Source organism: Mycolicibacterium wolinskyi str. Jessa 2025 (assembly GCF_049241375.1).
GTDB lineage: Bacteria > Actinomycetota > Actinomycetes > Mycobacteriales > Mycobacteriaceae > Mycobacterium > Mycobacterium wolinskyi.
The window spans coordinates 4,368,221-4,422,933 of the sequence record NZ_CP185960.1 but is presented as its reverse complement, the minus strand read 5'-3'; the positions used below and the strand labels follow the sequence as shown (position 1 = coordinate 4,422,933).

The window sequence follows — 54,713 nt, the reverse complement described above, 5'->3', positions numbered from 1 at the left end:
TGGCAACCTCTCCGTTGGCCACGGAGGCTTGACGGAGTGGCCCATCGGTATCGCGACAGAAGCGTGACAACGACCAGGTAATCTTGGTGCCCGTGAGCACCAGCGCAATTGACGTAACCGCCCGGTTGGGCACCGTGCTGACCGCGATGGTTACGCCTTTCAAGCCCGACGGCTCACTCGATCTCGACGCTGCGGCCCGGCTCGCGGCACATCTCGTGGATTCCGGATGCGACGGGCTCGTGCTGTCCGGCACGACCGGTGAATCCCCGACCACCACCGACGACGAGAAGATCGCGCTGCTGCGCGCGGTGCTCGAAGCCGTCGGCGACCGGGCACGCATCATCGCCGGTGCGGGAAGCTACGACACCGCACACAGCGTGCACCTGGCCAAGGCCTGTGCCGCGGAGGGCGCGCACGGACTGCTCGTCGTGACGCCGTATTACTCGCGGCCGCCGCAGGCAGGCCTGATCGCGCACTTCACGACGGTGGCCGATGCCACCGAGCTGCCGGTTCTGCTGTACGACATTCCGCCGCGCTCATCGATCCCGATCACCTGGGACACCATGCGCACGTTGGCCGAGCACCCGAACATCGTGGGCGTCAAGGACGCCAAGGGCGATCTGCCCGGCGGTGGGCAGATCATCGCCGAGACCGGTCTGGCGTACTACTCCGGCGACGACGCGCTCAACCTGCCGTGGCTGGCCATGGGAGCGGTCGGCGTCGTCAGCGTCTGGGGTCATCTGGCCGCCGGTCAGCTGCGAGACATGTTGTCGGCGTTCAACTCCGGTGACATCGCCACCGCCCGCAAGATCAACGTCGCGCTTGCACCGCTGGCGGCCGCGCAGGCGCGGCTCGGTGGCGTGACGATGTCGAAGGCGGGGTTGCGGTTGCAGGGCTTCGAGGCCGGTGAGCCGCGGTTGCCGCAGATCCCCGCGACCGCCGACGAGATCGAGGCCTTGGCTGCCGACATGCGAGCCGCGGCGGTGCTCAGGTAGTGACGGTAGTGAGCGCCGAATTCGCGCCGCCCGCGCCTCTGGCTCCAGGAGGTCTGCGGGTCACCGCACTGGGCGGAATCAGCGAGATCGGCCGCAACATGACCGTTTTCGAGCATCTTGGCCGATTGCTCATCGTCGACTGCGGAGTCTTGTTCCCCGGGCACGACGAACCCGGCGTCGACCTGATCCTGCCGGACCTGCGCCACATCGAGCATCGCCTCGAGGATGTCGAGGCACTGGTGGTCACGCACGGCCACGAGGACCACATCGGCGCGATCCCTTTTCTGCTCAAGCTGCGGCCCGACATCCCGGTGGTGGGCTCGAAGTTCACCATCGCCCTGATCCGGGAGAAGTGCCGCGAACACCGCATCAAACCGATGTTCGTCGAGGTGGCCGAGCGGCAGAGCAGCACCCACGGGGTATTCGAATGTGAGTACTTCGCGGTCAACCACTCGATTCCGGGATGTCTTGCCGTCGCCATCCACACCGGTGCGGGCACGGTGCTGCACACCGGCGACATCAAGCTCGACCAGCTGCCACTCGACGGTCGTCCGACCGACCTGCCGGGGATGTCGCGGCTCGGTGATTCGGGCGTGGACCTGTTTCTCTGCGACTCCACCAATTCCGAGCATCCCGGGGTCAGCCCTTCGGAGAGTGAAGTCGGCCCCACGTTGCACCGCCTGATCCGCGGGGCCGAGGGCCGGGTGATCGTGGCCTGCTTCGCGTCGAATGTCGATCGCGTGCAACAGATCATCGACGCCGCCGTGGCGCTCGGCCGTCGCGTGTCGTTCGTGGGCCGGTCCATGGTGCGCAACATGGGCATCGCCCGCGAGCTGGGATATCTGCGGGTCGACGACGCCGACATCTTGGACATCGCCGCGGCCGAGATGATGCCGCCGGACCGGGTTGTGTTGATCACCACCGGAACTCAGGGCGAGCCGATGGCCGCGTTGTCCCGGATGTCGCGCGGTGAGCATCGCAGCATCACGTTGACGGCGGGCGATCTGATCATCCTGTCGTCCTCACTGATTCCCGGCAATGAGGAAGCCGTCTACGGCGTGATCGACTCGCTGGCCAAGATCGGTGCCCGCGTGGTCACCAATGCTCAAGCGCGCGTGCATGTTTCCGGCCACGCCTATGCCGGCGAACTGCTGTTCCTGTACAACGGCGTGCGGCCGCGCAACGTCATGCCGGTGCACGGAACGTGGCGACATCTGCGGGCCAACGCCGCGCTGGCCGCCCGCGCCGGGGTGCCGCCGGAGAACATCGTGCTGGCCGAGAACGGGGTCAGTGTGGACCTCGTCGCGGGCAGGGCATCCATCTCCGGAGCGGTCACGGTGGGCAAGATGTTCGTCGACGGCCTGATCACGGGTGATGTCGGCGATGCCACGCTCGGCGAACGGCTCATCCTGTCGTCGGGTTTCGTGGCCGTGACGGTCGTCGTGCATCGCGGTACCGGACGTCCCGCCGGCCCGGCGCATCTGTACTCGCGTGGGTTCTCGGAGGACCCGAAGGCGCTCGAGCCCGCGGCCCGCAATGTGGAACGCGAGCTGGAAACCCTGGCCGCCGACAACGTCACCGATCCGACGCGGATCGCCCAGGCGGTGCGCCGCACCGTCGGTAAATGGGTGGGGGAGACATACCGCAGGCAGCCGATGATCGTGCCGACGGTCATCGAGATCTAGGCCGACAACAACAGGATTCCGCCGGTCAACAGGGCGATGACCTTGACGGCCTCCAACGCGACGTACGCGTAGTGCGCGTGCGAACGCGGCGCGTCGCTGCCGGATAGCACGGCGTCCGATCGACGTGTGAGACGGGGCCGCACCGCGAGCAGTTGCACGGCAAGCGCAACCACGGCGACCGCGATCGCGACGTTGACCGAGGTTGCCGGCGGGTCGGCGGCGAGCGCGATCAAAATCGCCACGGCGAAAAGGATTTCGACGCTGTTGAGGGCGCGGAACACCAGCCTTCCGATACCGAGCCCGATCTGCAGCGTCACCCCCGGCGCCCGGAACTTCAGCGGGGCCTCCAGAAATGAGATCGCCAGCACCATACCGAGCCACACGAACGACACGGCCACGATGACGGCTGCGGCCGGGCTCATCGCTTGTTCACGATGCCGGCGTCAACTGGAAGCGTCACCCCGGTGACATAACGCGCCTGATCGGACACCAGCCAGGCGACCGCGTTGGCGATGTCCTCGACCTGAACCACCTGCACGGGCAGCGCATTTCCGAAATCCGTCGGGGCGTTCAATTCCTCGGCCACGTGCTTGAGCCACTGCCTGGTGAACTCGTTGTTGATCATCGGCGTGTCGACACCGGTGGGATGGATCGAGTTCACCCGGATGCTGTGCGGGGCAAGGAAATTGGCGTAGGCGCGCATCAGGCCGACCACGCCGTGCTTTGCGGCTGTGTATCCCAGCGATCCGCGGTCACCGCCGCCGACGCCGATCAGGCCGGCCGCCGAGCTGATCAGCACGATGGACCCGCCGTCGCCCTGCTCGACCATCGTCGGGATCGCGACCTCGACGGTGTGGTGCACGCCGGTGAGGTTCACGTCGACGACATCACGCCAGCCGTCGGCACCCGACTGCATCGGGGCGATGCCGGCATTGGCGACCACGATGTCGAGGCGGCCGAGCTCGTCCACCCCGGCCTGAAGCGCGGTGGCGAGCGCCGCCTCGTCACGCACGTCGGCCTGGCCCGCGACGATCCGCGCACCGGTGTCCTCGACGAGTTTGACCGTCTCGGCCAGATCGTCCGGCGTCGCCATGGGGTAGGGGACCGAGGCGATCTGGTCGCACAGGTCGACCGCGATGATGTCGGCCCCGTCGGCGGCCAGCCGGATCGCCTCGGCGCGGCCCTGACCGCGCGCGGCACCGGTGATGAACGCGACCTTGCCCGTGAGGGGACCGTCGGTGGGCATCCCGACCGTCACTTCTTCGCGCAAGCGCTCATTAGGGCCGCAGCTGGCCCTTGGCCGGGTCTCCGGCGACCACCGGCTGCAGGACCTTGATGTCCGGCGCGCCGTCGAGCAGTTCGCCGACCGTGCCGAACAGTGTGCCCACCGCGGGTGCCGAGCTGTGGGTCTTGAGTGCGTCGGCGTCGGCCCACTGCTCGACGAACACGAACGTTCCGTCGGCTTCGTGCAGCGAATAGAGGTCGCATCCGGGCTCGTCGTGCACCGCCTCGATGGCTTTGGTGCAGGCCGCACGGACCGCGTCGACGGACTCGGGCTTGGCCTTCATGGTGGCGACGACGACAACAGGCATATGCGCAGAACTCCTCGATGAGTGCCAAAGCTGGACGAGTGTCCACCCTACCCACAAACGGGCCCGATTCGGTTCGCATAACTAAGTTGTTATCGATACCAGTCTGTGACCCGTGTGGCAGATGGTGAATATGGGGCCTATGCGACTAGGCTTGCGGTCATGGCTAACAAGACAGCCGCCCGATCCGGAGCGCGTTCGAGCAGGTCAAAGGCCGGCTCGCAGGGCGGGTCCCGGCGTCAGTCGCCGGCCCGGCCAGCCCCGCCACGGCGCAAGCCTGCCCGTCGGCCGCACGCTTCGCCGGTGGCCGTCGCGGGTCAAAAGCTCGGCCGTGGCGCCCGCGCCGGCTGGCTCATGCTGGCCAAGGGGGCAGGGTCGACGGCCCGCTCGGTCGGACGCGCGCGCGAGATCGAGCCCGGCCATCGCCGTGACGGCATCGCCCTGGCCCTCCTCGGCATCGCGGTCGTGGTCGCTGCGAGTTCCTGGTTCGATGCCGCGCGGCCAGTCGGAGCCTGGATCGACACGTCGCTGCGCACGCTCGTCGGCGGCCCCGTGGTGCTCGTCCCGATCGTGCTCGGCGTCATCGCCGTAACCCTCATGCGCACCGAACCCGATCCGGAATCGCGCCCGCGCCTCATCCTCGGCTCGGCGATGATCGCGCTCCCGGCGCTGGGCCTGTGGCATCTGTGGTCGGGTTCGCCTGCCGACCCCATCGCCCGCCAGCACGCCGCGGGGTTCATCGGCTTCGCGATCGGCGGGCCGCTGTCCGACGGGCTCACGCCCTGGATCGCCGCGCCGCTGCTGTTCATCGGCGTCCTGTTCGGCCTCCTGCTGATCACCGGCACGACGATCCGCGAGGTGCCGTCGACCCTGCGCGCGATGTTCAGCACCCGCGCATTCCGTGACGACGACGAGTACTACGACGAATACGACGACGAGTACGCCGACGGCGAGCCCGACGATTTCTCCGACGGCTACTACGACGCACCAGCCGAGGACGAGGCCAAGACCTGGCCGACCGCGGCCATCGAGGCGCCCAAGCCGGCAGGCACGCCGATGGACAACTATCCCCTCGAGGACGCCCCGACCGTTCCCGAGCCGGCCGTCAAGCCCCGCCGCAAGAAACCGGAAGCCGCCAAGCCCGCGAAGAAGCCCGACGAGACGTTGGTGCTCGACCGCGTCGTCGAGGGGCCGTACGTCCTGCCGTCGCTCGACCTCTTGGTGGCCGGTGACCCGCCGAAGCTGCGGACCGCCGCGAACGACCAGATGACCGACGCGATCACGTCGGTGCTCGAGCAGTTCAAGGTCGACGCCGCGGTCACCGGTTGCACCCGCGGCCCGACCGTCACGCGTTACGAGGTCGAACTCGGGCCCGGCGTCAAGGTCGAGAAGATCACCGCGCTGCACCGCAACATCGCCTACGCGGTGGCCACCGAGAGCGTCCGCATGCTCGCCCCGATCCCGGGCAAGTCGGCCGTCGGCATCGAGGTGCCCAACACCGACCGCGAGATGGTCCGGCTGTCGGACGTGCTCACCGCGCCGTCGACGCGCCGGGATCACCACCCGCTCGTGATCGGCCTCGGCAAGGACATCGAGGGCGACTTCGTCTCGGCCAACCTGGCCAAGATGCCGCACCTTCTGGTGGCCGGTTCGACCGGCTCGGGTAAGTCGAGCTTCGTCAACTCGATGCTGGTGTCGCTTCTGGCCCGGGCCACCCCGGAAGAGGTCAGGATGATCCTGATCGACCCCAAGATGGTGGAACTCACGCCCTACGAAGGCATTCCACACCTGATCACGCCCATCATCACGCAGCCGAAGAAGGCGGCCGCCGCGCTCGCCTGGCTGGTCGAGGAGATGGAGCAGCGCTACCAGGACATGCAGGCATCGCGCGTGCGCCACATCGACGTGTTCAACGAGAAGGTGCGGTCGGGCGAGATCACCACCCCGCTGGGCAGCGAGCGGGTCTACAAGCCCTATCCCTACATCATCGCGATCGTCGACGAGCTCGCCGACCTCATGATGACCGCACCCCGCGACGTCGAAGACGCCATCGTCCGGATCACGCAAAAGGCGCGTGCCGCCGGCATTCACCTGGTGCTCGCCACGCAGCGGCCGTCGGTCGACGTCGTCACCGGCCTCATCAAGACGAACGTGCCGTCACGGCTGGCGTTCGCCACGTCCTCGTTGACCGACAGCCGCGTCATCCTCGACCAGGCCGGTGCCGAGAAGCTCATCGGTATGGGTGACGGACTGTTCCTGCCCATGGGCGCCAACAAACCCATCCGTATGCAGGGCGCGTTCATCACCGACGAAGAGATCCACGCCGTCGTCGCGGCCACCAAGGAACAGGCCGAGCCCGAATTCGTCGAAGGCGTCACCAAGGCCAAGCCGAGCGGCGAGCGCACCGACGTCGACCCCGACATCGGCGACGACATGGACGTGTTCCTGCAGGCCGTCGAGCTCGTGGTGTCGTCGCAGTTCGGCTCAACCTCGATGCTGCAGCGCAAGCTGCGCGTCGGCTTCGCCAAGGCGGGCCGGCTCATGGACCTCATGGAGACCCGCAACATCGTCGGCCCGTCCGAGGGATCCAAGGCCCGCGAGGTGCTCGTCAAGCCCGACGAGTTGGCCGGCACGCTCGCGCTCATCCGCGGTGGCGCCGATGCCAACGGAGCCGACGCCGACGACGACGAGGAGTTCTGAGGCGGGCTCGAACTGGCCTCAGCGCTCGGCTCAGCGCTCGAATGTCACGCTGGAGTGGCTGCCGCACCCGGCAGCCACTCCAGCTTGACAAACGCGGCCAGAGCGGCAGAACGCTAGAGCGTCAACAGCATTCGGGTGTTGCCCAGGGTGTTGGGCTTGACGTAGGAAAGGTCGAGGAACTCGGCCACGCCGGTGTCGTAGGAACGGCACATCTCCTCGAACACCTCGGCGGTCACCGGCGTCCCGTCGATCTCCTCGAAGCCGTGCCTGCTGAAGAACTCGACCTCGAACGTCAGCACGAAGATCCGTTGCAGATGCAGGTCGCGCGCGACGTCCAGCAATCGCTCCACGAGTAGATGGCCGACGCCGGCACCGCGGACCTTCGGATGCACCGCGACTGTGCGCACCTCGCCGAGATCGGACCACAACACGTGCAGTGCACCGCAGCCGACGAGTTCGCCGTCGAGTTCGGCGACCCAGAATTCCTGGACCGCCTCGTAGAGCGTGACGAGGTTCTTCTCGAGCAGGATTTTGCCTGCATAGATGTCCACGAGGCCCTTGATCGCGGGAACGTCAGAGGTGCGGGCGCGGCGCACCAGGGGGCGATTGGCCGCTTTTGCACTGCCTCCGTTCACAGGTGGAAGAGTATCCGTTCCGGCAACCGATATTCTGTTGCGGTGCCGGGGCAACCTTCTACCGATCCGGTGGTCCCGCGTGCGCGCGTGGCCAACCTCGCCAACGTGCTCACCGGCGTGCGACTGGTGCTCGTTCCGATCTTCCTCGTGCTGTTGTTCGTCGACGGCGGTCATGAAACCGGTTGGCGCTTGGCTGCTTTCGCGGTGTTCGCGGTCGCGGTGATCACCGACCGGTTCGACGGGGCGCTCGCGCGTAGCTACGGGATGGTGACCGAGTTCGGCACCCTGGCCGACCCGATCGCCGACAAGCTGCTGATCGGCTCGGCGCTGATCGGGTTGTCGATGCTCGGCGATCTGCCGTGGTGGGTGACCGTGGTGATCCTCGCTCGTGAGATCGGAATCACGGTGCTGCGTTTCGCGGTGCTGCGTCACGGGGTGATCCCGGCCAGCCGCGGCGGCAAGCTCAAGACCCTCGTGCAGGCGGTTGCCATCGGGTTGTTCATCCTGCCGTTGCAGGCATGGCCCGACATCTGGCTGACCGTGGCCTGGGTGATCATGTGGGCCGCGGTGGTGCTGACCGTGCTCACCGGAGCCGACTATGTGATTTCGGCGATCAGGGATTCACGTGGACGACCCGCTCGTAACTGACGACGCACGTGCGCTCGTCGCCGATCTGACCGTGCGCGGCCAGAGTGTGGCGACGGCCGAATCCCTCACGGCCGGGCTGTTGGCGGCGACCTTGGCGGGTGTGCCCGGCTCCAGCGCCGTGCTGCACGGCGGGCTGATCACCTACACCGAGGACACCAAGATCTGGCTGGCCGGTGTCGCGCCGCAGGTGCTCGACGCCGTCGGCCCGGTCGCGGGTCCCACGGCCCGCGCGTTGGCGGTCGGCGCCCGTCAGCGGTGTGCGGCCACCTGGGGCGTCAGCCTGACGGGCGTGGCCGGCCCCGAGGCGCACGGCGGGCATCCGCCCGGCACGGTGTTTCTCGGCCTGGCCGGGCCGGTCGACACCGAGGTGGTCGAGCTCGCGCTGACGGGTTCCCGCTGGGAGATCCGTCGGGCCGCGGTCGATGAGGCCGTCGCACGGTTGCGTGTCCTCGTCGAGCGTCAGTGAGTTCGAGCCGTCGGGAACCTTCGCGGTGGGTGCCAGCGTTCTGCAGATAGCGAATCCGCGCAAAGCCACCGAAGGAGGGCACCATGACGGCATTGCTGCGCGAGGTGATTGGCGACGTGCTGCGCAACGCCCGCACCGACCAGGGGCGCACCCTGCGGGAGGTGTCCGACGCCGCCCGGGTCAGCCTGGGCTACCTGTCGGAGGTGGAACGCGGCCGCAAGGAGGCGTCGAGTGAACTCCTCAGCGCCATCTGCGACGCCCTCGACGTTCCGTTGTCGCGAGTGCTGACCGACGCCGGGGAGGGCATGGCCCGCCGCGAGCGCGACGCGGCACAACTCGCCCAGACCAACGTCGCGCACATCGACGTCTCGACCAAGGTCGTCATCCCGCAGGCAGTGTCGATGGCGGTCGCTTGATCGCTGCTCGCGGCGATTTTGCGAAACACACGTCCGAACATGCCGCGGGACTGTGGAGCCATGCCCGAAACCGATAAGTTGGCATCAGAGAAGTTGCGGCAACCCGGAAACTCAAGGCCCGATCTCAAGGCCCGATACGACAAGGCGGAATGAACCCATGGCCAATCCGTTCGTCAAGGCGTGGAAGTACCTGATGGCGCTTTTCAGCTCCAAGGTCGACGAGTACGCCGACCCGAAGGTGCAGATCCAGCAGGCCATCGAGGACGCCCAGCGTCAGCACCAGGCGCTCACGCAGCAGGCCGCCCAGGTGATCGGCAACCAGCGCCAGTTGGAGATGCGCCTCAACCGCCAGCTCGCCGATATCGAGAAGCTGCAGGTCAACGTCCGTCAGGCGCTCACCCTGGCCGACCAGGCCACCGCCGCCGGTGACGCCGCGAAGGCCACCGAATACAACAACGCCGCCGAGGCGTTCGCCGCGCAACTCGTGACCGCCGAACAGAGCGTCGAGGACCTCAAGGGTCTGCACGATCAGGCGCTGCAGGCCGCGAGCCAGGCCAAGAAGGCCGTCGAGCAGAACGCGATGATGCTGCAGCAGAAGATCGCCGAACGCACCAAGCTGTTGTCGCAACTCGAGCAGGCCAAGATGCAGGAGCAGGTCAGTTCGTCGCTGCGGTCGATGAGCGAGCTGGCCGCACCGGGCAACACGCCGAGCCTCGACGAGGTCAGGGACAAGATCGAACGCCGCTACGCCAACGCGATCGGCCAGGCCGAGCTCGCGCAGAACTCGGTGCAGGGCCGCATGATGGAGGTGCAGCAGGCCAGCGTCCAGATGGCCGGCCATTCGCGCCTGGAGCAGATCCGCGCGTCGATGCGCGGTGAGGCATTGCCGAGCGGCGGTGCCACGCCCGCCACACCGGCCACGCCCGCGACCAACCAGACCCCGGCTGCACCCGAAAACCCGCTCAGCCAATAGTGATTCGAGTGTTTTAGATCATGGCTACGAAGACCGGCCGACCAGAAGCCTGGCGGTCGCTGCTGCAGCGAGGTGTCGATACCGCCGCCGAGTTGTCCGGGGCACTTGCCGAGAAGCTGAGTGCCGCCGCCGACCCGCGCGCCAAGCTGCTGCGCAAACGGCGGTGGGCGCTGCGGCTCGGAGTGTTCTTCACCCTGGCGTGCGCGTTCTGGGTGTTCGTCACCGCGGTGCTCGCGTCGTGGAGCACCCCGGTCTGGGTCCTGATCATCACGGGCGCCATCGCCGCGGGCGCAGCGTTCCCGGCGACGTTGCTGTGGCTACGGTATCGCTGGCTGCGCGCCACGCCGCTGCCCGCCGAACGCCCCACCGTCGGGCGTCGGCTGCCGCCGTGGGGTTCGGCGGCCCGCCAGCCCATGGCGGCGCTGCTGGCCTCCGAGCGTGGGATGTTCTCGCTGCTCGGGGTGATGGAGCGGGGACGGATGCTGCCCGCCGAGGAGCTGCGGGAGCTGACCGTGGTGGCCAACCAGACCGCGCGCACGATGGCCGGGACCGCGAACGAGGTGGTGTCCATGGAGCGCGCCATCAGCAACGCGCCCCAGTCGCGGGCGCATCTGGTGCCCACGATCAACGCGTTCACCGCACAGTTGAATCAGGGTGTCCGGCAGTACAACGAAATGGTCACGGCCGCAGCCCAATTGGTGTCGGCGGCGAACAACGGTCCGGCATCGGCCGCGCCGCTGTCACAGCACCGCTACCGCACCGAGCTGACCGGCGCAACCGATCGGCTGATCGGCTGGGCGCAGGCCTTCGACGAGCTCGGGCAGCTGCGGCGGGCCTGACCCTCAGACGTCGTGGCTGCTTGGCGGCCCCGACCGCGGTCCGTACCTCTCGATGTAGGCCTCATGGATGTGCGCGTTCTTCTTGCGGGACAGCGCGTCGACGAGGTTGGGGTCCAGCCCGTGTTTGGCCAGCATGTGGCGGCGCCACACCTTGTTGAGGGCGTGCGAGAAGAACACGAACGGGATGAAGATCGGCAGCGTCATGCTGATGTGGACGTACAGCGTCGTCGGGATCAGCCAGAACGGTGCCAGGATGATCAGGGCGGGCACCGCCATCCGCACCATCATCCGGACGGTGGCGCCCTCGCCGGCCAGATCGTCACGTACCCAGCCGCGCATGGAATCGGGCAGTCGCCGCCCGTAACAGTAGGTGACGTACTCCCAGATGTTCGGTTCGGAGCGGGCGGACGGCTCGCTCACAGGGTCGTGCGCAGCGACGGGACCACCACGCCGGCGACGCCCCGCACGGTTGCCTTCAACATGTCGAAGAAGTCGAAGTAGTCGCGCCACAGCGTGATTCGGCCGTCGTGCACCTCGAATACGCCGCAGACCCAGAACTGCAGCCGCAGCGGGCCGAAGGTCAGGGCATCGGTGCGTTCGGTGAGCACGGACGCACCGTCGGCCGCGCTGCGGTGAATCTTCACCTCGAAACCGGCGCGGCCCTGCATCGACCGGAACAGCTTCATCGCGCGGGTGCGCCCGTAGATCGTCGGCAGCCCGACGTTCTGGTAGACGAGATTCTGGGCCAGGGCGTTCTCGGCCGTATCGAAGTCCTCGTCCTGCAGTGCGTTCAGGAACACCTCGACCGTGGTGGTCGGGTCCTGCACTGTCGTGGATGATTGGTCAGCCATGCCCGAAGCCTAGATGCCGGGGGCTGTGGCAGGGTAGGCCGGTGCGCGTAGCCGTGGTTGCCGGGCCCGATCCCGGGCATGCCTTCCCAGCCCTCGCGCTGTGCCGAGAATTCCTGGCCGCGGGGGACACCCCGACCCTGTTGACGGGCGTGGAATGGCTGGACACCGCGCGTGCCGCCGGCATCGTCGCGATCGAACTCGACGGCCTGGATCCCACCGAACTCGACGACGACGCCGACGCCGGAGCCAAGATCCACCAGCGGGCAGCCCGCATGGCGGTGCTCAACGTGCCGCGGCTACGGGACCTCGCGCCCGATCTGGTGGTCTCCGACGTCATCACCGCATGCGGAGGTCTGGCCGCCGAACTGCTCGGACTGCCGTGGATCGAGCTCAATCCCCATCCGCTTTACCGGCCGTCGAAGGGGCTTCCGCCGCTCGGCAGCGGCCTGGCGCCCGGCGTCGGTGTCCGGGGCCGGTTGCGTGACGCCGTGATGCGGGCGCTGACCGCGCGGTCGTGGCGCGCCGGGCTCGCGCAGCGTTCGGCGGCGCGGGTGCAGATCGGTCTGCCCGCGGCCGACCCGGGACCGCTGCGCCGGTTGATCGCGACCCTGCCCGCCCTTGAGGTGCCGCGCCCGGACTGGCCGGACGAGGCGGTTGTCGTGGGCCCGCTGCACTTCGAGCCCACCTCCGCGGTGCTGGACGTGCCACCGGGATCCGGCCCGGTGATCGTGGTGGCGCCGTCCACCGCGGTGACCGGGGCGCAGGGGATGGCCGAGCTCGCACTGGAGTCGCTGCGGCCGGGGGAGACGGTGCCCGCGGGCGCGCGCGTGGTGGTCTCGCGCCTGGCCGGAGCCGACACCCACGTGCCGCCGTGGGCCGTCGTCGGGCTGGGCCGCCAGGACGAACTGCTCTCGCACGCCGATCTGGTGATCTGCGGCGGCGGGCACGGCATGGTGTCCAAGACGCTGCTGGCGGGTGTGCCGATGGTGGTCGTCCCGGGCGGTGGCGATCAATGGGAGATCGCCAATCGTGTTGCGCGCCAGGGCAGTGCGCAACTCGTGCGGCCGTTGACGGCCGACGCTCTCACCGCTGCGGTCGGCGCGGTGCTCGGCTCGCCGGCCTACCGGGAGGCCGCGGCGCGTGCCGGGGCATCGGCGGCCGAGGTGGCAGATCCGGTACGGGTGTGCCATGACGCCCTGTCCCGGGCTGGGTAGGTTGGGGTCCGTGCGGTTGACGGAATTCCATGACCTTGTGGATGGCCAGTTCGGCTCGATGAGAGGGCGCTCCCTGCTCGTCGACCATGTGCTGAGCGGCCTCGGCGGACGCACCGCCGCGCAGGCCATCGAAGACGGTGTCGAGCCCCGCGAGGTGTGGCGGGCGCTGTGCGCAGACTTCGACGTGCCGCGCGATCAATGGTGAGGTTTTTCCGCTTTTCCTGATCGCGAATCCGGCGTATACCGGAGCTATGGGTCTCGGTGACCATCCGATGCGGACGCCGTTCTACGGCGTGCTGCTGGTGATCGTCGCAGTTCTGTTGGCGTGGCTGGTCGCGTCGACACTGACCGGATGGCAGGCGGCGGTCGGATACTTCCTGGCGATCGCCGTCGGCGCGGTCGGATTCGTCATGACGCTGCGGGATCTCGACAACTTTCCGAACTGGCGGCACTGACCGCCGCGCCGTGCACGGCGTGTCCACTTGAATCGAACAGATGTTCGTCTACTGTGGTCGGCATGCGATGGCTAGATGCTGGTCAGGCCGACTTGTCGGTGGCTACCTCTAGCGTCACGGACAACTGATCGAAAACCGATCAACCACCCACAAGGACGGAGATCACCATGGCGCAGCAGGCACCTGACCGCGAAAAAGCGCTCGAATTGGCGATGGCGCAGATCGACAAGAACTTCGGCAAGGGGTCGGTGATGCGCCTCGGTGACGAGGTGCGCCAGCCGATCTCGGTCATCCCGACCGGTTCGATCGCGTTGGATGTGGCACTCGGTATCGGCGGTCTGCCGAGGGGCCGTGTCGTCGAGATCTACGGCCCGGAGTCCTCGGGTAAGACGACGGTCGCGCTGCATGCGGTGGCCAACGCGCAAGCCGCAGGCGGCATCGCGGCGTTCATCGACGCCGAGCACGCGCTCGATCCCGAGTACGCCAAGAAGCTCGGCGTGGACACCGACTCGCTGTTGGTCTCTCAGCCCGACACCGGTGAGCAGGCGCTGGAGATCGCCGACATGCTGGTGCGTTCGGGTGCGCTGGACATCCTGGTGATCGACTCGGTGGCCGCCCTGGTGCCCCGCGCCGAGATCGAAGGCGAGATGGGCGACAGCCACGTCGGCCTGCAGGCCCGCCTGATGAGCCAGGCGCTGCGGAAGATGACCGGCGCGCTCAACAACTCCGGCACCACCGCGATTTTCATCAACCAGCTCCGCGAGAAGATCGGCGTGATGTTCGGCTCGCCCGAGACCACAACGGGCGGTAAGGCGCTGAAGTTCTACGCCTCGGTCCGGATGGACGTCCGCCGCATCGAGACACTCAAGGACGGCACCGATGCCGTGGGTAACCGCACCCGCGTCAAGATCGTCAAGAACAAGGTGTCGCCGCCGTTCAAGCAGGCCGAGTTCGACATCCTCTACGGCCAGGGCATCAGCCGCGAAGGCTCGCTCATCGACATGGGTGTCGAGCACGGCTTCATCCGCAAGTCGGGCTCGTGGTTCACCTATGAGGGTGAGCAGCTGGGCCAGGGCAAGGAGAACGCCCGCAAGTTCCTGCTGGAGAACGTTGACGTCGCCAACGAGATCGAGAAGAAGATCAAAGAGAAGCTCGGTATCGGTGCCGTCGTGACCGCCGAGGCAACTGATGACGTCCTGCCCGCCCCGGTTGACTTCTGAGTCGCCCGGCAAGCCCGAGGGGGAGCAGGCGCAGGATCCCCGCGCCCGCGAGGAGCAGGCCAAGAATGTCTGCCTGCGCCTGCTCACCGTGCGGGCACGTACCCGCTCCGAACTCGAGGCGCAGCTGACCAAACGCGGCTACCCCGATGACGTCAGTGCCAGGGTGCTCGACCGGCTCGCCGAGGTCGGACTGATCGACGATGAGGATTTCGCCGAGCAGTGGGTGCGTTCTCGGCACGCCAATGCCGGAAAAGGCAAGCGGGCGTTGGCCGTTGAACTGCGCAAGAAGGGCGTGGACGACGAGGTGATCAGCTCGGCACTGGCCGATCTCGATCCGGCTGCCGAGCGGCAGCGGGCCGAGCAGCTGGTCCGGGACAAGTTGCGCCGTGAACGCCTCGCCGACGATGACGATGTGAAGGTGACGCGCCGGTTGGTGGGCATGCTCGCCCGCCGCGGCTACAGTCAGTCGATGGCGTTCGACGTGGTCAGTGTCGAGCTCGCCAGTGAGCGGGAGCGGCGCCGGGTGTAGTTCAGTCTTTTCTGCCGGTGGCGGCGACGGTCACGCCCAGGCCGATCATGGCGAGCCCGCCGACGCCGCCCACCATGGCGAGCCTTCGCGGTGAATGCGCGAACCAGCTTCTGGCAGTTGCCGCGACGAGGCCCCACACGGAGTCGGACGCGATCGCGATCAGGTTGAAGACCAATCCGAGGATCAGGATCTGGACGATGACGCCGTGACCGTTGCCGCGGTCGACGAACTGCGGCAGGACAGCCGCGAAAAACACAATGGTCTTCGGATTGGCGACACCGACGGCGAACCCGTCCCACAGCGTGCGGGACACGCCGTGTCGTGGATCGCCGCCATCGAGGTTGGCTTGCAGCTCGCCGCGATGGCGGATCGCGGTGACGCCGAGATAGATCAGGTACGCCGCGCCGGCGAGTTTGAGTGCGGTGAACGCGACGACGGAGTGTTCGACGACGGTGCCGACACCGAATGCCACGGCGACGACGAGCACGTACGCGCCCAGCGCGTTGCCGGCTACGGTGGTGAGCGCCGTCTGGCGGCCGTGCGCCAACGCTCGGCCGATGACGAACAGGACGCTCGGCCCCGGCACGACGATCAGGACGAACGACATCGCCGCGAACGCCAGTAGCCGGTCGGCAGACACCACGGGGGCAGCTTATCGGCTGACCACCTGCACGGTAGCTTGACCAACGTGAACGGCGAAGTGGTGATTCTGACCGGTCCGCCCGGAAGCGGCAAGACCACAGCGGCGGACATCGTCGCGGGCGCAGCCGACCGGCCGACCGTGCATCTGACCACCGATCAGTTCTATCGGGCGATCCGCGCCGGGTACATCCCGCCGTTTCTGCCGGAGGCGCAAGCGCAGAACGAAGTGGTCATCGACGCGATCGTGGCGGCGGTCGCGGCGTACGCCGGTGGCGGATTCGACGTGGTGGTCGACGGCATCGTCGGACCGTGGTTTCTCGGACCCTTCCGCGATCTCGCGGCGCGGGCGGGAATCACCTTGTCCTACATCGTGTTACGGCCGACGCTGCAGACCGCGCTGGCGCGTGCCCAGGCCCGCAGCGGCGACGACCTCAAGGACCCCGACGCCATCACCGGTTTGCATTCCGCGTTCGCCGAACTCGACGGCCTGGAAAGCCATGTCATCGACAACAGCGCACTCGACGCATCCGGCACGGCCGAGCGGGTTCGCCAGGCGATCGCCTCGGGCCGTTACCGCCTGTGATCCAGCAGATCTAGGTACCGCGGGACTGCTCGCCGGTGGCCGCCAACTCCACGTGCGCACCCGGGGCGCCTTCCTGTTCGATGGCTTCGGCCGCCAGGGGAGTCGGTGCCCGCCGGGAGCTCCGCAGCCGGCGTTCGATATTCGTGGCCAGCGCCGACAATGCGAAGTTCACGGTGATCATCAAGATGGCGATGACGATCAAGGCCGGTAGGTAGTTGCCGTAGGACGAACCGATGTTGGTGCCCTGCCGCACCATCTCCACGAACGTGATCTGGTAGCCGATCGCGGTGTCCTTGAGCACGACCACCAGTTGCGAGATCAAGACCGGCAGCATGGCCGTGATCGCCTGCGGCAGCAGGATCATGCGCATGGTCTGGGTCCACGACAAGCCGAGTGACCATGCCGCCTCACTCTGCCCGCGGGGCAGGGAACTGACCCCGGCGCGGACGATCTCGGCGATCACCGCGCCGTTGTAGAGCGTCAGACCCGTGATGACCCCGGCCAGCGCAAGGTGTTTCGACGGGAAGACGTCGTATGTGGCGTACAGGAAGTACGCGAAGATCATCATGATCAGGACCGGGACCGCGCGGAAGAACTCCACGATCACGGCGCTGACCCAGCGGATCGGGCCGATCGGCGCGAGCCGGCCCACCCCGAGGATCAGGCCGAGCGCCAGTGCCAGCACGATCGACACGGCCGCCGCCGTCAGCGTGCCCTGCACCCCGGGCAACACGTACGTCATCCACAGGTCGGACGTGAGAAACGGCTTCCACTTGGCCGCTTCGAGTTGATCGCGGTTCCACAGCTGGTAGACCACGAACGCGATGACTGCTCCGGTGATCAACACGGTGAGCGCCGTCAGCAGATGGTTGCGTGCCCGGGCCCGCGGACCGGGCGCGTCGAAGAGAACCGATCCGCTCACCTTGGCCATCCGTTCGTCGCGCAAGCGCTCATCACCTGGCCACCGCCAATCGCTTACCGAGCCACCCGAAGAACAATCCGAGCGGCAACGTCAGCAGGATGAACCCGACCGCGAAGATCGTGCCGACGGCGATCAGCGCGGCGGTGTTCTCGATCATCTCCTTCATCAGCAACGCGGCCTCGGCGACACCGATCGCCGAGGCGATCGTCGTGTTCTTCGTCAACGCGATCAGAACCGAGCCGAGGGGGATGATCACCGCGCGAAAAGCCTGCGGCAGCAGGACCAATCGCAGGTTCTGGCCGAACGTCAAACCCAGCGACCGGGCGGCCTCGGCCTGCCCCAGGGGCACGGTGTTCACCCCCGACCGCACGGTCTCGCATACGAATGAAGCGGTGTAGACCGTCAACCCGAGCACCGCGAGCCGAAAGTTGCTGTCGGTGATGGAGGTTGGCGAATTCGGGTCGACGAGGGTGATCCGCAACGTCTGCCCCACCCCGAACGAACAGAACAGGATGATCAGCGTCAGGGGAGTGTTGCGGACGATGTTGACATACGTCGTGCCGATCCAGTTCATCACCGGTGTCGGCGCCAGCCGCATCGCGGCCAGCACGGTGCCCAGAATCAGCGCTCCGACCGCGGAGTACACGGTCAGCTGGATGGTCGTCCAGAACGCCGCGAATATCTCATCGCGGTACTCGGTGAAGATCTCCACGGTCGGAGCTGTGCCTCCGGCGGATCAGTAGCGGTCGACGGGCGGCGGCGTGGGGGCCTGGATACCGGCCGGGCCGAGGTTCTTGTCGAACGCTTCCTTCCAGGTGCCGCTTGACTCCATCTTCTCGATGGCGTCGTTGATCTTGTTGCGCAGTTCGGAATCGCCCTTCTTCAGGCCGATGCCGTAGCGCTCCTCGGAGAAGGTGTCGCCGACGATCTTGAACGTGCCCGGCGTCTGCGCGGCGTAGCCGGCCAGGATGACCTCGTCGGTCGTCACGGCGTCGATGACACCGTTCTTGAGCGCGTCGATGCAGGCCGAGTAGGTGTCGAACTGCTGCAGCTGCACCTTCGGATACTCGTCCTTGATCCGCTGCGCGGGAGTCGACCCGGACACCGAGCACAGCTTCTTGTTGTTCTCCAGCGACGCCGCCCCGGTGATGTCGGTGTTGTCGGCGCGCACCAGCAGGCTCTGCCCGGTCAACAGGTAGGGCCCGGCGAAGTCGACCTTCTCCTTGCGCGCGTCGGTGATCGAGTAGGTGGCGGCGATGAAGTCGACCTGGTCGTTCTGGATCAGCGTCTCGCGCTGGGCCGACGGCGCTTCCTTCCATTCGATCTGGTCCTCGTTGTAGCCGAGTTCCTTCGCGACGTACTTGGCGACGTCGACGTCGAAGCCGGACACCGAGCCGTCCGGATTCTTCTGGCCGAGGCCGGGCTGGTCGTACTTGGTTCCGATGACGATGGTGTTGCCCTCGTCGCCGCCACCGCCGCCCCCGCATGCGGTCGCGGCGAGCGGCAGTGCGACGGCCAGTGCGATCGCACCGACGACACGCATCCGTCGTGTGGGTATGGACGCCATATTCCTGGTTCCTTTCACCGGAGCATTAGTGATGGAGAATCTTGCCGAGAAAATCCTTGGCGCGATCGGTTTTCGGATTGTCGAAGAACTCGGCAGGCGCGGAATCCTCGAGGATGGCGCCGTCGGACATGAACACCACGCGATCCGACGCCCGGCGAGCGAAGCCCATCTCGTGGGTGACCACGACCATCGTCATGCCCTCGCCGGCCAGCGAGGTCATCACCGCGAGAACTTCGTTGATCATCTCGGGATCCAGGGCGCTGGTCGGCTCGTCGAACAGCATGACCTTGGGATTCATCGCCAGTGAGCGCGCGATGGCCACGCGCTGCTGCTGGCCGCCCGACAACTGCGCGGGGTACTTGTCGGCCTGGTTGGCCACGCCGACGCGCTCCAGCAGCGCCATGGCGTTGTCACGCGCCTTCTCCTTGGCGGCCTTGCGCACCTTCATCGGCGCGAGCGTGACGTTCTCCAGGATCGTCTTGTGCGCGAACAGGTTGAAGGACTGGAAGACCATCCCGACATCCGAACGCAGCTGCGCGAGCTTGCGTCCCTCGGCCGGTAGCTGTTCGCCGTCAACCGAAATCGTGCCCGAGTCGATGGTTTCCAGCCGATTGATGGTGCGGCACAACGTCGACTTACCCGAACCGGACGGGCCGAGCACGACGACCACCTGGCCGCGGCCGACATCCAGGTTGATGTCCTTGAGGACATGCAGGGAGCCGAAGTGTTTGTTGACTCCCTGGAGTGAAATCATCGGCACCTCTGGTGGCGCCGGATCGTCGACCTGCGGCTGCGCGCCGGGGCTTCCCATGGGTGCAGACCTTACCCAGGGAACGCCCAGCGTGCTCGCATTCGTGAATCCGCGCCGGAGTCGCCCGGGCGGCGACCTCCTGCCCGGTTGACGTCTGTCGCGCGTCCGTACCATTAGGGCCGTGACTTCGATGGTGACCCGACAGGCGGCGCACGACGCCGTCGATGCGGTGCCGGTCGACTCCTCGCGCGAGCGCTCGTCGGCCGTGCGCACCTATCAGGTCCGCACGTACGGGTGCCAGATGAACGTCCACGATTCCGAGCGGCTCTCGGGGCTGTTGGAGGCGGCCGGATATCGGCGGGCCGACGACGGTGCCGACGCCGACATCGTGGTGTTCAACACCTGCGCGGTGCGGGAGAACGCGGACAACAAGCTCTACGGCAACCTCAGCCACCTGGCGCCCCGTAAGCAGTCCGATCCGAACATGCAGATCGCGGTCGGCGGCTGCCTGGCGCAGAAGGACCGTGACGCGGTGCTGCGCCGTGCGCCGTGGGTGGACGTGGTGTTCGGCACGCACAACATCGGCTCGTTGCCGACACTGCTGGACCGGGCCCGTCACAACCGCGAAGCCCAGGTCGAGATCGTCGAGGCGCTACAGGAGTTCCCGTCCATGCTGCCCGCGGCGCGGGAGTCGGCCTATGCCGCTTGGGTTTCCATTTCGGTGGGGTGCAACAACACCTGCACGTTCTGCATCGTGCCGTCGCTGCGCGGCAAGGAGGTCGACCGCAGGCCGGGCGACATCCTCGCCGAGGTGCAGTCGCTCGTGGACCAGGGTGTGCTGGAGATTACTCTGCTCGGTCAGAATGTGAACGCCTACGGCGTGTCTTTTTCCGACGAGCGCTTACGCGAGGACCCAACAGCCCCGCCTGCGATGCCGCGCGATCGCGGCGCGTTCGCCAAGCTGCTGCGGGCGTGCGGTGGCATCGACGGCCTGGAGCGGGTCCGGTTCACCTCACCGCATCCGGCCGAGTTCACCGACGACGTGATCGAGGCCATGGCGGCGACGCCGAACGTGTGCCCCACGCTGCACATGCCGCTGCAGTCCGGTTCGGACCGCATCCTCAAGGCCATGCGCCGCTCTTACCGGGCCGACCGGTATCTCGGGATCATCGACAAGGTCCGCGCCGCGATCCCGCACGCCGCGATCACCACCGACCTCATCGTCGGTTTCCCCGGCGAGACCGAGGAGGACTTCCAGGCCACCCTCGATGTGGTCGAGCGGTCGCGGTTCGCGAGCGCGTTCACCTTCCAGTACTCCAAACGGCCCGGCACCCCGGCTGCCGACATGGCCGATCAACTGCCGAAAGCCGTTGTCTCCGAGCGTTATCAGCGGCTCATCGAGCTGCAGGAGCGGATCTCGCTCGAGGAGAATCGGGCGCAGGTCGGCCGCGTCGTCGAACTGCTCGTCGCCACCGGCGAGGGCCGCAAGGACGCCGCCACCGCACGCATGTCGGGGCGGGCCCGCGACGGCCGGCTGGTGCATTTCCTCCCGGGGGACAACGAGATCCGTCCCGGCGACATCGTCACGACGACCGTCACCGGCGCGGCCCCGCATCACCTGATCGCCGATTCCGCGATCGTCGGGCACCGGCGCACCCGTGCCGGTGACGCACATGCGGCGGGGCAGCGACCGCGCACCGGCGTCGGCCTGGGGATGCCACGCATCGGTGCGCCGGTGCGACAACCGTCCTCGGGAGGGTGTGGGTGTTGACCAATCACGGTGACTTCGAGCAGTTCAAGGGCGACCTCGATGCCGTCGAACGCAAGATGGCACGCGAGTTCGACCCGGGTGCCCGCGCGCTCGTGGTGGCGATCCTGGTGTTCATCGTGCTGCTGTCGTTCGTGCTGCCGCACACCGGTGACAGCTTGGGTTTCGACGTCCTGGTCGGTGACGCCGCGGCGGTCCGTGACGGTGTGTCGCTGCCCTCGCGCGTGTTCACCTGGCTGGCCTTGGTCTTCTCGGTCGGCTTCTCGACGCTTGCGTTGCTGACCCGCCGCTGGGCGCTGGCCTGGGTGGCATTGGCCGGCTCGGCCGTGGCCAGTGCGCTCGGCATGCTCGCGGTGTGGTCGCGCCAGACCGCGACCGGCTATCCCGGGCCGGGGTTCGGCCTGATCATCGCCTGGCTCGCGGTGATCGTGCTGACGTTCCACTGGGCACGTGTGGTGTGGTCGCGCACTGCGGTGCAGCTGGCGGCCGAGGAGGAACGCCGCCGGGCCGCCGCGCAGCGTGAACAGCGCAGCCTGCTCGACGACACCGACAAGGACAAGCCCGCCAAGGATCCGGACGAGCCGGACCAGGCTTAGCAGTCAGCGGCGCTTACCCAGCGACTCGGCCGCGGCGTCCGCCCACTGGCGCCACTGCTCGGCGCTGGCCCGTGCCGCCTCGGCGTCTTTCGTCCGGCCCGCTGCGGCAGCCTTCTCGGCCTGCTTCTCGAATTGTTCGGCGCGGGCCCGGAATTGGTCGGCACGCGCCTGCGCTTCCGGATCGACGCCGCCAACGGGGGCATCGCGAATCTTCTTCTCGACGGCCCGCAGCCGGCGTTCCAGGTCGGCCGCGCGCTCACGCGGCACCTTGCCGATCGCGTCCCACTTGTCGCCGATGACCCGCAATGCCGCGCGCGCCGCGTCGAGATCGGTGGTGTCGATCTTCTCGGCCTCGGCCAACAGCGCTTCTTTGGCCGCGGCATTGGCCTTGAACTCGGCGTCGCGTTCGGCATGGGCGGCGTTGCGGGCCGAGAAGAACGTGTCCTGGGCGGCCTTGAACCGCTGCCACAGGGCGTCGTCGACGTCCTTGGCCGCGCGGCCCGCCGCTTTCCACTCGGCCAGCAGATCGCGGAACGCGGCACCGGTCGCGCCCCAGTCGGTCGAACCGGCCAGTTCCTCGGCGCGCTCGCACAGCGCCTCCTTGGCCTGCCGGGCCCCGAGCCGGTTGCGGTCGAGTTCGGCGAAATGCGAACCGCGCCGGCGGTTGAAGGTCTCCCGCGCGGCCGAGTAGCGCTTCCACAACGCATCGTCGACCTTGCGGTCCAGCCCGGTGATCGTGCGCCACTCGTCGAGGATTTCGCGGAGCCGGTCGCCTGCGGCTTTCCACTGCGTGGCGTTGGCGGCCAGATCCTCGGCCTCGGCGGCGAGCGCTTCCTTGCGGGCGGTCTGTGCCGCGCGGTGTTCGTCGCGCTGCGCGCGTTCGTTCTGGGCTGCCGCGTCGGCTTGTTCGAGGATCGCCGCCAGCCGCGCGCCCAGGGCGTCGACATCGCCGAGAACCGCTGCGGTGGGCAGGGTTTCGGCAAGCGCGGCGGCTGCCGACTTGACCTTGCGGGCATCGCCGGTGCCCGACGTCAGGCGCCGTTCGAGCAGTGCCACCTCGGTGTGCAGGTCGTCGAAGCGGCGACCGAAGTGGGCGTATGCCGACTCGGTGTCGCCGGCCTGCCAGGAGCCGATGACGCGCTCGCCGGAACCGGTGATCAGCCAAACCGTGCCGTCGGCGTCGACCCGGCCGAACCGGTGGGGATCGCTCGTCGGTGCCGGCGCAACCACCGGACTGGCCGCCCGGCCGGGGTGGGGCACGGGGCGGGGTGGTCCTGGCCTTGGAGTTGAACCGGGAGTTGGACCGGGCGTGGGCCGGGGGGTGGGCTTGGGGGTGCCTGGCTCACTGGTTGTCATATCCGCTCCTCGTACTCCGCGCGGTTGACCCGCGCACCTGCCGCGCGACGCGGCGCCCGTTGCTGTCAGCTTTCGACCGCTATTCAAGCAGGTCGTGGCGTGCCGTGCCCATGGCTTTAGGCTCAATGGCTCCACAAACTCGAAAGGGCGGCGATGGACGCGGGCATGGCACGGGCGGATCTGGCGGCCCTGCTGGCCCTCGGGGCGGCACTGTTCATCGCGATCGGCGACGTCATCCATCAGCGCTCGGCGCATCAGGTGACCGACGAACCGGTGAGCCACGTCGGACTGTTCGCCCGGTTGCTGCGGGATCGGCAGTGGTGGCTGGGCAGCCTCGTGGCAGCGGTGGGTTTCGCGCTGCAGGCAGCGGCACTCGGCCTCGGCTCGGTGTTGCTCGTACAGGCCTTGCTGGTGACTTCGCTGCTGTTCGCCCTGCCGATCAACGCGCGGCTCGCGCACCGGCGGGTCACGCGCTGGGAATGGCTGTGGGCGGCGCTGCTGGCCGGCTCGGTCGCGGTCATCGTCACCGTCGGCAACCCGACCGAAGGCCATGCCAGAGGGCCGCTCGAAGCGTGGACGCTGGTGATCGCGGTGCTCGGTCCGGCGCTCGTGCTCTGTCTGATCGGTGCCAGGATCTGGTCCGGCGCGACGAGTGCGGTGCTGCTCGCGGTGGTCTCCGGCGCCATGTGGGGCCTGTTCGCGGTGCTCACCAAGGGCGTCGTCGACCACCTCGGCGACGGATTGTGGGCTCTGCTGCGCGCCCCTGAGCTCTACGCGTGGGCGGTGGTGGCCGTCGCGGGCACCGTGATCCAGCAGTCCTCGTTCCGGGCCGGCGCGCTGACGGCATCGCTGCCCACCATGACCGTCACCGAACCGATCGTCGCCTCGGTGCTCGGCGTCGTGGTGCTCGGTGAAACCCTTCGGCCGGGTGAGGCCGGGTGGCTGACCCTGATCGTCGCCGTCACGGCGATGGTGGTCGCCACCGCGGCACTGGCCCGCGGCGAGGCCGCCAGCGAACAGGCCGCGACGTCGGCGCACTAGTTTGGTGACGTGCTGAGCGCCATCGCGATCGTCCCCGCGGCACCGGTCATCGTGCCCGAACTGATGGGTGGCGCCGCCGCGGAGATGGCCGGGCTGCGCGAGGCGGTGCTGGCCGCGGCCGGCGCGCTGCCCGCGCACTGGCTGGCCGTCGGCGTCGGTCCGGCCGACGCCGTGCTCGGACCCGAGCGGGCCGGGACGTTCGCCGGCTACGGCGTCGACGTGCCCGTCGCGCTGAGTCCCGACTCCGAACCCGCGCCGACAGAACTACCGCTGTGTGCGCTCATCGCGGGCTGGATCCGCGGGCAGACCGACGCGCGGACCGTCGCCGACGTGCGGGTGTTCGCGGACGCGTGCCCCGCCGACGCCGCGGTCGCACACGGTCGGCGGCTACGTGCCGAGATCGACGAATCCGTCGATCCGGTCGGGGTTCTCGTCGTCGCCGACGGCGCGAACACGCTCGCCCCGGCAGCTCCCGGCGGCTACGTGCCGGAGTCGGTTGCCCTACAGCGCGACCTCGACGACGCCCTGGCGGGTGGCGACGTCGCGGCGTTGACCCGGGTGTCCGACGGCATCGTCGGCCGCGTCGGCTACCAGGTGCTGGCCGGTCTGGCCGAACCGGGGCCGCGGGCGGCACGCGAGCTCTACCGGGGCGCGCCGTACGGGGTCGGGTACTTCGTCGGTGTGTGGGACCCGGCGGGCCGGAGCGAAGCGACCTGGGGATCGATACCGTGACGAGACCGATCGCGATCATCGGTCCGACCGGCACCGGCAAGTCGGCGCTAGCGTTGGACTTCGCCGAAAGATTGAGTGGAGAGATCGGCGTTGAAATAGTCAATGCCGACGCCATGCAGCTGTACCGCGGCATGGACATCGGAACCGCCAAGCTCACCGTCGCCGAGCGCCGCGGCATCCCGCACCACCAGCTCGACGTCCTCGAGGTGACCGAGACCGCCACGGTCGCCCGCTATCAGGAAGCCGCGGCCGCCGACATCGAGGCCATCGCGGCGCGTGGCGCGGTCCCGGTGATCGTCGGCGGCTCGATGCTCTACATCCAGTCCCTGCTCGACGAATGGTCGTTCCCGGCCACCGACCCGGCGGTGCGGGCCCGCTGGGAGGCCCGGCTCGCCGAGGTCGGTGTCGCGGCATTGCACGCCGAGCTGACGTGCGTGGATCCGGCTGCCGGGGCGTCGATCCTGCCGACCGACGGCAGGCGCATCGTGCGGGCGCTCGAGGTCGTCGAGCTCACCGGGCAGCCGTTCGCGGCGTCCGCGCCCCGCATCGGTACACCCCGCTGGGATACCGCGATCGTCGGATTGGATTGGGAGACAGAGCTTCTCGACGAGCGACTGGCCCAGCGTACGGACAAGATGTTCGCCGAGGGCCTTGTTGACGAAGTGCGCGGGCTGATCGATCGCGGGCTGCGCGAGGGCGTGACGGCCGCGCGGGCGCTGGGGTATGCGCAGGTGCTCGACGACCTCGACGCCGGGGGCGACGGATCCGGTGCGCGCGAGCCGACTTTCATCGGGACGCGCCGCTACGTCCGACGGCAACGGTCCTGGTTCCGGCGTGATCACCGTGTCGTGTGGCTCGACGGCTCCGGCGACGGGCTGGTCGACGAGGCCATGCGGGTGTGGCGACACGTATCCTGATCAGGTGATCTTCGCTAAAGGGCATGGCACGCAGAACGATTTCGTCGTGCTGCCCGATGTCGAGGCGCGGCTGTCGCTCGCGCCCGCCGCGGTCGCCGCGCTGTGCGACCGCCGCCGTGGGCTGGGCGCCGACGGTGTGCTGCGCGTGACGACGGCAGGCGCCGCACTGGCCGCGGGCGTGTTCGACCGGATGCCCGACGGTGTGGGCGACGGTGACTGGTACATGGACTACCGCAACGCCGACGGTTCGATCGCGCAGATGTGCGGCAACGGGGTGCGGGTTTTCGCCCACTACCTGCGCGCGTCCGGGCTGGAATCGGCCGACGAGTTCGTCGTCGGGTCCCTGGCGGGGCCGCGCCCGGTGGTGCTGCACCGATCAGACGCCACCATCGCCGACGTCACCGTGGACATGGGCAAGGCCAACCAGTTCGGGACCGGAACGGCCGTGGTCGGTGGCCGCAGTTTCACCGGGTTGGCGGTGGACGTCGGCAACCCGCACCTCGCGTGCGTGGGCATCAGCGGTGAGGAGCTTGCCGCTCTCGACGTTGCCGGGCCGGTGTCGTTCGACCCTGAACAGTTCCCCGAAGGGGTCAACATCGAGGTGCTGACCGCCGCGGTCGACGGTGCGGTGTCGATGCGCGTGCATGAACGCGGTGTCGGCGAAACCCGGTCGTGCGGCACCGGCACCGTTGCCGCCGCCGTCGCGGCGCTGGCCGCCGACGGCGCCGACACCGGAACGTTGCGCGTGCGGATACCCGGCGGCGAGGTGGCGGTCACGGTCACCGAATCCACCAGCTACCTGCGCGGACCGTCGGTCTTGGTGGCGCACGGCGAGCTTTCGGAAGAGTGGTGGAACGCTGCCCAGAGCTAATTGGGGTGCGCGACCGGCCGTTGACGTGCCAACCTGGAAGAACATATGACGTATCCAGAACATCCTGTCGCGCCCAGCACCGGTGAGCTGGCCCTCGAAGACCGCGCCTCACTGCGCCGCGTCGCTGGGCTGTCGACCGAGCTGGCCGACGTCTCCGAAGTCGAATACCGCCAGCTACGGCTCGAGCGCGTCGTGTTGGTCGGCGTGTGGACCGAAGGCAGCGCCGCCGATGCCGACGCGAGCCTGGCCGAGTTGGCCGCGCTGGCCGAGACCGCGGGCTCGGAAGTGCTCGAAGGCCTCATCCAGCGTCGGGACAAGCCGGACCCGTCCACCTACATCGGTTCGGGCAAGGCCGCCGAGTTGCGCGAGGTCGTGCTCGCCACCGGGGCCGACACCGTGATCTGTGACGGCGAGCTGTCGCCTGCACAGCTCACCGCCCTGGAGAAGGCCGTCAAGGTCAAGGTGATCGACCGGACCGCGCTGATCCTCGACATCTTCGCGCAGCACGCCACGAGCCGCGAAGGCAAGGCACAGGTGTCGCTGGCACAGATGGAGTACATGCTGCCGCGGTTGCGCGGCTGGGGTGAATCCATGTCTCGGCAGGCCGGTGGTCGTGCCGGCGGCGCGGGCGGCGGGGTCGGCACGCGCGGACCCGGTGAGACCAAGATCGAAACCGACCGTCGTCGCATCCGCGAGCGAATGGCCAAGCTGCGCCGCGAGATTCGCGACATGAAGAAGATCCGCGACACCCAGCGCAGTGGCCGCAGGCGCAGCGAGATCGCCTCGGTCGCGATCGTCGGCTACACCAATGCGGGCAAGTCGAGCCTGCTCAACGCGCTGACCGGGGCCGGTGTACTCGTCGAGAACGCGCTGTTCGCCACGCTCGAACCCACCACGCGCCGCGGCGAATTCGAGGACGGCCGGCCGTTTGTGCTGACCGACACGGTCGGATTCGTCCGGCATCTGCCCACGCAGCTGGTCGAGGCGTTCCGGTCCACGCTGGAGGAGGTCGTCGACGCCGACCTGCTCGTGCACGTCGTCGACGGCTCCGACGTCAACCCGCTCGCACAGATCAACGCGGTGCGCACGGTGATCAACGAGGTGGTCGCCGAATACGACATCGTCGCGCCGCCGGAGTTGCTCGTGGTCAACAAGATCGACGCGGCGACCGACGTGGGTCTGGCTCAGCTGCGCCGCGCCCTGCCCGATGCGGTGTTCGTATCGGCGCGTACCGGTGACGGGCTGGGCAAACTGCGCTCTCGCATGGCCGAGTTGGTGCCGCCCACCGACACCACGGTGGACGTGACGATTCCCTACGACCGCGGGGATCTCGTCGCCCGGGTCCATGCCGAGGGCCGGGTCGACGCCACCGAGCACACCGCCGCGGGCACCCGGATCAAGGCACGGGTTCCGGTCCCGCTGGCAGCGGGACTGCGCGAGTACACCACGTTCTGATTACAACGACGAGTCAGGCGGCGGGCTGCGACGCGTCGCTCTGCTCCGTGTCGGCGGCCTTCTCGTCATCGTGTCCCAGTGCCTTGCGCACCGAGCCTTGGACCGACTTGGCGAAGTCCCGCACGGGATGGCCCTTGATGCCCAACGCTTTACGCAGCGACGGCCGCTCGGTCTCGGTGCCCTCCTTTGGCTGTGTGAGCCCTTCGGTCGGCCGCGCGATCGCGCTGAGCCGGGTCAACGGTTTGCGGTCGGATCTCGTCGTGACCTGCTTGGTGACCGGCACGGCGGCGGCGTCGGCGGTGGCGTCCGGGGCCGGCGCGGCGTCGTCGTCCTCGGTGGGATCGGTCCAGCCAGGCAGCGGATCCAGGCCGGGATTGAGTGCGGCGTTGATTCCCTCCGGAATGTCACCGGCCAGGTCGGTGACCAACTTGACCGGGTCGACCTTCGGCAGCAACTGGAACGGGGTCGGCTTGCTGTAATCCCTTCGGTCATAGCCGGTTTCGATCAGCGTCTGAGCCAACGGCGAGACCAGGTCGACGATCGGTACCACCAGCGCGGACGTGCCGGTCGACTCCGCGAAGTCGAGGAACGGCTGCATGATCGGAAGCACCTTCGCCGGCAGCGTGATGTAGCGGGTGTCGCCGCGCTCTTGGCAGTGCGTCTCGGCGGTGCAGCTCTCTTGGGCATTCTCGATCGCGGCCTGCACCTGTTGCGGTGTATAGCCGTACGGAGTTTCGGTCGGCAGATCGTCGCCGTCCGGCGCCAGATACGTGGGGTGCGTGTATTCGAACCCGGCGAGTGCGTTGGCCAACGCCAGGGGATTGAGCAGCCAACTGGGGGCGTCGGCGACGCCGTCGTACTGCAGCGCGATGTCGTAGGTGTTGACTTCGTCCGAGGTGTCGGTGGGTGTCGGCTCGCCGAACGTCGCGTCGAGGATCGGGACGGTGCCGAGCGCCGCAAGCCGTTCGAACAGCCCGCCGTTGGGGCGGTTCGGGTTGCCGATCACGACGAAATCGATCCAGTCGGGGATGGTTCCACCGTTGTCTTCGGCCAGTTGCCGTTTGACGATGCTGGTCACGGCCGCGCCCTGCGAATAGCCGAAGATGACGACGGGGTTGTCTGCGTTGGCGATGCCCAGTCGGTCGTTGAGGCTTTCCACCCCGCTGGCCACCGACACATTCCACTTCGCGCCCTGCAGCCCACCCCACCCTTCGAACGGGAACGGCCAGAACTGGGCGATGTAGGGGACCGGCACCGGGGCGCTGCAGCCGTCACCGCAACTGCCGCTCGTCTCGACGTAATACGCGACGGCGTGGGCCATGTAGTTGTTCGAAGCGGCCGGGTCGGGTGTGCCGGTGCCCGGTACGACGAGCGGCGTCGTGGCGACCACGAGGCCGAGCGCAGCCGATATCGCTGCCGAGAAGGCCGCGGTCACGCCGAGGGCGACCGTCGAGGTCAGCACCAGGATGGCGACGAGCAGTGCTCGGACTGTGGAACGGGCGGTCGCACACACGGGACACCAACTCCTTCTTGTGACGCGGGCGTCAGCAGAAGGAATCTTCGCACCGTCGGGTAGCGGTCACGCGAAAACGCGTGAGATTACCGGCGCGGCGTGATCACCGGTGGCTCGTGTGCCCGCACGCGCGGTAGCGGGCCGTCGAACTTCTCGACCTGCACCAGCACATGGGCGCCGGTGCAACCGCGGGCCAGCGACGACGTGCCGACGTCGTCGGTCAGCACGTTCGGGTTGCCGTGCACGCACATCGAGTCGGGGTCGGCCGGATCCGCCGGGTCGAACCAGGCCCCGGTCGACAGCTGCACCACATCGGGCCGTAGCCGATCGTCGATCACCACGCCCGCCAGGCAGGCCCCGCGGTCGTTGAACACTCGGACCACGTCACCGTCGGCCAATCCGCGTGCGGCGGCATCGTCCGGGTGCATCCGGATGGGTTCGCGCCCTTGCACTTTCGACGCCTGGCTGAGGGCGCCGCCGTCGAGCTGGCTGTGCAGCCGTGAGGCGGGCTGGTTGGCCAGCAGATGCAGGGGATAGGACTCGGCACGCTCACCGCGCAGCCACTCGTCGGGTTCGTACCAACGCGGATGGCCGGCGCAGTCGTCGTACCCGAAGCTGTCGATCTCTTCGGAGAAGATCTCGATCCGGCCGCTCGGCGTGCCGAGGCGGTGGGTCTGCGGGTCCGCGCGGAAATCGCCGAACAACGTCAGGCCCGGCTCGGTCGGCAGTCGCAGCTGGCCTGCCGCCCAGAACTCGTCGAAGCCGGGCACCTCGAAATCCAGTCCGGCGGCCCATTTCTCGTACAGATGCACGAGCCACTGCCGGGCCGTGCGGCCCTCGGTGAACTGTTCGCCGAAGCCGAGCCGCTCGGCCAGCGCCGCGTACGTCGTGTAGTCGTCGCGGGACTGCGCGTACGGCTCGGCCAATGCGCGCATCGCCACCAGCAGGGGATCGTTGCGTGATCCCGAGAAGTCTTCGCGCTCATAGGCGGTGGTCGACGGCACCACGATGTCGGCGTGTTTGGCCATCGCGGTCCAGTACGGGTCGTGCACGACGATGGTGTCGACGCGGGCCAGCGCACGGCGGAGGCGGGGGATGTTCTGGTGGTGGTGAAAAGGATTGCCGCCGGCCCAGTACACGCACTTGATGTCGGGGTAGGTCAGCCGCATGCCGTTGAAGTCGTACGACTCGCCCGGGTGCAGCAGCATGTCGGAGATCGCGGCGACCGGGATGAATGTCTGCACCGGGTTGAGACCCTGCGGCAGGGCGGGCAGCCGGCAGCGCAGAGGCGCGAGTCCCGGCTCGTTCATCGACCCGTAGCCGTGGCCGAAACCGCCTCCGGGCAAACCGATCTGGCCGAGCATCGCGGCGAGCGTCAGCCCCATCCACGGTGCCTGTTCGCCATGCCGGATGCGCTGCAGTGACCAACTGACCGTCACGATCGTGCGGGCGGCCGCCATCTGCCGGGCCAGCGCGGTCAGTTCGTCGGCCGCCAGCCCGCTGATCCGCGCGGCCCATTGCGGTGACTTCGCGATGCCGTCGTCGTGGCCCAGCAGGTAGCGCTCGAACCGCTCATATCCGGTGCAGTACGTGGCCAGGAAGTCGCGGTCGGCCAGGCCCTCGGTCGCCAGGACATGGGCCAGGCCGAGCATCACGGCCACGTCGGTGCCGGGAACCGGTGCCAGCCAACGACACTCGCCGTCGACGTCGTCGCGCAGCGGGCTGACCGACACGATCTGCCCGCCGCGGTCACGGAACCGGCGCAGGGCGTCGCGGGTCGGGTGTGCCGTGGTGCCGCCGTGGTTGATGCCGGTGTTCTTCATGGCGATCCCGCCGAAGCACACCAGCATGTCGGTGTGCTCGACGATGACATCCCACTGCGTGGAGCGTTTGAACAGGTCGTCATGCGTTCCGACCACGCGCGGCATGATCACCCCGGTGGCTCCCAGGCTGTAGGAGTGACGCGAGGACGTGTATCCGCCAAGCATTTTCAGGAACCGGTGCACCTGGCTCTGCGCGTGGTGAAATCGCCCGGCGCTGGCCCAGCCGTAGGAGCCGCCGTAGATCGCCTCGTTGCCGTGGGTTTCGACGACGCGGCGCAGTTCGTCGGCCAGCAGTTCGGTCAACTCGTCCCAGGACACCGCGACGTATTCGTCGGCGCCGCGTTCGCGGCTGGGCCCAGGGCCGTCCCGCAGCCAGCCCCGCCGCACGGCGGGCCCGGCGATACGTGAACGGTGCCGAACCGATCCGGGCAGGTTCCCCAGCAGCGGCGACGGATCGGCGTCGCCGGGCGGTGGCGTCACAGCGGCGATGTCGCCCCCGGAGATGTCCGCGCTGAACGCACCCCAGTGCGCGAGGCTCGTGGGGGATGGGCGCATGGCCGCAGTTTACGGTCCGGGCTCTCGCCGGGCACGGCCTCCCGTGCGACCAACCATCCGGTTGGTATAGGTTGGCCCACAAGTCCACAACCCAGTACCGGAGGTCACACCATGGGTGGAGCCGTGAAGTACCAGCGCACTCTTTTCGATGCCGAGCACGAACTGTTCCGCGAGTCCTACCGGGCCTTCCTGGAGCGCCATGTCGCGCCGTACCACGACCAGTGGGAGAAGGACAAGATCGTCGACCGTGGCGTCTGGCTGGAGGCCGGCAAGCAGGGCTTCCTCGGTATGGCGGTGCCCGAGGAGTACGGGGGTGGCGGCAATCCCGACTTCCGTTACAACACGATCGTCTGCGAGGAGACCGTGGCGGGTCGCTACAGCGGCATCGGCTTCAGCCTCCACAACGACGTCGTCGCGCCGTACCTGCTGCGGCTGGCGAACGAAGAGCAGAAGCAGCGTTGGCTGCCGCAGTTCTGCACCGGTGAGCTAATCACCGCGATCGCCATGACCGAGCCAGGAACCGGCAGCGACCTGCAGGGCATCAAGACACGCGCGGTCAGAGAGGGCGACCACTACATCCTCAACGGGTCGAAGACGTTCATCACCAACGGCATCCACTCCGATCTGGTGATCGTGGTGGCCCAGACCGACCCGGAGAAGGGCGCCTTGGGCTTCTCGCTGCTCGTCGTCGAACGCGGCATGGAGGGCTTCGAACGCGGGCGTCACCTGGACAAGATCGGCCTCGAAGCCCAGGACACCGCCGAACTGTCTTTCACGGACGTCAAGGTTCCGGTCGAGAACCTGCTCGGCGAAGAAGGCCAGGGCTTCGTCTACCTCATGCAGAACCTCCCGCAGGAGCGCATCTCGATCGCGATCATGGCCGCCGCGGCCATGGAGGCGGTCCTGGAGCAGACACTGCAGTACACCAAGGAGCGCAAGGCGTTCGGCAAGCCGATCGGCAGCTTCCAGAACAGCAGGTTCCTGTTGGCCGAGCTGGCGACCGAGGCGACCGTGGTCCGCATGATGGTCGACGAGTTCATCCGGCTGCATCTGACCGACGAGCTGACGGTGGAACAGGCCGCGATGGCCAAGTGGTACTCGACCGAGAAGCAGGTGGAGCTCATCGACCGCTGCCTGCAACTGCACGGCGGTTACGGCTACATGCGCGAGTATCCGGTGGCCCGGGCCTACCTCGACGCCCGCGTGCAGACCATCTACGGCGGCACCACCGAGATCATGAAGGAGATCATCGGGCGCAGCCTCGGGGTTTAGGCGTCAAAATTCCCCGCGATACCGGGTCTGCGGGCCCGCATGACGCCGGTTTCGCGGGTTTTTTGGCCTAGTACGGCCATGTCCCTTGGTTATCGTCTCCTACTGACGCAAAGTTGTCGGGCGGGATGTTTTCAGGTGAACCCTGTGAGGGGAACTTTGCCGAACGAGCGGAGGGTGCATGACGAGGCCGGGTGCGAGGCTGAACACGGCCGTTCGGCGGATGACAGTAGGCCTGCTCGCGGTGGCGCTCGCGGGTCTGTTGGCGCCGACCGCCTCGGCGACCCCGGAATCGGACGCTGACGCCGCGATCACCTCGGCCTGGGATGCCAGCGGCGGTGGCGGTGGCCCGCTGGGGGCTCGTCAGGGCGGCGTCTATGCCGTCGGGCCGGGATTCGCTCAGAACTTCGCCGCGGGCAAGATGTTCTTCACACCCGACACCGGTGCGCACTACGTGCAAGGCGCGATCCTCGAGAAGTACGAGTCGCTGGGCGGCCCGGCCGATGGTGATCTCGGCTTTCCCACCATCGACGAGGGCGCGGGCCGCGCAACCGACAGCCGGAACTCGACTTTCAGCGCGGCCGACAAGCCGGTGATCTTCTGGACCCCGGCCACCGGTGCGAGGGTCGTGCGCGGCGCCATCAACGCGGCCTGGGACAAACTCGGCGGATCGGCCGGAGTCCTCGGCGTGCCTGCCGAGGACGAGACGTACGACGGCGACGTCGTCACCCAGAAGTTCACCGCGGGCGAGCTGTCGTGGAACCGTAAGACCAAGGCGTTCACCACCGTTCCGCCCGAGCTGGTCGATCAGCTGGCCGGGCTGCAGGTGCCCGATGATCCGACCTCGGCGATCGATGCGGCGCGCCGCGCCGCGGGCGGGCCGTTGGGTCCGCTGGGCGCGAAGGACGGTGACCAGTATCCGATCGGCAACGCGGGCGGCCTCGGCCAGAACTTCGCCGGCGGCAAGATCTTCTACAGCCCGGAGACCGGCGCCAACGTCGTGACGGGCCAGGTGCTGGAGAAGTACGAGAGCGTCGGCGGCCCGGAGGGCGATCTGGGCTTCCCGACCAGCAGCGAAACCGAAGGCGGGCTCGGACCGAACAGCCGGATCAGCACGTTTTCCGCGGCGGACAAGCCCGTGATCTTCTGGACGCCCGACTACGGTGCGGTGATCGTGCGCGGCGCCATGAACGCCGCATGGGACAAGCTCGGCGGCGCCACCGGCACGCTCGGGGCGCCGATGGCCGATCAGACCGAGGACGGCAGCGTCGTGACGCAGCGGTTCAGCGGCGGCGCGATCTCGTGGGATCGCTCCGACAACACGTTCACGACCGAGCCGCCCAACCTCGCCACGGAACTGGCCGGGCTCGAAATCCCCGGCCTGCAACAGTCGCCGCAGGCCGGCAGCCCACCACAAGCGTCCGACGACACGGATTCCAAGCCGTTCTCGTGGCAGTGGAACTGGTGGTGGCTTCTTGCGCTGATCCCGGTTCTGTTGCTGGCCGGGCTGATCGTCGGTGCCGCGCTCTGGCATCGGCGCCGGGGCCGTGACGACGACTTCGACCACGACCCGTTCGACGACGATCACTACGACGACGGTCCGCACGACGATCGGTTCGACGACGACGAGCACTATGGCGAAGGCCGCTATGAATCGGCGCGCTACGACGAAAGCCGCTTCCGGGACGACGCCTATGCCGACGACCGGGGCGGGGATCGCGGCAGCCCCTATCAAGCGACGGCGGATTACCAGACTGGCGAGGCCCCGACATCGCGCCTCGTCGCCGAGCCCTACCGTGAGACGGCTACGGGCGGATCCCCGTTCGACGGGCCGACCGATGCGTCGATGCCGGTCAGTCAGTGGGCCGCGCCTGGCGGTTTCGGCCCGCGCGAGGCCGACGAGGAGGAACCGCCCGAAGAGGCGGCCGAGCTTGCCGACGCCCATCCTGGCGAAGACGGATACGACGAGGACGATTACGACGACGGCGACGAGTACGTCGACGGGGACGAACTCGAAGACGACGAGGATGTCGTGGACATCGGCGTCCTCGACGACCAGAGCCGGCTCGACGATGACTTCGACGACGAGGACGAACTCGACGAAGAAGGCGACCTCGAGCAGCACGGTCAGGACCTACGCGCGGCGCCCGGGATCCCCAGCAGCCTGATCGCCGGCGTTCCCGCCGCCGCGGCGTTCAACGATGACGACGATCAGGACAACGTCGATACCGCGCCGACCCGTGTGGTGACCGATGCCGACCTGCGCAGCAGCGGGCCACCCAGTGGACGGCACGCCGCGATCGAGCTCGATGAACCGATGCCCAGCGCGACGGCCATTCATCTGCCGCTCGACGACCCGCAGCGGGCACCGCAGGGCTACCCGATCAAGGCGGACACCAAGTCGGGTCTGTACTGGTCGCCGGACAGCAGCCAGTACGACGATGCGATCGCCGAAATCTGGTTCGCCAGCGAGGAGTTCGCCCGCACGAATGGCTTCGTGCGGGCCGACTGAGTAAGCCCGGGCCGCCCGCTCAGATCTTGCGGATCACCGTGACGACCTTGCCGAGCACGGCCGCGTCGTTGCCGGGGATCGGATCGTACGCCGGATTGTGCGGCATGAGCCAGACCTGGCCGCGGGTGCGCTTGAAGGTCTTGACCGTGGCTTCGCCGTCGATCATGGCCGCGACGATGTCGCCGTTGTCGGCCACGTTCTGCTGACGGACCACGACCCAGTCGCCGTCGCAGATCGCCGCGTCGACCATCGAATCGCCGACGACCTTGAGCAGGAACAGTGAGCCTTCACCGACGAGCTCACGGGGCAGCGGGAAGACATCCTCGACGGCTTCTTCGGCGAGAATCGGCCCGCCCGCCGCGATGCGCCCGAGCACGGGCACGAACGTCGGTTCGGGCAGGGCATCGGACCCGGCCACGTCGGTGGACACCAACGGGGTCGCCGGATCGTCGGCGGCGCGGACGTCGACTGCGCGGGGCCGGTTGGGGTCGCGGCGCAAATAGCCTTTGCGCTCGAGCGTGCGCAACTGGTGAGCGACCGACGACGTGGAGGTGAGACCGACGGCGTCGCCGATCTCACGGATGCTCGGCGGGTAGCCGCGACTGGTGACCGACGCGCGGATGACCTCGAGGATGGTGCGCTGGCGCTCGGTGAGGCCGCCGTCGACCGCACGAGGCCGGCTGGCGCCCTCGGTCCCGGCCGGGCTGTCGGTGCTGCCGTCCGTGATGTCGCTGCTGTCGTCGCTCATGGCGCCGAATGTAGTCGCCTACCACCAGATAATCAAACATGTGTTCGAGGCGTGTCGGCCGTGTCGGCCCCGCCTTCGTCGGCAGACCGAACTTGTCGGTACCCCGTTCTATCGTTTGGCAACAGTTCGATCACACGTTCTATTAATCGAACATGTGAGCGACTATATTCGAACACAGGAGCGAATACGCCGGACGAAAGGCAGACAGATGGCCATCCTCGACATCCCCACCGAACGCCGTGACAGCGCGTTCCGTGCTTCCAGCGCTTCTCGCGCTTCCCACGCTCTCCGCGCCGCTGCCGACCCCATGCCGCGCCCCGCCCGGGTCCGGCCGCGCGGCGAGCGCCCGATCTCCCGGCCGCAGCAGGTGCGGCCGAACGGGGCGGCCCTTGGCCACCGCGGAACCGGCGTGCTGATGTCGCGCGCGTCCCATCGCCGGCGTCCCATCACCCCGGCCACGACGGTCCTGCTGGCACTGGTCGCGGCGGCGATCACGGTGTGGCTGGGGTTGGTCGCGCAGCTGGGCGGCGTCATGGGGCCCGCCGAGTCGGTTCCCACCGAGCTGGCGGTGGTTCAGGTCCAGTCCGGCGAGACGTTGCAGCACGTCGCGCAGCGCATCGCGCCCGACGCTCCGGTCGCCGAGGTCGTGCAGCAGATCCGCGATCTCAACGAGCTCGACTCCGCGGCCGTGGAGGCCGGTCAGACGCTCATCGCCCCTGTTGGCTGACGTGTGACATGAGGGATGAAACGCCGTGGCGGGCAAGCGCACTGACCATCGGCGCCACGACATACGCACCATTGGACCCGGCGGTGAGTCTCCCGAGAGCCACGCGGGTACGCTCAAGAGCGCTCGAACTAGTTGTCTGGCGGCGTGACGAAGGAGCGGTGATGCACTGTCCGTTCTGCCGTCACCCTGATTCGCGCGTGGTCGATTCCCGGGAGACCGATGAAGGCCAGGCGATCCGCCGGCGCCGGTCGTGCCCGGAATGCGGCCGCCGGTTCACCACCGTCGAGACGGCCGTGCTGGCCGTGGTCAAGAGAAGTGGCGTCAGTGAGCCGTTCAGCCGGGAGAAGGTCATTCGGGGCGTGCGGCGCGCCTGTCAGGGCCGGCAGGTCGACGACGATGCGTTGAACGTGCTGGCGCAGAAGGTCGAAGACGCCGTGCGCGGGCTGGGTACCCCGGAAATTCCGAGCCACGAGGTCGGCCTGGCGATCCTCGGGCCGTTGCGCGAACTGGACGAGGTGGCCTACCTGCGGTTCGCATCCGTCTACCGGTCGTTCTCGTCGGCCGAGGATTTCGAACGCGAGATCGAGGCGTTGCGGGCGCACCGCGGCTAGTGGGCGCTCAGTCGAGCCGCGTGGTGCCGTCGTTGACCACCCGGCCGGCGACGCGTACCCAGCCTTCCGGGCTCCACCGGGTCGAGATCACCGAACCCTTGCCTTGAATGATCGTGAGGTCACGGCTCAGGTAGTCGGTCATGCGAACAGCCGCCGCGCCGGTGGCCTCGTCTTCGGGAATGCCGAGATTGGCCGCGAACACCCGCGACCGCAGCACGCCCTCTTCCTGGTCGACCCAGGTCCACAGATAGTGCTCGACGTCGTCGGCATAGTCGTCGGGCTCGGCGGCGAACAGCTCTTCGGTGGACGGTAGGTCGTGGATGGCGAACTCGGGCGCCCATTCCGAGCGCGCGCTGATCGCGGCGAGGTCGCCGTCGTAGGAGACCTGGACGATTCCGGCCGGAACCTGCAGGGTGCGGATCGGTGTACCGATGTCTCGCAACCACCACGATGCGCCCACCGTGGGATGGCCCGCGAACGGTATCTCGGCGGCCGGGGTGTAGATATGGGCATGCGCCGTCGTGCCGCCCGGCTGCGGCGGGTCGATGAATATCGTTTCGCTGTAACCCAATTCGGTGGCGATTCGCTGGCGATCGGTGGGTGCCACCGTACTGTTGTCGACTACGCCGAGTGGATTGCCGAATTTGCCGTCGGAATCGGTGAACACCCGCAACACGGTCACGTCGATGGCCATAGACCGATGCTACGTCGTGATGACCGTTCGGCAGGGTCGCCCCACGAAGGTCAGGTCGCGCTGCGCTCGTCGCCGCCCATCGCCTCGAGCACCGCCACCTGGGTGTCGAGCGACCCGCTGATCGTGGATTCGCTGAGGCCTGTACGCAGCAAGCTGCGCAGCATGTCCTGGTCATAGACGGCAGGCTCGGTTGAGTCGATGAAGCGTTCGACCACCTCGACGAAGCGATCGGGATCGTCGTGGAACGGGAAATGCCCGGATCCCTTGAAGATCTCCAACTGGGAACCGGGCATCGCCGCATGTGCCATCCGGGCGTGGCTGACGGGGATCACGGAATCGGACTCGCCCCAGATCAACTGCACGGGAACGGATTCGGTCAGATAACAGCGGTCCAGCATGGTGACCACCTGACCGCGCCAGTCGACCACCGCGCGCAGGGTGCGGGCGAACGCCGAGGACGCGGTCGGCTCGGGGAGGTCGGCGAGGATGCGCAACATGTCGGGGATGTCGCGTCCGACGCCGGTCGATCCGAACACGGTTCCGACAGCGCGGCCGAAGACCTGCAACGCCGGCAACATCAGCGGCAGGCGCAGCAACGCGAGGGCCTCACTGCCCATCGGCAGCGACGCGATCCGCAGTGCGACGTTGACGTCCTTGGTGACCCCGCCCGCACCGACCAGGATCAGCCGGTCCACCAACTGAGGGAACTGGTAGGCGAATTGCATTGCCACGCCGCCGCCGAGCGAATGGCCGACCACGGTCACCCGGTCGATGTCGAGCACGCTCAGCAGATCCCGCATCCCGTTGGCGTAGGCCGCGACGGAGTAGTCGGCGCGCGGTTTGTCCGAGCGGCCGTGGCCGAGAAGGTCGGGCGCGATCACGGTGAACCGTTGCGCCAGTGTGGACTGCACGGTGTGCCACGTGGTCGAGTTGTCGCCGATGCCGTGGATCAACAGGATCGCCGGACCGGAACCCGCCACCCGGAACGCGCGACGGTAGCCGTGGATCGTGCGGAACTCGAGCGTCGGGGTGACCTCACGTACGGTCCGCAGATTCGGTTTTCGCTCGGTCATGTCCGCCAACCTCGATGTCGGCCCGGCCTCGGGCTGCTGTCAGTGGTTGTCGCCATGAGGGAATCCGTCCCCGAACCCTTCGGAATGTCCGTCCTTGTACTTGTCGTCCTTGAACTTGTCGCCGGCCTGCTGGGCGAGGAACCGCTCGAACTCCGCGCCCAACTCGTCGCCACTGGGCAGTTCCTCGTCGCGCGCCAGCAGTGACCGATTCTCCTGTGCGGCAACGAACGCATCGTACTGTCGCTCCAGGGCGGTCACCACTTGAGCGACTTCGGCGCTCGCCTCCACCTGCTCGTTGATCTTGGAGTACACCTCGGCGCCCGCCTCCGACAGCGCGGCCAGCGGCAACTGCAGCGAACCCGTCCTGGACACCTCGGCCAGCAGCGCCTCCGCGGCGGCCGGATATGCCGTCTGCGCCAGATAGTGCGGGACGTGCACGGTGAACCCGACCACCTCGTGTCCGTGCTGGGCCATCCGGAACTCCAGCAGGTTCGACACGCTCGCCGGAACCTGCACCTCGCCGACCCATGGGGTGTGGTCGGCGATGAGCTCCTTGTTGTTGGAGTGTGCGGTCAACGTGACCGGCCTGGTGTGTGGCACGGCCATCGGAATGGTGCCGAGGCCGATCACCTGGCGCACCCCGAGCTGCTCGGCGAGAAGCCGGACGGCGGTGATGAAACGCTCCCAGCGCAGATCCGGCTCAAGACCGGCCAGCAGGAGAAACGGCGTTCCGACACTGTCGTGCAGTGCGTACAGGTTGAGTTCGGGTTCCTCGTAGCCGGTGAAATGGTCGGTCTTGAACGTCATCAGGGGCCGGCGGGATCGGTAGTCGAGCAGTTCGTCGATGGCGAACGAGGCCACCAGTTCGGTGTCGAGGGTGTTCTTGAGGTGTTCGGCGGCGAGCCGGATCGCGTGGCCCGCATCGGAGAACCCCTCCAGCGCGTGGATGAGCACCGGGCCGCGACCATCCGTCGAGGTCAACTGCGGCGCGGGGAATTCGAGCTCATACATCCCGCTCTGGTCGGGCTGGTAGTGCTGTTCGGGGTTATTGCTGCTATCTGCCATTTCGTCTCGTCTCCTCGCCACGGCAGGTGCTGTGAAGACCTCCTGCCGTGTCACCTAGTGTCGCGCATTCTCGTGGTGCGGGCTCGCGCCGCCCCGCGTGTTCGTTCGAACGCGTGGCCTCACCACCCGCATTCCGGCCGTCCGCGTCCGGGTCGGGCAGTATCGATGGGTGCGGGTAGTTCGGACGGCGACTGTGATGGCCGCGGTGGCCATCGCGGTGACCTACGTCGCGGCCGCGTGCGCCGACGCGCCGCCGAAGCACGACGGCGCGCCTCCCGCGGTGCCCGATCCGAGAGTGGGGGCGCTGTTTCTGGGCGGCGGTTCGTTGCACACCTGCACTGCGGCCGTCCTCGACAGCACTGCGGGCGATCTGATCCTGACCGCGGCCCACTGTCTGGTGGACGGCGTCGAAACCGAGTTCATGCCCGGCTTTCGCGACGGCGCCGACGCCGCCTGGCGGGTCACCGCGGTGTATCTGGATCCGCGCTGGCTCGCCGACCAGGATCCGCAGGCCGATTTCGCCATCGCCCGGGTCGTGCGCGACGGGGCCGCGTCGGTTCAGCAGCAGGCGGGTGGGGGACTGGCGCTCGGCGCCGCGCCGAGCGCGGGCGCCACCGTGACCGTGACCGGGTACCCGACCGGAACCGGTGGTGGCCCACGAGTCTGCCGCGGCTCGACTTCGATGTCGGCGCAAGGCTTTCCGTCGTTGTCCTGTGCCGGTTTGGGTGACGGTTTCAGCGGCGCGCCATGGGCCGTCGGATCGACGGTGACCGGAATCGTCGGCGGTCTCGACGGCGGCGGATGCGACGACGACGTGTCCTACTCACCACGGTTCGACGACGGTGTCGTCCGCCTGCTGCACCGTGCGGAGGAAGCCGGCGACGGAGATACGATCCCGACGGTCCTGGGATCGGACTGTTAAGAGCGGAATTGGTTGAGCACGCGCAGCTTGTTCATGACGTCGAGTGCGGCGACCTTGTAAGCCTCGGAGAACGTCGGATAGTTGAAGACCGCGTCGACCAGGTACTCGACCGTGCCGCCGCAGCCCATGACCGCCTGGCCGATGTGCACCATCTCGGTGGCGTTGGAGCCGAAGATGTGCACGCCGAGCAGTCTCAGGTCTTCGGTCGACACCAGCAGCTTGAGCATGCCGTAGGAATCTCCGGCGATCTGGCCGCGCGCGAGCTCGCGGTATCGCGACACCCCGACCTCGTACGGGATCGAGTTCTTCGTCAGCTCAACCTCGGTGGCGCCGACATAGGACACCTCGGGGATGGAGTAGATGCCGATCGGCTGGAGGTCCATCATGCCCTTGGTGGGTTCACCGAACGCGTGATAGGCGGCCAGCCGGCCCTGCTCCATCGAGGTCGCGGCCAGTGCCGGGAATCCGATCACGTCACCGACGGCGTAGATGTGATCGACCTTGGTCTGGAAGTTGTCGTCGACGAAGATGCGGCCCCGGTTGTCGGACTCCAGGCCCGCGTTGGTGAGGTCGAGGTGATCGGTCTGGCCTTGGCGCCCAGCCGAATACATGACGGTTTCGGCGGGGATCTGCTTGCCGCTGGCCAGCGTGGTCACGGTGCCTGCCGATCCGACGTCGACGCCCGTCACCTCTTCGCCGAACCGGAACGTCACCGCGAGGTCGCGCAGGTGGAACTTCAGCGCCTCGACGATCTCGGGATCGCAGAAGTCGAGCATGTTGTCGCGCTTCTCGACCACCGTCACCTTCGTGCCGAGTGCGGCGAACATCGAGGCGTATTCGATGCCGATGACCCCGGCACCGACGACGACCATCGAGGCGGGCAGCGACTTGAGTTCGAGGATCTCGTCGGAGTCGAGGACGCGTTCCTCGTCGAACTCCACGCCTGCCGGCCGCGCCGGTTTGGTACCGGTCGCGATCACGACGTAGCGGCCCCGCACGGTGATCAGCTCGGCCCGGCTCGGGTCCTCCACATGGATGGTGTGTTCGTCCACGAAGCGGCCGTGCCCCGTGTAGAGCTCGACGCGGTTGCGCATGAGCTGTGACCGCACCACGTCGATCTCCTTGCTGATCACGTGTTGCGTGCGCGCGAGAAGGTCGGCCGGGGTGATCTTGTCCTTCACCCGGTAGCTGGCGCCGTACAGTTCGCGCTGGTTCATGCCGGTCAGATAGACGACGGCTTCGCGCAGGGTTTTCGACGGGATGGTCCCGGTGTTGACGCACACGCCGCCGAGCATCATGCCGCGTTCGATCACCGCGACCGTTTTGCCGAGCTTCGCCGCCGCGATGGCGGCCCGCTGGCCGCCGGGGCCGGAACCGATGACGACGAGGTCATATTCCTGCATCGAACCCATGGGAGAGTGTCTACGCCGGTTGCTCGGCTCTCGCACGTCGGCAACGCCAAATTGCGCGTGAACAATTGTTTCGTCCAGTTATCCCCAACCTGGAGTTCGTCCACAGGGCGGTGGCCGGTGCCGGATTTGCGCTCGTCGCCAAAACCGCGACGACGGTGCCGGCTGCCACGTTGTGGCCATGACACCTTCACCACACATCCCCGAGTTCGACGTCAGCAGGCCCGGCTCGTTGATCGCCGCACTGCCCGCCGTCCTCGGCTTCGTTCCCGAGCAATCCCTCGTCCTCGTCAGTATTGAGGACGGACACATGGGATGCGTTATGCGCCTTGATCTTTCGTTGATGATGACGGACGCCGTCGATGAACTCGCCGAAGTGGCTGCCGCGTCGCAGCCGGATGGGGCGATTGCGGTCATCGTCAATGAGGACGGGGCCGACTGTCAGCATTGCTGCGACATCCACGCCGAGATGGCCGACACCGTCGAGGACGCGCTGTCGCTGCACGGCATCGAGCTCATCGCGGCCTATGTGGTGGACCGCGTGGCAGCGGGCGGGCGCTGGCATTGTGCCTACGGGTGCGCCAAGCGGGGCGTCATCGAGGATCCGTCCGCATCGCCGTTAGCTGTGGCGGCCGTACTCGACGGCCGTCGGCTCTATCGGCGGCGCGCCGACCTCGCGGAGATCGTCGAACCCGACGAGAGCCGGGGGGAGCGGATGAGGGCGGTGATCGCCGGCCTTCCCACGCCGCCGCCCGCGCGCCGCCGGGCCGAGGTGCGTGCCGACATCGAATCGGCGTTGTCGTCGGCGGCCGAGCTCGCCGACGGGCGGTGCCCGGCCGATGCGCAACTGGCCCGGTTGGCGGTCGCGTTGACCGATCCCCAGGTGCGTGACACGTTGTACGCGCTCGCGGTCGGGGAGCGGGCGGGTCAGGCCGAGTCACTGTGGGTCGAACTGTCGCGCGCCCTCCCGCCCCCGTGGCGTGCGGAGGCGCTGGTGCTGTTGGCGTTCTCGGCGTATGTCCGTGGCGACGGGCCGTTGGCCGGAATCTCGCTCGACGCAGCACTGCGTTGCGTACCGGACCACCGGATGGCAGGCATGCTCGACCGCGCATTGCGTTCGGGCATGCGGCCGGATCAGATTCGCGAACTCGCGCTCAGCGGGTATCGGCAGGCGGACCGGCTCGGAGTGCGGTTACCGCCACGGCAGACGTTCGGCGGTGAGGCCAGGAAGGCCGGCGCGTAGTGCGCCGGCCACCGGATCAGACCTTTTCCACCTTGACGGCGTGTGCCATGTGGTGGGGTAGCTCAACTTGTTCGTGGCCCGGGATCAGGATCATCACGCCACCGTGGTCGTTGGCTTCGACGGTCACACGTGCATTGGGCACCACACCGGCGTCCTTGAGACGACCGATGAGCTCGGTGTCGCCCTGCACGTGCTCGGTGAGCTGCCGGACCACGACCGCCACCGGCAGGCCGACCGGCAGTTCGGTGAGCCGCACCAGGCTGACATCGTCGGACCCGAAGCCGGCGCCGCCGACACCGAGCTCGGACAAACCGGGGATGGGGTTGCCGAACGGGGATGTGGTGGGGTTGTTGAGCACCTGCACCAGCCGGCGCTCGACATCCTCGCTCATCACGTGCTCCCAACGGCACGCCTCGGCGTGGACGTCTTCCCACGGCAGTCCGATGACGTCGACCAGCAGCCGTTCGGCGAGCCGGTGCTTGCGCATCACCGCGACGGCCAGCGCCCGGCCCTTGTCGGTCAACTCCAGGTGCCGGTCACCGGCGACGTGCAGCAGGCCGTCGCGTTCCATCCGCGAGACCGTCTGGCTTACGGTCGGGCCGCTCTGGTCAAGCCGTTCGGCGATGCGTGCACGCAGCGGAACCACGCCCTCTTCCTCGAGGTCGTAGATGGTCCGAAGGTACATCTCGGTGGTGTCGACAAGATCGTTCATTCGCGCCTTCCCAGCCCAAACGTCACTGCACAGTCTACCGTTCTCGCGGCTCGAACTGAGGTCCAACATTGCGGTGCCGCTCACGCGGTTCTCGCCGGTGAACCACGCCAAACCCGGCCGGCGCAGACACCAATGTGCCCGCCCGGGGTAACGGGCGGGCACATCGAGGGGTTCAGCTAGCTGGCGTAGGACCGGAGCCGATCGGCACGCTCGCCGTTGCGGAGCTTGGCCATCACTTCGCGCTCGATCTGACGGACCCGCTCGCGGGACAACCCGAAGAGCTTGCCGATCTGGTCGAGCGTGCGGGGCTGGCCGTCGTCGAGGCCGAACCGCAGCCGGATCACCTGCTGTTCCCGCTCGTCGAGCGTGGCGAGCACGTGGCGGATGTCGGTGTGCAGCAACTCGGAGATGACGGCGTTCTCCGCCGACATGGCCTCGGAGTCCTCGATGAAGTCGCCCAGCGGGGCTTCCTCGTCGGTTCCGACCGGCATGTCGAGGCTCACCGGATCGCGGCTGTGCTCGAGCAGGTCGTTGATCTTGTCGACCGGAATGCCGGACTCGGCGGCCAACTCTTCGTCGGTGGCCTCGCGCCCGAGGTTCTGGTGCATCTCGCGCTTGATCCGGGCGAGCTTGTTGACCTGCTCGACCAGATGGACCGGGAGCCGGATGGTGCGGCTCTGGTCAGCCATCCCGCGGGTGATCGCCTGACGGATCCACCAGGTGGCATACGTGGAGAACTTGAAGCCCTTGGTGTAGTCGAACTTCTCCATCGCGCGGATCAAGCCCAGGTTCCCCTCCTGGATCAGATCCAGCAGCGGCATGCCGCGGCCGGTGTAGCGCTTCGCCAGTGAGACCACCAGGCGGAGGTTGGCTTCCAGCAGGTGCCGCCGGGCCGCCTCCCCGTCGCGGACGACGATCGCGAGATCGCGTTTGCGGTTTTCGCCCAGACGCTTCTTGGTGTCCAGCAGATGTTGTGCGTAAAGGCCCGCCTCGATGCGCTTCGCGAGCTCTACCTCATCGGCAGCATTGAGCAACGCTGTTTTGCCGATGCCGTTCAGATACACGCGCACGAGGTCGGCAGCCGGGCTCTGGGCGTCCAGATCGCTGTCGACGCGGCTTGTGGTGGCATTTGCCATGACGGCCTCCTGATCGGCTCGAACTGTCATGACTTACAACGCGTCATGCCCCAGAAGAGTTCCCACTGCCGATTGGATTCATGCCTATTGACCTGCTGTTTTTTCGCGATGACCTGAGATTCTCCTGAGAATAGCTACAGAACCGTCTCAGGTCGGAACGTCACCGCGGGTTTCTGCCGTCCCCGGTTGCGGTGGCACGACCGGGCCGGGCGCAAGTGCCGGCCGCTCGGCGGTCGGGAAGAGCGGGATGCGGTTCTTGCTGCCGGCGTAGCGGCGCGGTTCCTCGGCCCGACGCGGCGGGCGATCGTTGGCGATGAGCACCGCCATCCACGGCAGCGGCACCGACACGAGGATGATCGAGAGCGAGACCAACCCGTTCTCCCAGACGCTGTAGGCGACGGCGGCCAGGATCAGCGCGGGGATACGGAACGCCATCAGCGTGAGGTACTTGCGGACGCGCTGGCGATGCTGTTCTTCGTACGCGGGCGCGGCGCGGGTGATGAGTACCGGGCGAGCTTGACCATCGAAGTCGTCGTCGAAACTCAGCTCGTGGCTTTGTTTCATGCCTCTACTGTTCCACACCTGGGGCCCGCGGTGGCAGTTGGATTTCGTCGCGTTCGTCGGCCGGGCACAATAAAGGTATGCAGACCGACACCCTCGAGCGCACCGACGCCGACGAACGCGTCGACGACGGGACCGACAGCGACACCCCGAAGTACTTCCATTACGTCAAGAAGGACAAGATCGCCGAGAGCGCTGTGATGGGTACGCACGTCGTCGCACTCTGCGGCGAGGTGTTCCCGGTGACGAAGGCCGCCAAGCCCGGTTCGCCGGTGTGCCCGGACTGCAAGCGGATCTACGAGACCCTCAAGAAGTAGTCGGCTGATCGGCGGTGTCGGGCACCGGTTGCGCCGGTGCCTGCGCACTGCCGTTGTTGGCCTTGTCCTCCAGCCACGTCCTGAACCGCCTGGCATGGGTGTCCGCCGCAGGCCATTCCTCTTGGATGGCGGCGTTCAGTTCGGCTCCGAGCATCACGGCGAAACCGAGGAAGAACGCGAACAGCAGGAACGCGATCGGCGTCGCCAGCGCGCCGTAGGTGTAACCGGTGCTGGTGATCCAGCCCAGATAGATGCGTAGGCCTACGGTCGCGACCAGGAACACCACGGTTGCCAGCACCGAGCCGAGCAGCAGTCGATGCGTCGGCAGCGGTTTGGGCAAAGAAACCCGGTACAGCACCGTGACCCCGACGATGACCGCCAGGAACAGCGCCGGGTAGTAGCCGTAGCGCAGGATGTGGTCCCAGCTGTCGGGGATGTGCTCGGCGATCGTGCGCGGCCCCAGCGCGATGAACGGCGCCGCGGCGATCGCGCACACGAGCATGATCACGTAGAGCCCCAGCGCGTAGAACCGCTGCCGCACCGGGTGCCGCAACGGCGTCTGGTCGTGCGCCTCCACGATCGAATCGACGAACGCCGAAACCGCCGACGAGCCCGCCCACAGCGAGATCACGAAGCCCACCGAGACCACTTCGCCGCGAGCGCCCTTCACGATGTCGCGGATCGTCGGTTCGATGATCTCGTTGACGACGTTGGGGGAGAAGAAGCTGTTGGCTGCGTTGATCAGCTGCTGCTGGATGGTCGGCAGGGTGTCCGGGCCGAACAGCGGCGCGATGTAGGCCAGGCTGCCGAGCATGCCCAACAACAGCGGGGGCAATGACAACGCGCACCAAAACGCCGCCTGTGCCGATTCGGAGAAGATCGAATCGTCCCAGCTTTTCGACAACGTGCGTCGTGCGATATGTCGAATGTGGTGGCGTGTCGGTGGTACCGGAAGCGGCTGGCCAGTCATGACCAGACCAGCATTACTGACGAAACGTGTTCCTGCCCAGGCGGGTGCTGTTCGGTCGGCGTGTCAAAGACGCGATCAGGCGTCGACCGGGCTGACTTCCAGCACGGCGGCCAGTTCGATCAGCTTGGCCTCGTGCTCGTTCGCGTGGTGCTGGCAGAAGAGCAGCTCGGCGCCCGAGGGCAGCTTGGCGCGTACACGCGCGGCCGCTCCGCAACGATCGCAGCGGTCAGCTCTGGTTAGCTCGGGGCTTGTCAGAGTTGCGTTCATGGCTCCTCCGTCTTCTGCTCTGCGCAACGCCGGCAAAGTGCCGGGTTTGCGTATCTCTACTGTGTCAGACGTTTTGGGTTCCGGCCTTGTTCCCTAGGGGTTTACCGGTGTGTCGTGTCTCACGTCTGGGACGTGTTGCCCGACGGGCAAGCTGGCAGTATGCCTGCCATGCCACGCGTCCTGGTTCACCTCTGCAGTGCCGACGAGTGGCGGGCCGCCCGGGAATTCGGCGCGCACCGTCCCGACTCGTTGACGGCGCAGGGGTTCGTGCACCTTTCAGCGCCTGAGCAGGTGCATCTACCGGCGAACCGGCTCTACGCGGGGCGCACCGATCTGCTCATGCTCCAGATCGATCCGGCCAAGCTGTCGGATCCCGTGCGTTGGGAACCCGGTGTACCAACGGACCCCGACGCGATGTTGTTCCCGCATCTGTACGGACCGCTGCCGACCGCGGCTGTGATGACTGCCACGTCCTACCTGCCCGGCGCCGACGGCCGGTTCGAGCCGCTACCGCCCGCGTAGGCCGTCGGGCAATCTCGGCACGCCACGCTTGGCCGCGTTTGTCACGCTGGCGTGGCCGTGGGCCGCGTTTGTCACGCTGGAGCAGCGGTGGGGGTGTGGCGTTCCGGCGGCACGCCTCGTTGGGCCGCGCTTGTCACGCTGGCGTGGCGGTGGGGCTTGTTTGTCACGCTGGAGCAGCGGTGGGGGCGGGGTTTTCGATGCCACGCCCCGCGGCCAGGGACGAGGCCGAGGCACACGAGCTGGGCGCGCTGGTCGTGCTGGCCGACATGCTCGCCGACCAGGGCAGAAGGGCCCAATCCATTTGTAGCGCAGTATGATTGGTGCACCACGACGTGGCGAGCACAGGCGGGTGGCAGGCGGCGGTGCAGACCGCGCAAACCGAGTTCAGCCGGGTCGACGTGCTCGTCAACAACGCGGGGATCTGCGTCAATCAACCCTCGCCGTCGACGGCGGCGCGAGCGCCGGGCGGATGCCTGTGGTGGCCGGGTGACAGTCACTGCCAAATTCGAGTAGTCCACTACTCAAGTCCGCGCCACGATCACGACCATAGGCTCTCGGCAGAGGGCTTCGGATGCGTGAGCGGGGATGGCCGGCAAGCATGAATATCCATTCGTCAGGTAGCGGCGAAAGTTCGACCGGAAGGTCGGACGGTCATGGGTGACTGCGTCGTCCTGCGGGAGAAGCTTCGGGTGCCGGAGGTGTCCGGTTTGGCCCGCGAACGGCTGGAACAGCCGCTTTTGTCGGGCCCGCAAACGATCGTCGACATGGTGGTGGCGCCGGCCGGATGCGGGAAGACGACATTGCTGTCACACGTCGCGACCGCGTCGGAGCGGCCCGTCGGGTGGTACCGCATCACCGCCGACGATTCCACCGAGCACCGCATGGCGGCCCACATCGGCGCCGCCTTGTCGATGCTGGCGGATACGGGCCGCGCCGAATCGATGGGGGAGCTGCTCGGGGGCCTCGATCAATGGAGCGGCGCGGGCGCTGTGCTGATCCTCGATGACCTGCACGAGATCGCCGAGACGCCGGCCGAGCGCGCGTTGGAGCGGTTCATCTCGCTGCGACCCCGCCGGCTGCGATTGATCTGCGGTTCACGCCGAATGCCCGACATCAACGTCCCGCGACTTCGCGTTTCGGGTTCGATCTCCGAAACCGGCAGCGACGATCTCCGGTTCCGGTCTTGGGAAGTCGAGGAGTTGTTCGCATCGGTGTACCGCGAGCCGCTACGGCCGGAGGCGGCCGCCGCGCTCACCCGCCGGACCGGCGGCTGGGCAGCCGGGCTGCAGCTGTTCCACCTCGCCACGGTCGGTCGAACCGCATCCGAACGCCACCAGGCGGTCGCCGGGCTCGGCGGCAGGTCGAAGTTGGTGCGCTCGTACCTCACCCGCAACGTGCTGGCCGAACTGCCCGCGGAACGGCGTGACTTCCTGTTGCGTACCTGTACGCTCGGCCGCCTCTCCGGGGAGGCGTGCGACGCGCTGCTCGGGGCCGCGGGCAGCCACCGCATTCTGGAGGAGCTCGAATCCGCGCAACTGTTCACCTCCACCGACGACGGAGGCGTGTACTTCCGGTATCACGAAGTGCTGCAGTCGCACCTGGAGCTCGCGCTCGTGGAGGAGTACGGACCCGCGGCGGCGCGGTCGTGCTACCGCAAGAGCGGCGCTGTGCTCGAGACGTTGGGGGAGTTGCGGCCCGCGGTGCGCGCGTACGCCAAGGCCGGTGACTGGGCCTCGGTGTCACGTCTGGTGGCCGACACCGGCGGCGCCCGGATCGATGCCACGGTGGTCGACGACGCCCACTTGCTGCCGGCGAGTACGTGGCAACATGACCCGTGGCTGGCAGTGGCGAACGCCCGCCGCCTGGTGCGCGAAGGTGCGCTGGCCCGCGGCGTGGAGGCCTACCGGCACGCCGAGGCGTTGTACGACGAACCCAACTACCGCCAGATGTGTCGCCAGGAGTCTGCGGTCGCGTCGATGTGGTTGCCGGGCAACCGGAGTGGGCGAGTGCCGGAACCGCTCGTGCAGCACTGGGCCAATCCGCTTCGGGACGCGCTGCGGCGCGCGCCGGAAGTTGCCGGTTCGACGGCAACCGACGGGTGGGTGCGGCTCGCGCACGCGGTCGCGGCCGTCGCCGCCGGTGAGCTTCGTGCGGCCCGCGAGATCTTGCAGTCGGTTGTCGACGACCGCCAACCCGAATCGTCGCTGACGATCTGGGTCAGCCTGGCAGCGGCAGCCCTCGACCTCGTCGACGGCGGGCCGAATGACCCGGCCGCCCGGTTCAGCACAATCGCCGCGGAAGCGGAACGTGAAGGGCTTCCGTGGGTTTCGCGGTTGTGCCACGGTCTGGAGCAGGTTGCGCTGATCGTCTCACGTGATGCGGTGTGGCGCTTGGAGGGGTGCAACGACCTGATCTCGGCGGCGGACCGGATGGGTGACAGTTGGGGTTCCGCCCTGCTCCTGTTCGCGGTGGCGCTGGCCAAGCTACGCGTCGGCGAGGACGGAAAGTCTCAACTCGCAGCTGCCGAAGCAAGGTTCGGTCAGCTCGACGCGCCGGTGCTGCAGTTGTGGTGCCGGCTGCTCGCGGTCATCGACCCGCAGGCGACAGTGCCGGCCGCGCGCCGGGTGGTCGACGACAGCCACGCACTTCGGTGCCGTGGGGCCCGCGCCTTGGCCCTCGCGGTATTGCAGCAGGTCTCAGATCATGATGTTCCCGAGGCGGTCGGTGCCGCAGCGCTCGCCGAACAATGCGGTCTGCCAGTTCTTTTCGCCGAAAATGGGGACGATCCCGAACCGCCGAGCGCCGTCACCGCGGCCGCCGAGGTGGTGGAGGCCAGCCTGCCACCGGTGGCGATCACCTGCTTCGGCGGCTACCGCATCGCGATCGACGGTGAGATCGCGGCGCTGAGTCAGCTGCGGCCACAGGCGCGTTGGGTGCTGCAGATCCTGTCGTTGAACCCCGACCACGATCACCACCGCGAACTGCTGGAGGACATCCTGTGGCCCGGTGTCGACCATTCCGTCGCCTGCCATCGCCTGCAAGTGGCCGTGTCCAGCGTGCGCAGCATGTTCAGCGAATCCGACCTCGTGATCCGGCGACGCGGCGAATCGTATCGGTTGTCCTTGCCCGACCGGGCGACAGTCGACGTCCGAGATTTCGCCGACGCGCTGAGCCGGGCGGCGACCGCGTCGGCGCGTGGTGACGTGCGGGGCCGGGTGGTGGCCCGTCAGGAGGCCCTCAACCTGTACACCGGTGAACTGCTGCCGGAGATGTCGGGCGCACCGAATATCGACGAAGAACGGGAACGCCTGCACCGTTCGGCGGCGGCCGCCGCTGCCGCACTCGCATCGGACTACCGCACACTCGGTGAGTACGAGCAGGCCCTGGTCACGGCGCAGCGGTCAGTACAGCTCGACCAGTACCAGGACAATGCCTGGGTGGTACTCGCCGACCTGCACGAGACGCTCGGCGACCTCAGCTCGGCGGAATACGTCCGCCGTGAGCATGCCCGGATTCGGGCGGATCTAGAGGTCGCCGTGTTCTGACACGTTCGGATCCTTGGGCGGGTTCAGATCGGTGATCCTGAGCTTGCGAGTCTGCGGATCATCCGTTGGTTGCGGCGCGGGCCGTCGGACTTCGGGCACCGGGGTGACCACCGGCGCGGGTGCGGGGGTCGCCACCGGTGCCGCGCGCGTGACCAACTCGACACGATGCGGGATGTGCGCGGGTTTGACGGCGTCGACGAGGGCATCGACGCTGCGCACGTCGACATCGTCACCGGCGTCGACCGTGACCCGCACCAGCAGACCGGGGGTGGCCCGGCCGCCGGGTTTCGAGTCCGGTGTCAACGACCATGTCGCGCTTCCCGATTCGATCACCTCGGTGTCGCGGCTGAACGCGGCCGTCACGGTGTCGCGGATACTGCGCGCGGTGCCCTGCCAGCGCAGCATCGCCGCGCCTGCCGCGATCAGTTCTCGCTTGTGAGTGGTTTCGCGGCCACCGAGGTGCAGGCCGATCCACCCGGCGAGCCAGTCGAGCATGTCGCTCGGAACGGTCTTGGGGTCCAGGTATGCCGGAAAGCAGTCGAGGGTCGCGAAGATCGGCGCCAGCACTTCGTCGAAGGCCTCGCACAGGCGCTCGGTGAGAGGATCACCCCAATACACCGACGGCATCGTGTCGAGAAATGGCTGAGGCGTGTCCAGTTGCGGCACTCCGGCTCTCATCGGTCCACCACCCGCACACTGTGCCGGCCGAAGGAGTAAGCGAGCTCGTTGCGGCCCAACGGGATGACGTCGACCGGCTCCGTCGACCGCTTCCCGGTCGCGGGGTCGACACCGAACAACTGGACCGTGACCTTCCTGGCCATGTCCACGCCGGGGATCCGGGCCAGCGCCGCGGTGACCTCGTGTACCTGCACGGCACGGCCGATGGGCCAGCCCGAGCCGTCCGGACCGCCCTTCAACGGATGCAGCAGGCCGTTCAACGTCCGGGCCACATCGATTTTCACCTGATCGCGGGTGTATCCGGCCAGAACCGCCAGCGTGACGACCACCGTGACACCCCGGTAGTGCGGAGGTTCGACGATCAGCCGGGTCCCGGCCAGGCGGCGCTCGTCGAGATGGCTCTTGATCCGCTGGATGGTCTCGGGCAGCGGAATGAGATCTTCGCGGCGCACCAGATCCATGGCATCGCTTGCCACGTGCGGCACCACCAGCACCCGCACGACACCGGCCTCGCGTTCGTCGGCGGCCGTGAGGCAGTGCGCCCGGGCCACCTCGGGGGCGATGTCGAGGGTCAGTTGCTCGAAGTCTTGTGCGGTCACGGCCTTTCCGCGGGTACGTAACAGCAAGGGGCCGCGCGCCTTGACCTCGTCGACGGTCTCTGCCTCCGCACCGCCGACGGCAGCTCTGCGGTTCTCGACCCGCGACACGTACGGCACACTGGTCTTGAGCACGCGGATCTGGCCGACGCCCACGTTGCCCTTGCGGCCGCCGCCCGTGCGGTATGCCGACATCTTGATCGTGGCGGTTTTCCGCGGAATCCGGCCGTACTGGCGAATGGTCCCGTCCGATTCGCGGACCACCGGACCGAACACCACCTCACCCGCAACCGGGTCGATGTGAAACGACTGGCTGGACTCGTTTTGATCCCCGAAGTGTTCCACCGGCTTCCACTCGGTCGTATCGCCCTCGGCGACAACGCGCAACGAACTGCCCGCCCACGGGAGCACGGGCCGGTGCTGCAACGCGAAGCGCTGCCCGGCGGTGCCGTCGGAGGTGCCGATCGTCTCGTCCCGCACCACCCTGGCGTGCACGATCCGCGCGGTACCGCCGACCGTGCACGCCGAAATCGAGGTGATGAACGGAGATTCGCTGTAGGTGGACTGGCCGGGCGCGGGGTCGACAAGCCGGCAGCGCAGCCAGCCGCGGGCCTCGCCGCCGACGCGGGGCGGGGAGTCGAGCACATGCCCGCGCGGCACGTGCAGGATGACATCGCCGGGCTTGTTGAAGGCCTTCGTCTCGTCTGGTCCCGGTTCGCACGCCACCCAGTCGCTTCCGGTCCAGGCTTCCCAAACGTACGGCGGGTTGGTGGGATCGACACCGACACCCGAGACGCGGCAGTTCACCCGCAGCAGCACGGCGCACGAC

Annotated in this window: 58 protein-coding genes (2 of these 58 running past the window's edge); 32 read left to right on the top strand and 26 right to left on the bottom strand. The window is 67.8% G+C overall.

Annotation, left to right across the window (positions count from 1 at the left end):
• The 3 genes in view from thyX to ACOI2T_RS21720 are tightly spaced (at most 54 nt apart) and all read left to right on the top strand, a layout consistent with a single transcriptional unit that may run on beyond the window.
• Positions 1-32, top strand: the 3' portion of a protein-coding gene (thyX, locus tag ACOI2T_RS21730; RefSeq protein WP_409503509.1) for an FAD-dependent thymidylate synthase. Its footprint begins 721 nt before the window's first position; only the last 32 of its 753 coding nucleotides appear in the window; its start codon lies off the left edge, out of view; its stop codon occupies positions 30-32.
• A 54-nt stretch (positions 33-86) separates the two neighbouring features.
• A complete protein-coding gene (dapA, locus tag ACOI2T_RS21725) occupies positions 87-995 on the top strand; it encodes a 4-hydroxy-tetrahydrodipicolinate synthase (protein WP_409503508.1) in 909 nt (302 codons plus the stop codon).
• An 8-nt stretch (positions 996-1,003) separates the two neighbouring features.
• Entirely contained in the window at positions 1,004-2,680 is a 1,677-nt protein-coding gene (locus ACOI2T_RS21720; protein ID WP_409503691.1) for a ribonuclease J, read from the top strand.
• On the opposite strand, the gene ACOI2T_RS21715 is transcribed toward ACOI2T_RS21720, so the two are convergent.
• From ACOI2T_RS21715 to ACOI2T_RS21705, 3 genes are read right to left on the bottom strand one after another with little or no spacing between them, the layout of a single operon-like run.
• Complete coding sequence (locus tag ACOI2T_RS21715; RefSeq protein WP_409503507.1) at positions 2,677-3,102, bottom strand: hypothetical protein; 426 nt, start codon at positions 3,100-3,102, stop codon at positions 2,677-2,679. The genes ACOI2T_RS21720 and ACOI2T_RS21715 overlap by 4 nt on opposite strands.
• Positions 3,099-3,926 (bottom strand): mycofactocin-coupled SDR family oxidoreductase, encoded by an 828-nt coding sequence (locus ACOI2T_RS21710; RefSeq protein WP_409503690.1) that lies wholly within the window; start codon positions 3,924-3,926, stop codon positions 3,099-3,101. The genes ACOI2T_RS21715 and ACOI2T_RS21710 overlap by 4 nt, the downstream gene beginning before the upstream one ends.
• Positions 3,927-3,957: 31 nt before the next feature.
• Complete coding sequence (locus ACOI2T_RS21705; RefSeq protein ID WP_085148258.1) at positions 3,958-4,272, bottom strand: putative quinol monooxygenase; 315 nt, start codon at positions 4,270-4,272, stop codon at positions 3,958-3,960.
• 159 nt (positions 4,273-4,431) lie between these two features.
• Between ACOI2T_RS21705 and ACOI2T_RS21700 the strand changes: the two genes are divergently transcribed.
• Entirely contained in the window at positions 4,432-6,969 is a 2,538-nt protein-coding gene (locus ACOI2T_RS21700; protein ID WP_409503506.1) for an FtsK/SpoIIIE family DNA translocase, read from the top strand.
• Positions 6,970-7,082: 113 nt separating this feature from the next.
• On the opposite strand, the gene ACOI2T_RS21695 is transcribed toward ACOI2T_RS21700, so the two are convergent.
• A complete protein-coding gene (locus ACOI2T_RS21695; protein WP_067851407.1) occupies positions 7,083-7,565 on the bottom strand; it encodes an amino-acid N-acetyltransferase in 483 nt (160 codons plus the stop codon).
• An 81-nt stretch (positions 7,566-7,646) separates the two neighbouring features.
• Between ACOI2T_RS21695 and pgsA the strand changes: the two genes are divergently transcribed.
• The 5 genes from pgsA (at position 7,647) to pspM (ending at position 10,946) form a co-directional block, all read left to right on the top strand.
• Entirely contained in the window at positions 7,647-8,252 is a 606-nt protein-coding gene (gene pgsA, locus ACOI2T_RS21690; protein WP_409503504.1) for a CDP-diacylglycerol--glycerol-3-phosphate 3-phosphatidyltransferase, read from the top strand.
• Positions 8,230-8,718 carry a CinA family protein gene (locus tag ACOI2T_RS21685; protein ID WP_409503503.1) on the top strand — a complete coding sequence of 163 codons (489 nt, stop codon included), beginning with the start codon at positions 8,230-8,232 and terminating at the stop codon, positions 8,716-8,718. Before pgsA ends, ACOI2T_RS21685 begins: the two co-directional genes overlap by 23 nt.
• A gap of 83 nt (positions 8,719-8,801) precedes the next feature.
• Positions 8,802-9,134, top strand: a complete 333-nt coding sequence (gene clgR, locus ACOI2T_RS21680; protein ID WP_067851084.1) for a transcriptional regulator ClgR — start codon at positions 8,802-8,804, stop codon at positions 9,132-9,134.
• A gap of 157 nt (positions 9,135-9,291) precedes the next feature.
• Positions 9,292-10,107 (top strand): phage shock protein PspA, encoded by an 816-nt coding sequence (gene pspA / locus ACOI2T_RS21675; protein WP_067851086.1) that lies wholly within the window; start codon positions 9,292-9,294, stop codon positions 10,105-10,107.
• Positions 10,108-10,127: 20 nt separating this feature from the next.
• Positions 10,128-10,946 (top strand): phage shock envelope stress response protein PspM, encoded by an 819-nt coding sequence (gene pspM / locus ACOI2T_RS21670; protein ID WP_409503502.1) that lies wholly within the window; start codon positions 10,128-10,130, stop codon positions 10,944-10,946.
• Between the two features lie 3 nt (positions 10,947-10,949).
• On the opposite strand, the gene ACOI2T_RS21665 is transcribed toward pspM, so the two are convergent.
• Both ACOI2T_RS21665 and ACOI2T_RS21660 read right to left on the bottom strand, forming a co-directional pair.
• Positions 10,950-11,366 (bottom strand): DUF5313 domain-containing protein, encoded by a 417-nt coding sequence (locus ACOI2T_RS21665; RefSeq protein ID WP_409503501.1) that lies wholly within the window; start codon positions 11,364-11,366, stop codon positions 10,950-10,952.
• Positions 11,363-11,797, bottom strand: coding sequence for a limonene-1,2-epoxide hydrolase (locus tag ACOI2T_RS21660; protein WP_409503500.1), 435 nt, complete (start codon positions 11,795-11,797; stop codon positions 11,363-11,365). Before ACOI2T_RS21660 ends, ACOI2T_RS21665 begins: the two co-directional genes overlap by 4 nt.
• 41 nt (positions 11,798-11,838) lie before the next feature.
• On the opposite strand from ACOI2T_RS21660, the gene ACOI2T_RS21655 reads away from it, so the two are divergent.
• The 5 genes from ACOI2T_RS21655 (at position 11,839) to recX (ending at position 15,215) form a co-directional block, all read left to right on the top strand.
• Positions 11,839-13,011 (top strand): glycosyltransferase, encoded by a 1,173-nt coding sequence (locus ACOI2T_RS21655; protein WP_409503499.1) that lies wholly within the window; start codon positions 11,839-11,841, stop codon positions 13,009-13,011.
• Between the two features lie 10 nt (positions 13,012-13,021).
• Positions 13,022-13,216 carry a DUF3046 domain-containing protein gene (locus ACOI2T_RS21650; protein WP_067851096.1) on the top strand — a complete coding sequence of 65 codons (195 nt, stop codon included), beginning with the start codon at positions 13,022-13,024 and terminating at the stop codon, positions 13,214-13,216.
• 46 nt (positions 13,217-13,262) lie between these two features.
• Complete coding sequence (locus ACOI2T_RS21645; RefSeq protein ID WP_085148276.1) at positions 13,263-13,466, top strand: hypothetical protein; 204 nt, start codon at positions 13,263-13,265, stop codon at positions 13,464-13,466.
• A gap of 167 nt (positions 13,467-13,633) precedes the next feature.
• A complete protein-coding gene (gene recA, locus ACOI2T_RS21640) occupies positions 13,634-14,686 on the top strand; it encodes a recombinase RecA (protein WP_067851099.1) in 1,053 nt (350 codons plus the stop codon).
• Positions 14,655-15,215 carry a recombination regulator RecX gene (gene recX / locus ACOI2T_RS21635; protein ID WP_409503498.1) on the top strand — a complete coding sequence of 187 codons (561 nt, stop codon included), beginning with the start codon at positions 14,655-14,657 and terminating at the stop codon, positions 15,213-15,215. Before recA ends, recX begins: the two co-directional genes overlap by 32 nt.
• A 1-nt stretch (position 15,216) precedes the next feature.
• Here recX and ACOI2T_RS21630 read toward each other — a convergent pair whose 3' ends face one another.
• Positions 15,217-15,822: a LysE family translocator gene (locus ACOI2T_RS21630; protein WP_409503689.1), complete on the bottom strand. Its 606-nt coding sequence runs from the start codon at positions 15,820-15,822 to the stop codon at positions 15,217-15,219.
• 81 nt (positions 15,823-15,903) lie between these two features.
• Between ACOI2T_RS21630 and ACOI2T_RS21625 the strand changes: the two genes are divergently transcribed.
• Entirely contained in the window at positions 15,904-16,440 is a 537-nt protein-coding gene (locus tag ACOI2T_RS21625; RefSeq protein ID WP_067851106.1) for an AAA family ATPase, read from the top strand.
• Positions 16,441-16,450: 10 nt separating this feature from the next.
• On the opposite strand, the gene ACOI2T_RS21620 is transcribed toward ACOI2T_RS21625, so the two are convergent.
• Genes ACOI2T_RS21620 through ACOI2T_RS21605 form a run of 4 tightly spaced genes read right to left on the bottom strand, consistent with a single transcriptional unit; the run spans position 16,451 to position 19,683 of the window.
• Complete coding sequence (locus tag ACOI2T_RS21620; RefSeq protein ID WP_409503688.1) at positions 16,451-17,371, bottom strand: amino acid ABC transporter permease; 921 nt, start codon at positions 17,369-17,371, stop codon at positions 16,451-16,453.
• A gap of 22 nt (positions 17,372-17,393) precedes the next feature.
• Positions 17,394-18,074: an amino acid ABC transporter permease gene (locus ACOI2T_RS21615; protein WP_409503497.1), complete on the bottom strand. Its 681-nt coding sequence runs from the start codon at positions 18,072-18,074 to the stop codon at positions 17,394-17,396.
• 24 nt (positions 18,075-18,098) lie between these two features.
• Entirely contained in the window at positions 18,099-18,929 is an 831-nt protein-coding gene (locus ACOI2T_RS21610) for a glutamate ABC transporter substrate-binding protein (RefSeq protein ID WP_421874273.1), read from the bottom strand.
• Positions 18,930-18,954: 25 nt separating this feature from the next.
• Positions 18,955-19,683, bottom strand: a complete 729-nt coding sequence (locus ACOI2T_RS21605; protein ID WP_409503687.1) for an amino acid ABC transporter ATP-binding protein — start codon at positions 19,681-19,683, stop codon at positions 18,955-18,957.
• Positions 19,684-19,870: 187 nt separating this feature from the next.
• Between ACOI2T_RS21605 and miaB the strand changes: the two genes are divergently transcribed.
• Together miaB and ACOI2T_RS21595 are read left to right on the top strand one after the other, a co-directional pair.
• A complete protein-coding gene (miaB, locus tag ACOI2T_RS21600) occupies positions 19,871-21,451 on the top strand; it encodes a tRNA (N6-isopentenyl adenosine(37)-C2)-methylthiotransferase MiaB (RefSeq protein WP_409503686.1) in 1,581 nt (526 codons plus the stop codon).
• Positions 21,439-22,044, top strand: a complete 606-nt coding sequence (locus tag ACOI2T_RS21595) for an Rv2732c family membrane protein (RefSeq protein WP_409503495.1) — start codon at positions 21,439-21,441, stop codon at positions 22,042-22,044. The genes miaB and ACOI2T_RS21595 overlap by 13 nt, the downstream gene beginning before the upstream one ends.
• Before the next feature lie 3 nt (positions 22,045-22,047).
• Here ACOI2T_RS21595 and ACOI2T_RS21590 read toward each other — a convergent pair whose 3' ends face one another.
• The gene (locus ACOI2T_RS21590; protein ID WP_409503494.1) at positions 22,048-23,400 is read right to left on the bottom strand and encodes a DUF349 domain-containing protein; all 1,353 of its coding nucleotides are present in this window, start codon (positions 23,398-23,400) and stop codon (positions 22,048-22,050) included.
• A gap of 165 nt (positions 23,401-23,565) precedes the next feature.
• On the opposite strand from ACOI2T_RS21590, the gene ACOI2T_RS21585 reads away from it, so the two are divergent.
• The 5 genes from ACOI2T_RS21585 to hflX are packed head-to-tail and all read left to right on the top strand — an operon-like array spanning position 23,566 to position 28,416.
• Positions 23,566-24,441, top strand: a complete 876-nt coding sequence (locus ACOI2T_RS21585; RefSeq protein ID WP_067851417.1) for a DMT family transporter — start codon at positions 23,566-23,568, stop codon at positions 24,439-24,441.
• A gap of 9 nt (positions 24,442-24,450) precedes the next feature.
• A complete protein-coding gene (locus tag ACOI2T_RS21580; protein WP_409503493.1) occupies positions 24,451-25,173 on the top strand; it encodes a class III extradiol ring-cleavage dioxygenase family protein in 723 nt (240 codons plus the stop codon).
• Positions 25,170-26,090, top strand: a complete 921-nt coding sequence (gene miaA, locus ACOI2T_RS21575; protein WP_409503492.1) for a tRNA (adenosine(37)-N6)-dimethylallyltransferase MiaA — start codon at positions 25,170-25,172, stop codon at positions 26,088-26,090. The genes ACOI2T_RS21580 and miaA overlap by 4 nt, the downstream gene beginning before the upstream one ends.
• Positions 26,091-26,094: 4 nt before the next feature.
• Entirely contained in the window at positions 26,095-26,961 is an 867-nt protein-coding gene (gene dapF, locus ACOI2T_RS21570; protein WP_409503491.1) for a diaminopimelate epimerase, read from the top strand.
• A 45-nt stretch (positions 26,962-27,006) separates the two neighbouring features.
• On the top strand, positions 27,007-28,416 hold the full coding sequence (hflX, locus tag ACOI2T_RS21565; RefSeq protein WP_409503490.1) for a GTPase HflX: 1,410 nt from the start codon (positions 27,007-27,009) through the stop codon (positions 28,414-28,416).
• 13 nt (positions 28,417-28,429) lie between these two features.
• Here hflX and ACOI2T_RS21560 read toward each other — a convergent pair whose 3' ends face one another.
• Both ACOI2T_RS21560 and ACOI2T_RS21555 read right to left on the bottom strand, forming a co-directional pair.
• On the bottom strand, positions 28,430-29,929 hold the full coding sequence (locus tag ACOI2T_RS21560) for a PE-PPE domain-containing protein (RefSeq protein ID WP_409503489.1): 1,500 nt from the start codon (positions 29,927-29,929) through the stop codon (positions 28,430-28,432).
• Between the two features lie 86 nt (positions 29,930-30,015).
• Positions 30,016-32,307 carry a molybdopterin guanine dinucleotide-containing S/N-oxide reductase gene (locus tag ACOI2T_RS21555; protein ID WP_409503488.1) on the bottom strand — a complete coding sequence of 764 codons (2,292 nt, stop codon included), beginning with the start codon at positions 32,305-32,307 and terminating at the stop codon, positions 30,016-30,018.
• A gap of 111 nt (positions 32,308-32,418) precedes the next feature.
• Between ACOI2T_RS21555 and ACOI2T_RS21550 the strand changes: the two genes are divergently transcribed.
• Positions 32,419-33,579, top strand: a complete 1,161-nt coding sequence (locus ACOI2T_RS21550; RefSeq protein WP_409503487.1) for an acyl-CoA dehydrogenase family protein — start codon at positions 32,419-32,421, stop codon at positions 33,577-33,579.
• A gap of 178 nt (positions 33,580-33,757) precedes the next feature.
• The gene (locus ACOI2T_RS21545; RefSeq protein WP_409503486.1) at positions 33,758-36,088 is read left to right on the top strand and encodes an LGFP repeat-containing protein; all 2,331 of its coding nucleotides are present in this window, start codon (positions 33,758-33,760) and stop codon (positions 36,086-36,088) included.
• A gap of 19 nt (positions 36,089-36,107) precedes the next feature.
• Here ACOI2T_RS21545 and lexA read toward each other — a convergent pair whose 3' ends face one another.
• On the bottom strand, positions 36,108-36,836 hold the full coding sequence (lexA, locus tag ACOI2T_RS21540) for a transcriptional repressor LexA (protein ID WP_409503485.1): 729 nt from the start codon (positions 36,834-36,836) through the stop codon (positions 36,108-36,110).
• A 307-nt stretch (positions 36,837-37,143) separates the two neighbouring features.
• Between lexA and ACOI2T_RS21535 the strand changes: the two genes are divergently transcribed.
• Positions 37,144-37,563 carry a LysM peptidoglycan-binding domain-containing protein gene (locus ACOI2T_RS21535; protein ID WP_409503484.1) on the top strand — a complete coding sequence of 140 codons (420 nt, stop codon included), beginning with the start codon at positions 37,144-37,146 and terminating at the stop codon, positions 37,561-37,563.
• Positions 37,564-37,724: 161 nt separating this feature from the next.
• Positions 37,725-38,174 carry a transcriptional regulator NrdR gene (gene nrdR, locus ACOI2T_RS21530; protein ID WP_067851134.1) on the top strand — a complete coding sequence of 150 codons (450 nt, stop codon included), beginning with the start codon at positions 37,725-37,727 and terminating at the stop codon, positions 38,172-38,174.
• Between the two features lie 7 nt (positions 38,175-38,181).
• Here the strand turns inward: nrdR and ACOI2T_RS21525 are convergent, their stop codons facing one another.
• Genes ACOI2T_RS21525 through ACOI2T_RS21515 form a run of 3 tightly spaced genes read right to left on the bottom strand, consistent with a single transcriptional unit; the run spans position 38,182 to position 41,006 of the window.
• Positions 38,182-38,868 (bottom strand): PhzF family protein, encoded by a 687-nt coding sequence (locus ACOI2T_RS21525; protein ID WP_409503483.1) that lies wholly within the window; start codon positions 38,866-38,868, stop codon positions 38,182-38,184.
• 50 nt (positions 38,869-38,918) lie between these two features.
• Complete coding sequence (locus ACOI2T_RS21520) at positions 38,919-39,941, bottom strand: alpha/beta fold hydrolase (RefSeq protein WP_409503482.1); 1,023 nt, start codon at positions 39,939-39,941, stop codon at positions 38,919-38,921.
• A 39-nt stretch (positions 39,942-39,980) separates the two neighbouring features.
• Complete coding sequence (locus ACOI2T_RS21515) at positions 39,981-41,006, bottom strand: proteasome assembly chaperone family protein (RefSeq protein WP_067851140.1); 1,026 nt, start codon at positions 41,004-41,006, stop codon at positions 39,981-39,983.
• Between the two features lie 169 nt (positions 41,007-41,175).
• Here ACOI2T_RS21515 and ACOI2T_RS21510 point away from each other — a divergent pair, with 169 nt between their 5' ends.
• Positions 41,176-41,928 (top strand): trypsin-like serine peptidase, encoded by a 753-nt coding sequence (locus ACOI2T_RS21510; protein ID WP_409503481.1) that lies wholly within the window; start codon positions 41,176-41,178, stop codon positions 41,926-41,928.
• Here ACOI2T_RS21510 and sthA read toward each other — a convergent pair.
• Positions 41,925-43,331 carry a Si-specific NAD(P)(+) transhydrogenase gene (gene sthA, locus ACOI2T_RS21505; RefSeq protein WP_198538902.1) on the bottom strand — a complete coding sequence of 469 codons (1,407 nt, stop codon included), beginning with the start codon at positions 43,329-43,331 and terminating at the stop codon, positions 41,925-41,927. The genes ACOI2T_RS21510 and sthA overlap by 4 nt on opposite strands.
• 187 nt (positions 43,332-43,518) lie before the next feature.
• Here sthA and ACOI2T_RS21500 point away from each other — a divergent pair, with 187 nt between their 5' ends.
• Positions 43,519-44,580: a DUF4192 domain-containing protein gene (locus tag ACOI2T_RS21500; RefSeq protein WP_409503480.1), complete on the top strand. Its 1,062-nt coding sequence runs from the start codon at positions 43,519-43,521 to the stop codon at positions 44,578-44,580.
• 16 nt (positions 44,581-44,596) lie between these two features.
• Here the strand turns inward: ACOI2T_RS21500 and ACOI2T_RS21495 are convergent, their stop codons facing one another.
• From ACOI2T_RS21495 to ACOI2T_RS21485, 3 genes are all read right to left on the bottom strand, one after another.
• Positions 44,597-45,292 (bottom strand): iron-dependent transcriptional repressor DtxR, encoded by a 696-nt coding sequence (locus ACOI2T_RS21495; protein ID WP_067851148.1) that lies wholly within the window; start codon positions 45,290-45,292, stop codon positions 44,597-44,599.
• Between the two features lie 176 nt (positions 45,293-45,468).
• A complete protein-coding gene (gene sigB / locus ACOI2T_RS21490; RefSeq protein WP_067851421.1) occupies positions 45,469-46,428 on the bottom strand; it encodes a sigma-70 family RNA polymerase sigma factor SigB in 960 nt (319 codons plus the stop codon).
• 147 nt (positions 46,429-46,575) lie between these two features.
• Complete coding sequence (locus tag ACOI2T_RS21485) at positions 46,576-46,992, bottom strand: DUF3099 domain-containing protein (RefSeq protein ID WP_409503479.1); 417 nt, start codon at positions 46,990-46,992, stop codon at positions 46,576-46,578.
• 77 nt (positions 46,993-47,069) lie between these two features.
• Here ACOI2T_RS21485 and ACOI2T_RS21480 point away from each other — a divergent pair, with 77 nt between their 5' ends.
• Complete coding sequence (locus tag ACOI2T_RS21480; protein ID WP_067851152.1) at positions 47,070-47,306, top strand: DUF3039 domain-containing protein; 237 nt, start codon at positions 47,070-47,072, stop codon at positions 47,304-47,306.
• Here the strand turns inward: ACOI2T_RS21480 and ACOI2T_RS21475 are convergent.
• Positions 47,296-48,276, bottom strand: a complete 981-nt coding sequence (locus tag ACOI2T_RS21475) for a YihY/virulence factor BrkB family protein (protein ID WP_085141894.1) — start codon at positions 48,274-48,276, stop codon at positions 47,296-47,298. The two genes, ACOI2T_RS21480 and ACOI2T_RS21475, sit on opposite strands and share 11 nt — an antisense overlap.
• Before the next feature lie 75 nt (positions 48,277-48,351).
• A complete protein-coding gene (locus ACOI2T_RS21470) occupies positions 48,352-48,543 on the bottom strand; it encodes a DUF7455 domain-containing protein (RefSeq protein ID WP_067851156.1) in 192 nt (63 codons plus the stop codon).
• A gap of 159 nt (positions 48,544-48,702) precedes the next feature.
• Between ACOI2T_RS21470 and ACOI2T_RS21465 the strand changes: the two genes are divergently transcribed.
• The 3 genes from ACOI2T_RS21465 (at position 48,703) to ACOI2T_RS21455 (ending at position 52,610) form a co-directional block, all read left to right on the top strand.
• A complete protein-coding gene (locus ACOI2T_RS21465; RefSeq protein WP_409503478.1) occupies positions 48,703-49,065 on the top strand; it encodes a DUF952 domain-containing protein in 363 nt (120 codons plus the stop codon).
• A gap of 320 nt (positions 49,066-49,385) precedes the next feature.
• On the top strand, positions 49,386-49,667 hold the full coding sequence (locus ACOI2T_RS21460) for an SDR family NAD(P)-dependent oxidoreductase (protein ID WP_409503477.1): 282 nt from the start codon (positions 49,386-49,388) through the stop codon (positions 49,665-49,667).
• 51 nt (positions 49,668-49,718) lie between these two features.
• Positions 49,719-52,610 carry an AfsR/SARP family transcriptional regulator gene (locus ACOI2T_RS21455; RefSeq protein WP_409503476.1) on the top strand — a complete coding sequence of 964 codons (2,892 nt, stop codon included), beginning with the start codon at positions 49,719-49,721 and terminating at the stop codon, positions 52,608-52,610.
• Here ACOI2T_RS21455 and ACOI2T_RS21450 read toward each other — a convergent pair.
• Together ACOI2T_RS21450 and ACOI2T_RS21445 are read right to left on the bottom strand one after the other, a co-directional pair.
• Positions 52,590-53,288, bottom strand: a complete 699-nt coding sequence (locus ACOI2T_RS21450) for a phage tail protein (protein WP_409503475.1) — start codon at positions 53,286-53,288, stop codon at positions 52,590-52,592. The two genes, ACOI2T_RS21455 and ACOI2T_RS21450, sit on opposite strands and share 21 nt — an antisense overlap.
• Positions 53,285-54,713, bottom strand: the 3' portion of a protein-coding gene (locus ACOI2T_RS21445; RefSeq protein WP_409503685.1) for a putative baseplate assembly protein. It continues 539 nt past the right edge of the window; only the last 1,429 of its 1,968 coding nucleotides appear in the window; its start codon lies off the right edge, out of view; the stop codon is at positions 53,285-53,287. The genes ACOI2T_RS21450 and ACOI2T_RS21445 overlap by 4 nt, the downstream gene beginning before the upstream one ends.

Excerpts from the sequence above, each read along its gene's own strand:
- ACOI2T_RS21715 (WP_409503507.1), bottom strand. The coding sequence starts at position 3,102 with ATGAGCCCGGCCGCAGCCGTCATCGTGGCCGTGTCGTTCGTGTGGCTC.
- ACOI2T_RS21710 (WP_409503690.1), bottom strand. The coding sequence starts at position 3,926 with ATGCCCACCGACGGTCCCCTCACGGGCAAGGTCGCGTTCATCACCGGT.
- ACOI2T_RS21705 (WP_085148258.1), bottom strand. The coding sequence starts at position 4,272 with ATGCCTGTTGTCGTCGTCGCCACCATGAAGGCCAAGCCCGAGTCCGTC.
- ACOI2T_RS21700 (WP_409503506.1), top strand. The coding sequence starts at position 4,432 with ATGGCTAACAAGACAGCCGCCCGATCCGGAGCGCGTTCGAGCAGGTCA.
- clgR (WP_067851084.1), top strand. The coding sequence starts at position 8,802 with ATGACGGCATTGCTGCGCGAGGTGATTGGCGACGTGCTGCGCAACGCC.
- pspA (WP_067851086.1), top strand. The coding sequence starts at position 9,292 with ATGGCCAATCCGTTCGTCAAGGCGTGGAAGTACCTGATGGCGCTTTTC.
- pspM (WP_409503502.1), top strand. The coding sequence starts at position 10,128 with ATGGCTACGAAGACCGGCCGACCAGAAGCCTGGCGGTCGCTGCTGCAG.
- ACOI2T_RS21660 (WP_409503500.1), bottom strand. The coding sequence starts at position 11,797 with ATGGCTGACCAATCATCCACGACAGTGCAGGACCCGACCACCACGGTC.
- ACOI2T_RS21645 (WP_085148276.1), top strand. The coding sequence starts at position 13,263 with ATGGGTCTCGGTGACCATCCGATGCGGACGCCGTTCTACGGCGTGCTG.
- recA (WP_067851099.1), top strand. The coding sequence starts at position 13,634 with ATGGCGCAGCAGGCACCTGACCGCGAAAAAGCGCTCGAATTGGCGATG.
- recX (WP_409503498.1), top strand. The coding sequence starts at position 14,655 with ATGACGTCCTGCCCGCCCCGGTTGACTTCTGAGTCGCCCGGCAAGCCC.
- ACOI2T_RS21630 (WP_409503689.1), bottom strand. The coding sequence starts at position 15,822 with ATGTCGTTCGTCCTGATCGTCGTGCCGGGGCCGAGCGTCCTGTTCGTC.
- ACOI2T_RS21620 (WP_409503688.1), bottom strand. The coding sequence starts at position 17,371 with ATGGCCAAGGTGAGCGGATCGGTTCTCTTCGACGCGCCCGGTCCGCGG.
- ACOI2T_RS21610 (WP_421874273.1), bottom strand. The coding sequence starts at position 18,929 with ATGGCGTCCATACCCACACGACGGATGCGTGTCGTCGGTGCGATCGCA.
- ACOI2T_RS21605 (WP_409503687.1), bottom strand. The coding sequence starts at position 19,683 with ATGATTTCACTCCAGGGAGTCAACAAACACTTCGGCTCCCTGCATGTC.
- miaB (WP_409503686.1), top strand. The coding sequence starts at position 19,871 with ATGGTGACCCGACAGGCGGCGCACGACGCCGTCGATGCGGTGCCGGTC.
- ACOI2T_RS21590 (WP_409503494.1), bottom strand. The coding sequence starts at position 23,400 with ATGACAACCAGTGAGCCAGGCACCCCCAAGCCCACCCCCCGGCCCACG.
- ACOI2T_RS21585 (WP_067851417.1), top strand. The coding sequence starts at position 23,566 with ATGGCACGGGCGGATCTGGCGGCCCTGCTGGCCCTCGGGGCGGCACTG.
- hflX (WP_409503490.1), top strand. The coding sequence starts at position 27,007 with ATGACGTATCCAGAACATCCTGTCGCGCCCAGCACCGGTGAGCTGGCC.
- ACOI2T_RS21555 (WP_409503488.1), bottom strand. The coding sequence starts at position 32,307 with ATGCGCCCATCCCCCACGAGCCTCGCGCACTGGGGTGCGTTCAGCGCG.
- ACOI2T_RS21550 (WP_409503487.1), top strand. The coding sequence starts at position 32,419 with ATGGGTGGAGCCGTGAAGTACCAGCGCACTCTTTTCGATGCCGAGCAC.
- ACOI2T_RS21545 (WP_409503486.1), top strand. The coding sequence starts at position 33,758 with ATGACGAGGCCGGGTGCGAGGCTGAACACGGCCGTTCGGCGGATGACA.
- lexA (WP_409503485.1), bottom strand. The coding sequence starts at position 36,836 with ATGAGCGACGACAGCAGCGACATCACGGACGGCAGCACCGACAGCCCG.
- ACOI2T_RS21535 (WP_409503484.1), top strand. The coding sequence starts at position 37,144 with ATGCCGCGCCCCGCCCGGGTCCGGCCGCGCGGCGAGCGCCCGATCTCC.
- nrdR (WP_067851134.1), top strand. The coding sequence starts at position 37,725 with ATGCACTGTCCGTTCTGCCGTCACCCTGATTCGCGCGTGGTCGATTCC.
- ACOI2T_RS21525 (WP_409503483.1), bottom strand. The coding sequence starts at position 38,868 with ATGGCCATCGACGTGACCGTGTTGCGGGTGTTCACCGATTCCGACGGC.
- ACOI2T_RS21520 (WP_409503482.1), bottom strand. The coding sequence starts at position 39,941 with ATGACCGAGCGAAAACCGAATCTGCGGACCGTACGTGAGGTCACCCCG.
- ACOI2T_RS21515 (WP_067851140.1), bottom strand. The coding sequence starts at position 41,006 with ATGGCAGATAGCAGCAATAACCCCGAACAGCACTACCAGCCCGACCAG.
- sthA (WP_198538902.1), bottom strand. The coding sequence starts at position 43,331 with ATGCAGGAATATGACCTCGTCGTCATCGGTTCCGGCCCCGGCGGCCAG.
- ACOI2T_RS21500 (WP_409503480.1), top strand. The coding sequence starts at position 43,519 with ATGACACCTTCACCACACATCCCCGAGTTCGACGTCAGCAGGCCCGGC.
- ACOI2T_RS21495 (WP_067851148.1), bottom strand. The coding sequence starts at position 45,292 with ATGAACGATCTTGTCGACACCACCGAGATGTACCTTCGGACCATCTAC.
- sigB (WP_067851421.1), bottom strand. The coding sequence starts at position 46,428 with ATGGCAAATGCCACCACAAGCCGCGTCGACAGCGATCTGGACGCCCAG.
- ACOI2T_RS21485 (WP_409503479.1), bottom strand. The coding sequence starts at position 46,992 with ATGAAACAAAGCCACGAGCTGAGTTTCGACGACGACTTCGATGGTCAA.
- ACOI2T_RS21480 (WP_067851152.1), top strand. The coding sequence starts at position 47,070 with ATGCAGACCGACACCCTCGAGCGCACCGACGCCGACGAACGCGTCGAC.
- ACOI2T_RS21475 (WP_085141894.1), bottom strand. The coding sequence starts at position 48,276 with ATGACTGGCCAGCCGCTTCCGGTACCACCGACACGCCACCACATTCGA.
- ACOI2T_RS21470 (WP_067851156.1), bottom strand. The coding sequence starts at position 48,543 with ATGAACGCAACTCTGACAAGCCCCGAGCTAACCAGAGCTGACCGCTGC.
- ACOI2T_RS21465 (WP_409503478.1), top strand. The coding sequence starts at position 48,703 with ATGCCTGCCATGCCACGCGTCCTGGTTCACCTCTGCAGTGCCGACGAG.
- ACOI2T_RS21455 (WP_409503476.1), top strand. The coding sequence starts at position 49,719 with ATGGGTGACTGCGTCGTCCTGCGGGAGAAGCTTCGGGTGCCGGAGGTG.
- ACOI2T_RS21450 (WP_409503475.1), bottom strand. The coding sequence starts at position 53,288 with ATGAGAGCCGGAGTGCCGCAACTGGACACGCCTCAGCCATTTCTCGAC.